A 57671-nucleotide genomic window follows, 5' to 3' on the forward strand; every position below is an offset into this window, starting at 1 on the left:
AGTTTAAAGAAATCATTCGTCTTCGTTTCTGCGTTTTTCTGTCTGGACCTGTATTTCGGTCAGGAAACCCCAATTGATACGGTTTACATTTTTGATAATCAGATGAAAAAGGCTAAACTTTTTCATGAGGTTACTACATTAACTGCATCAGATATTCAAAAAAACTCTTCTAATTTATCTGAAGTTTTACGATTTCAGTCTCCAGTTTACATTAAAGAAAATGGTCGTGGAGCTGTTTCCTCACCTTCATTCAGAGGAACTACCGCACAACAGACTGCATTTGTATGGAACGGAATCAATATCAATTCTCAGTTTCTCGGACAAGGTGATGTAAACAATATTGCACTTTTCGGATATGACCAATTGGAAATAAAATCCGGTGGCGGAAGTGTGATCTATGGAAGCGGTGCTATTGGCGGAAGTATTCACCTTAATAATGAGCTGAGTTTTAACAAAGGATTTAACGGAGTGATTCATTCTGAACTTGGCTCGTTTGATACCTATAATAACCTGGCAAAAGTATCTTTCAGCAATGACCGATTTAGTTTTAAAGTTTCCGGAAATTATCTGATTAGCGAAAACAATTATCAGGTAGAGGAAGAAAATTATATCAACCGAAACGGGAAATTTTACAATACCACCTTCAATATCGGAGCTTCATACAGGATTTCCAAAAAAAATGCAGTCTCTTGGCAAAGCCAATGGTATAACGCTGTACAGAACTATCCGGTTTTTGAAGATAACGGAAACCGTACAAAATATGAATCTCAGACTGTAAGAAGTCTGCTTGCCTGGGATTTCAATCACAAAAAAATATCCAACAGTCTGAAAGCAGCATACACTGAGGAAAATTTTCAATATTTCGGGATTGAAAAAGCCCCTGAAACCAGCGGCGGAACAGGGAAAAATTATATTGTAAAAAATGATTTTAATTTCTATATCATCCCAAAACTGAATCTTAACTTTATTGGAGAATTTCAGCATAACAAAGGAGAAGGATATAAATCAGGAATTGCAAACGTAAGCAGAAATGTTGGTTCTGCTGCGGTATTATTAAGATATTTTATTTCACCAAAATTTTCTTTTGAAGCTGGTGCAAAGCAGGATTTTGTAGAGGATATCAATTCGCCGTTTTTATATTCTTTTTCAGGGAAATGGAATGCAAACAAATGGTATCGGCTTACAATGAATTTTTCAAAAAACTTCAGATTTCCCTCATTTAATGATTTATACTGGGAACAAGGCGGAAACCTCAACCTGAAACCTGAAACTTCCATTCAAACTGATATGACTCATGAGCTTAAAGTCTTTGATTTTACGCTGAAAGTAAGTCCGTATTACATGAAAATCGACCAGATGATCCGCTGGCTTCCGACACCTTTTGGTTATTGGTCTGCATTTAACACTCAAAAAGTAGAATCTTATGGTTTAGAATCCCAATTGATGTATCAAAAAAAACTGAATCATCATCAATTAAGATTAACCGCAGGATATATCTACGCAAAATCTACTGATTTGGAAACACACAAACAGCTCATGTATGTTCCGCTGCATAAGTTTTCTGCCAATATTGATTATGAATATGATTTTGTGAAAATATACGCACAGGGATTGTTTAACGGACTGACTTACACCACTTCCGATGAAAGTAAAAAATATGCAATCTACCCATATTTTGTAATGAATGCAGGAGCTTCGGCAACATTAGCAAAAAAATACACTATAGGATTAAGAGTGAATAATATTATCAATACCATCTACGAAACGGTAGCGTATTATTTTATGCCTAAAAGAAACTACAGCGCTTATGCAACAATTAATTTTTAAAATATTTAAAATATATACTTATGAAATTTAACAAATTACTACAGATTATTTGCGGGTTCGTACTGTTTTTTTCACTTTCCTGTACCTCAGAATACGAAGAAACCATAACCGAAATTAGTTACCAAAACGGATATTTCATTACTAATGAAGGAAATTACGGACAGCCGAATGCCGAAGTTAGTTTCGTTACAAAAGATCTGAATCTCCTTCAAAATGACATTTACAAAGCGAACAACAATAACGAAAATCTGGGAGACGTTCTTCAAACCATGGTAGTCAGCGGAGATAAAGCATTTTTATTATTGAACAATTCCAATAAAATTCAGGTTGTCAACCGTTATACATTCAAAAAAATCGGGACTATTACCAGCGAGATCAATCAGCCTCGTTACATGGCAGCTGCTAATAATATGCTGTATGTTTCTAATGATCAGTATTTAGGTGCTAAATATGTAAGTGTTTATAAAACTTCAGATCTGTCTTTTGTGAAAAAAATCACGTTTTCTGATACTGCGGAAAGAGTTGTATCAGCAGGTGGAAATATTTTCGTGCAAAATGCCACTTACGGCTTTGGAAATACACTTACTAAAATTAATACCACAACCAACGAAATTGACGGCACACCTATCCCTGTTCCCAACGGAAACATCAACAAAACAATTGCTTATAACAACAATGTGTATGTAATTGCAGAAGGAACTGCCAATTCTTACCTTTATGAAATTTCCCCTGCAGGTACCATTACAAAGAATATAACATTGACCAATATTCCCAATGCAACCAATCTGCAGATTGATGGTGGAAAATTCTTCTTCAGCTCAGCAAACAAAATCTATTCTATGGATTTGAATGCAACAGCTGCTCCTACTGCTCCTATCATTACAGCAGTTGACGGCGGACAGTATTATACTTTATACGGATTCAATGTAATGGACGGAAGAATTTTCACTTCTGATGTGAAAGGATTTTCTCAGGCAAGTGAAATGAATGTGTACACCACATCAGGAACTTTAATCAAGAAATTTACTGTCGGAATGGGCGCAAACGGAGTTTATTCTAACTAATTGTAAAACGTCTTTTAACAAGTTCGGCGGCATCAAAGATGCCGCCGAATTTATTTTATGACTAAACTTCTAAGCTAATTTCAAACCTAACTTCCCAGCTTCTGAAATCACAAAATTCCGGGCTTCTTCACTGTTATTGGCAATTTCACCTTCCAGAATAGCTTCCTTTACTTTCTCCTTTAAAATACCAATTTCACGTCCCGGCTGCAGATTAAACATCATCATAATTTCTTCACCTGAAATAGGCGGCTGAAAATTTCTTACCTGATCTTTTTCCTCAACCTCTTTTATTTTTACCGCAACATATTCAAAATTCTTTTTAAATTTCTCCTGTTTTCTGGAGTTTTTGGTGGTAATGTCAGCTTTGCAAAGCGTAAAAAGATCTTCAATATCTTCACCTGCATCAAAAAGCAGTCTTCTCAATGCAGAATCTGAAGCATCATCTGTAATCAGAGCTATGGGTCTGGAAGAAAGTTTCACCATTTTCTGAACATATTTCATATCATTTCCCAATGGCAGTTTTAATCGCTGAAAAAGATTTTTTACCATTTTTGACCCTAAAAATTCATGCCCGTGAAAAGTCCAGCCTATTCCTTCCACAAATTTTTTGGTAGGCGCTTTTCCTATATCGTGAAGCAAAGCAGACCATCGCAGCCACAGATTATCAGTATTTTCAGAAATGTTATCAACAACTTCCAGAGTGTGATAAAAATTATCTTTATGAGTCTGTCCTTCTACTTCTTCTACTCCTTTTAAATCAATCAGTTCGGGGATAATAATTTTCATTAAGCCAACTTCCGCCATTAATTTTAGCCCCACAGACGGTTTTCTGGAAAGCATAATTTTATTAAATTCCACCATAATTCTTTCCATAGAAACAATTTTGATTCTTTCTGCTTCCTGTTTGATGGCATTCAGCGAATTTTCTTCAATCTGAAATTCTAAAGTAGAGGCAAACCTGATGGCTCTCATCATTCTCAGCGGATCATCTGAATAGGTTTGTTCAGGCTCAAGCGGCGTCTTCAAGATTCCATTCTTTAAATCTTCCATTCCGTTGAAAGGATCAATCAATTCACCAAAATTATTCTTGTTAAGTGAAATTGCCATTGCATTAATGGTAAAATCACGTCTTTTCTGGTCATCTTCAATTGTTCCGCCTTCTACTTCGGGCTTGCGGCTGTTTTCAGTATAGCTTTCCTTTCTGGCTCCAACAAATTCAAGTTCCAGATCTTTATAGCGGATCATCGCTGTTCCGTAAGTTTTAAAGACCGAAACCTTCATTTTAGGATCAATTTCTTTTCCTACATTTTGAGCAAGTTCAATTCCGCTCTGCTCAGTAACAAAATCAATATCGGTAGAAGCTTTTCTTTTCATAAGCAGATCACGCACATATCCTCCGACAATATAAACCGACTGATTATTCTGTGATGCAGCTTCAGAAATGAGCTTAAAAAGTGTAAGATTTTTATTTTGAGCTAGATTAATGAACATTTTTTTGGATGTTAAATTTTTTGACTGCAGATATTGACTTCAGATATTTTTAATTAAAAAGCCTTCATCAAATATATAACCACTAAGAAATCTTAGATAGTTTTTAACTAAATCTCCGGTTTCTTAATGGTTTTAGGATGGCAAAGATAACCATTTAAGGCAAAAACTACAAAAGACAGTTGATGATTACGCCTCGAAAGCTTTTGCTGAAATCATTATTCTCTTAAAACTTTAATGCGGTTATCATTCCAGATCTTTATAACAGATGAGCCTGAATATTTTGAAACTTTTTCTCTGTCTTCCTCTACCGCATAATCTACAAGACTAATCATTTCGGGAGAAATATCAGAAAATTGCAACGGACTTTTGTCGCCGCTGAAATTTGCAGAAGTAGAAACCAAAGGTTTGTTGAGTCTGGAAATAAGCTTTTTGCAAAAATCATTTTTTACAAGGCGAATTCCTATGCTGCCATCTTCTGCCAATAATTCTTTGGGTAATCCTCTGGGATTTTCGTAAACGATGGTAACCGGTTTTTCGCTGAGATCAATGATTTCCCAAGCCATTTCCGGAACATCTACCAGATCCTGCAGCCTTTTTTCAGACTCGACGAGAATAATCATCGACTTATTTTTTTCCCTTTTTTTTATCTCAAAAATTTTTTTGACTGCCTCAACATTTGTTGCATCACAGCCAATGCCCCAGATGGTATCTGTAGGATAGAGTATCGTTCCGCCCGACTGAAGTATTTTTATGATTTGTTCCATAAAGATCTTTTGTAGTAAATTAAAGCAAATTTACGGTTTCTTGATGGAAGATGATTTACTGTACAAAATCAATGTTATAAGATATTTGAAATATAAATTAAAAAAATCCTTAGAAAATATCTAAGGATTTTTGTTCTTTCAGCTTTCTTTATTGATTCAGAATCATTGCCGCTTCTTTTGCAGCATAGGTGAAAATCATGTCAGCTCCGGCTCTTTTAAAGCACGTAAGGCTTTCAATAATCGCTTTATCATTATCAAGCCAGCCGTTTTGGACAGCCGCTTTTAACATTGCATATTCTCCGCTTACATTATAAACCGCAATAGGCAGATCAATCGCTTCACGAACTTTAGAAACAATATCCAGATACGGAAGTCCGGGTTTGATCATAATAATGTCTGCTCCCTCTTCTACATCTTTGAAAACTTCATTAAGGGCTTCACGGGAATTGTGAAAATCCATCTGATATGTTTTCTTATCCTTAGGAATTTCCATCGTATCTTTTGGTGCACTATCTAATGCACTTCTGAAAGGCCCATAAAATGAACTTGCATATTTTGCGGCATAACTCAGAATACCAACATCCTGAAAACCGTTTTCTTCCAAAGCTTCACGGATAGTCAAAACTCTGCCATCCATCATATCACTCGGTGCCACAATATCAGCTCCTGCTTCAGCCTGCGAAACTGCCATTCTTGCCAAAGCATCATTGGTAGCATCGTTTACAATTTTTCCGTTTTCTATAATTCCGTCATGACCATATATAGAATAAGGATCTAAAGCAACATCTGGCATTACGATCATTCCGGGAACAGCATCTTTAATCGCTTTAATGGTATTCTGCATCAGTCCGTCTTTATTCCAGGCTTCTTTTCCGGTATTGTCTTTTAGATTTTCAGAAACTTTCATATAGAGATTAACGGCTTTTACGCCTAAAGAAAAGAGGTCTTTGCATTCTTTTACCGTAAGATCAATGCTTCTTCTGAAAATTCCCGGCATTGAAGGAATGGCTTCTTCTTTATTTTCACCTTCCATCACAAAAACAGGCATTACAAAATCATTGACAGAAAGACTGCATTCTCTTACTAAGCTTCTCACAGACTCGTTTACTCTCAGCCTTCTGTTTCTAGAATATATCATTTTTGGAATACTTTTTGAATAATTTATTGCAAATTTAATACAACTTAAGCAAAAACTGTTGCATTGTATTATAGAATATATTATTTTTGTTAGTAATATTTAAGCAAATTATTTGTTGATGAGAAAATTTTTACTTTTAATTATATTAATCAATGCTTCTGTCGCTTTTTCCGACGGAGCAAAAGCTCAGACAAGAGAGCCTTCGTCACTATCCCAGAAGTCGGATGATGGTGTGCTTACGGCATATCCTAATCCTGCTAAAGATTTTCTGATGGTGAAAGCTAAAGATGCCTCTTTAAAAATAAAAAATGTAAGCTTTTACTCTATTTTAGGAACACAGGTTGCGAGTTACAATATCAACAGCAATAGCGCAGAGATTAATATCCAAAAACTGAAACCCGGGAAATATCTCATCAGATATATTCTGAGTGATAATACCCAAAAGGTTACCCAAATAGTGAAACAATAAAACTTAAATCCTGATAATCATCAGGATTTTTTCTTTTGGCAATATTTTTTTCAATTATTCCGTAACTTTCGGATTATTTTTAAACTAATTGTAAAAACAATTGCATGTTAAAAGCTGAAAACATTACTAAAACTTACAATGCAGGAAAAAAAACTGCTTTGGATGATTTTAGCATCCATGTTCCCAAAGGAAGTATTTATGGACTTCTGGGACCTAACGGAGCCGGAAAAACCTCTTTTATCAGAATCATTAATCAAATTACACAGGCAGATTCAGGAGTAGTTTTAATCAACGGACAAAAACTAAATCCCGAACACATCAAAGATATTGGCTATATGCCTGAAGAAAGAGGACTTTATAAAAATATGAGTGTCGGAGATCAGATTCTATATTTCGGTGAGCTGAAAGGAATGAAAAAAAACGATGCTCTGAACGAAGCTAAAAAATGGTTTGAAAAACTTCACATTGATCAATGGTGGAAGAAAAAGCTGTCTGAACTTTCCAAAGGGATGGCTCAGAAAATACAGTTTGTTGTTACGGTGCTTCACAGACCTCATCTTTTGATTCTGGATGAGCCATTTTCAGGATTTGATCCTGTAAACGCAAATCTTATCAAAGATCAGATTATTGAGCTCAAGAATAATGGTACTACCATCATTCTTTCTACCCACAGAATGGAAAGTGTAGAGCAAATGTGTGATTATGTAGCTTTAATCAACAATTCTAAGAAAATTATTGATGGAAGAGTTTTTGATGTTCGCGAAAAATTCAAAAAGAATATTTTCGGCGTTACTTTATCTGATGTGAACGAGCAGCAGTTTGATTATTTTAAAGACAGGTACGGAATATTTAATATTACCAATGAAAATAAGCTTGTTTCATTTGATTTGAAGAATGAAAACGATCAGAATCTTATTTTATCGGATCTTATCAACGTAGGCAAAGTAAGATCGTTTGATGAGAAAATTCCAAGCATGAATGAAGTATTTATTAATGCCGTAAGCAATCATTCTTAGATTATGAATAATATTTTTTTAATTACCAAAAGAGAATTTCTTACGCAGGTTAAGAAAAAATCTTTCATCATACTTACTCTTTTAGCTCCATTGATGATTATTGCTTTTGGGACGGTCATCGGGATGATGTTTAAAGCCAATGAGTCTCATGTGGCAATACAGGTAGTGGACAACAGCGGACTTTTTAAAGACCAATTGAAGTCTGATGATAAAATCAACTATGAATTTATATCTTCAGCCGAAGAACAGTCAAAAATCAAAACTTTAAAAGGCAACGAAAATCTTGACGGAATTTTGGTTTTACCTGCTTTAACGACAAATAATTTTGATGATCTTGAAAAAAACACCCGCCTTGTAATCAATACAAAAATCGGGTTTGATACGAAGCAGCGAATTGTTTCAGACATTACTGACGTAATCAAAAAAGAGAAAATAAAAAAGCTGGGAATACAGGAAAGCCAGCTAAAAAATCTTGATAAAAGCTTTAGCCTGAAAACCATTAATGTTTCTGAGAACAATCAAGAAGATTCTGATCTTGCAGTAGGGATCAAAAGCGGACTGAGCATGATCCTTATGTATGTTACATTTATGTTTATCATCATCTACGGTGTGCGCGTTATGCGAAGCGTTTTGGAAGAAAAAAATAACCGCGTGGTAGAAATTATCATTTCATCGGTAAAGCCTTTTGAACTCATGATGGGAAAAATTCTGGGTGTAACAATGGTTGCTCTTACCCAGTTTATTGTCTGGATTTCTATGTCGGTTGTTGGTGCGCTTATTTTAAATACAGGCTTCAATTCTATTCAGAAAAATATTCCCGGCGGAGATGAAACAGTTCTCAGCAAACTGGATATTCCTCAGATTGCCACGCAGATTTCTCATGGTCTGCTGGAACTGAATTTCCCGCTGATCATTTTTGTGTTTATCGTTTATTTTCTTTTAGGCTATATTTTTTACAGCTCTGTTTATGCCGCCATCGGATCAGCTGTAGATAACGAAACTGAAACACAGCAATTTACTTTATTTGCAATTTTACCTCTTACTTTAGGAATGTACGGAAGTTTTTCTATCCTGAATAATCCGGACGGTCCGGTAGGATTCTGGATGTCTATGATTCCGTTTACTTCTCCTGTCGCAATGATCGCAAGAATTCCTTTTGGTGTTCCGGCGTGGGAAATTGCACTTTCTATTGCTCTTCTTTTAGGAACTACTGTTTTTATGATTTTCCTTGCCGGTAAAATTTACCGTGTCGGAATTTTGATGTATGGAAATAAGGCAACAATGAAAGAGCTTTGGAAATGGATAAAAAATTAATAATTGAAAATACTTTTAAGCTCAATTGATAAATTGATTTTTCATTTAACATAATTAAAATTAATCTTACGTAAATTTGTTCTGTAAAATTATTATTAATGAAAATACAGGGTAAAAATGCCATCATTACAGGAGGTGGAAGAGGTTTGGGAAAAGCAGTTGCTTTGATTCTTGCAAGCGAAGGTGTAAATATCGGAATCACAGGAAGAAATGAAGAAAACCTGAAAATGACGGTGGACGAGATCCAGAAACTGGGTGTAAATGCACATTACGCAGTTTTCAGTATGGATAACGAAATTCAGGTAAAAGCAGGATTAGACTCTTTAGCTCAGCAACTGGGCGGTGTAGATATTCTGATCAATAATGCAGGAATCGGTGATTTTGGTTCTATTGAAGAAATGCCGACAGAAACCTGGGAACAGGTAATAAAGACCAACCTTTTCGGAGTTTATTATGCTGCAAAGACAGTATATCCTTATATGAAAGAAAAAGGACAGGGTGACATTATCAACGTTGCATCAACTGCAGGTCTGAAAGGTGGTCCCAACATGTCTGCTTATGCTGCTTCTAAAGCTGCTGTAATTTCACTTTCACAGTCTATGATGGCAGAATGGAGAAAACAGAATATAAGAGTTATCACTCTAACACCAAGTACTATTGCATCAGACATGTCGATTCAGGGAGGTCTTACCGACGGAAATCCGGAAAAAGTACTTCAACCGGAAGATTTTGCAGAATGGGTAAGAGATATTCTTAAAATGAACAGAAGAGCAATGATCGCCAATGGTTCTATCTTTTCTACTAATCCGTAGAGGAGTATATTTCTACTTTGCATCTTATAAAGATGTATTGTTTAATAAATATCCATTATTCAATATAAAAGACAATTCTCACGAGTTGTCTTTTTTTATTCTCTGACCTTCACCAAGTGAAAACATCCGTTCACCAAGTGTTCAAAATTTCAGCTTTCATTCGTGGTAATTTTACTTTAGAAATTTAAATAATAAACATTATGAAACTGAAACATCTTTTATTAGCAGGAATTTTCGCTGCAGGAAGTCTAATGAATGCGCAGGAAATAAAGAAAAACTTCATCGAAGTAACAGGAGTTGCAGAAATGGAAGTAGAGCCGGATGAAATTGTTTTCAATATCGGAATCAAGGCCGAAAACAAAAATCAATTGGCAGACAATGAAAAGCTTTTATTTGAAACCCTTAAAAAAAGCGGTGTGAAAAATGAAGACATCAAGTTCAAGTCAATGCATCAGAACTTATATTCAAAAACAACAAAATTTACCAAAAGTTTTCAGTTTAAAGCAAATGCTAAAACCAATATAAGTAAGCTTTTTGAAGATCTGAATCAAAAATGGGTAAGCAGCCTGAATATTGCTGAAGTTAAAAACACAAAAATTGCAGATTTCAGAAAAGCAGTTAAAATTAATGCATTAAAATCAGCTAAGGAAAAAGCAGATTATCTTTTAGGGAGCATCAGCAAAAAAACAGGAGATGCAATTGAAATCATTGAGATTGAAGATTATATGAGTGATTCTGTTCTTCCTGTCGCATATAAAAGTAAAATAGCAAATATACAGCTGGAAATCGCAGACCAAATTGTTGACTATTCGTTTGACAATATTGAAAACATCAAGCTTAAGTACAGCATCAAAACAAAATATGAGATTCTTTAAAAGCAAATGACATGAATACTTTAAAAATTTTAACAATTACAGCTGGTGTGGCTGCTCTTTTAAGTGCAGGTAAATTATCCGATAATCAACGCAGTAACAAAACGATTGCAACAAATATAACAGAAAGTAAAAGCGAAGAGTTCCCAAAACCGATAGAGATTTCAAAGGATAATAAAATTCAGGTGGCTTTACTTCTTGATACTTCCAACAGTATGGATGGTCTGATTGATCAGGCAAAATCAAGGCTTTGGAATATCGTCAACACTTTAACTACTTTAAAATATAACGGAAAATCTCCACAGATAGAAATTTCTCTTTATGAATACGGAAATGACGGATTGCAGGATGAAAACTACATAAGACAGATTACATCTCTTACACAGGATCTGGATCTTGTTTCTGAAAAGCTTTTCGCATTAAGAACCAACGGCGGAAGTGAATATTGTGGAGCGGCCATTCGGGATGCAGCCAATAATCTTAAATGGGACGGAAACGAAAAGAGTATGAAACTGATTTATATTGCCGGAAATGAGCCTTTCGATCAAGGAAATATCAATTATAAAGATGCCGTCACTCAAGCCAAAAATAAAAATATCTATACCAACACTATTTTTTGCGGAAACAGAGAAGAAGGAGTCAGAAGTTTCTGGCAAAATGGAGCAAACCTGGGGAACGGCAGATATTTCAACATCGACAGCGATCAGAAGGTTATTTATATTGAAACACCTTACGATATAAAAATTTCCCAATATAACTCTCAGCTCAATAACACTTACATTTCTTACGGAAATCGCGGGTATGAAATGAAAAATAAACAAACTTTGCAGGATGTAAATGCTGAGTCGCTGTCTTCATCAAATGCTGTAGAGAGAGTTGTAAGCAAATCTAAAAAAAATGCATACAAAAATGATCATTGGGATCTGGTGGATAAAGTTGAAAAAGACAAAGCCTATATTTCATCCATAAAAGAAGAGGAACTGCCTTCTGAACTGAAAGGTAAAACTAAAGCTGAAATTACAAAAATTGTTGCTCAAAAAGCTTCAGAACGGGAAAAAATTCAAAAAGAGATTGAGATTTTAGCTAAAAAAAGACAGGAATTTATAGATCTGGAGATGAAAAAAAGAGGAAATTCAGACACCGATGATCTGGGGAAGGCAATTGAGCAATCTATTGCCGAAATTGCAAGGAAAAACGGATATAGTTTTTAATACCTTACTTAATTGCAAAAGCTATAGGTTAATATTGTTTATCACTTTCGAGGTTCGGCGAAGCCGAACCTCGAAACATTTATATAGTAATTTATCTTCCAAATTTGAAATATTCTGTAAGATGATGTTTTTTGTTCTTTAAATATGCCGAAGCCATTTCCATTCCGGTCACCGAAAAGGTAATTCCGTTTCCGCCAAAGCCTAAAACAAAATATGAATTTTTAAAATTTCCGTGAGTTCCTATATAAGGAAGTCCGTCTTTTGTCTCACCAAAGGTTCCTGCCCATACAAAATCCGAATAAAAAGGATAATCTGGTTTAATCTTTTTCAATATTCTTAAAATCTCTTTTTCCTTTTTATTCAATAGTGAATCTCTCTTTTCAGGATTAGAAAAATCTTCATCACCCCCTCCTATCAAAAGCCGGTTGTCATCTGTGGAACGCATGTACATATAAGGAGTATCTGTATTCCAGACTAATGTGTTTTCTATATTTTTAAACTGATCCTGATCTATTTCAGAAACAACGGCATACGTAACCTTTAGATTTACAAAATGCTCCTTAATCATCATACTGCTTTCATAGCCAACACAATAAATGATTTTTTTTGCTTTAATATTGAATCCTTCTGTTGTTAGGGCTAAATTATGATCTCTCAGATATTTTACAGATTTCATTTCTGCTTTATCATAAACTTTAAGACCTTTTTTCACATTAAATCTCAGCAGTTCATGAGCAAATTTAAATGCATCAATACTTGCGCCTTGCTTAGACAGAATAGCTCCGTATGTATTCTGAAAACCAAACCTATCTTCTACATCTTCACTTCCAAGCCACGAGACTTCAAAACTTGCTTTTTTCCTGATTTCAAACTCTTTTTCCAGCCATTTTACATCTTTTTTTTTAGAAGCATAGTAAAGTGACTGCTTTTTCCTGAAGCCCGCCCGTGATTTAATTTCCTTCGTAAGCTTTTCCAGCTGATCTATTGCTTTTGAACAGGCTTTGTAACTTTCTACGGCACCCTTCTCACCAATCAGTTCTATTAATTTGTAAAGCGGAGTATCAATTTCGTACTGAAGCATTGAAGTGGTTGCAGCAGTACTGCCGTTGCACACTTCCCTTTTATCAATCAAAATAGTATTGTAGCCATCTTTCATCATCTGATGAGCTATAAGACTCCCTGTAATTCCCCCGCCAATGATGAGCACATCACATATTTCGTCTGATTTCAGCGATGGATAAGAAGATACCAAACCATTTTTTATCAGCCAAAAAGGTTCGTTAGATTTAAGGTTCATAAAAAATATTTTTCAAAGACTTATCAATAATTGCGCCTTAAACTATGTTAATATATAATTATGGTTTAATTATTGATAAATTAATTTATCATACACCATTTAAAATTAAAATTATGATCACAATTATTAATGATGCACCGGAAAACGTAGCTGCATTCTGCGCTACAGGAGAAATAACCAAAGAAGATTTCGAAAATATTGTAATTCCGCGTGTGAAGAAAAAGGTAGAGCAGTTTAATGAACTTAATTATTTACTGTATTTAGATACCGACCTTGGTAATTTTACTGCAGGAGCGTGGCTTCAGGATGCTTTACTGGGAATTAAAAACCTTACCCGATGGAACCGCGCTGCCATTGTAACAGACAAAGAAGGCGTTCAAAATTTCACAGAAATTTTTAGTGTACTGATGCCGGGAGAATTCAAATCTTTCCCTAAAAAGAATCTATATAACGCATTATTTTGGTGTCAAAACGGAAATGAAGTAGAAACATCGGCAGTATAAACAAAACAGCTCAGAAAATTTCTGAGCTGTCATTATTTTTTAATGAATATGCTTTTCTGCGTGATAAGAACTTCTTACCAAAGGCGAGCTTTCCACATGTCTGAATCCTAAGCTTCTCGCAAAATCTCCCAACTCATCAAATTCTTCCGGAGTAATGAATCTTTTTACCGGTAAATGCTTTTTCGTTGGCTGAAGATATTGTCCTAAAGTAATAACATCCACATCAGCATTTCTAATGTCTTCAATGGTTTGAAAAACCTCATCTTTCGTTTCTCCTAAACCAAGCATTACTCCTGTCTTCGTACGTCTTTGTCCGGCTTCTTTTAGATATTTCAATACATCAAGACTTCTCTCATATTTTGCCTGAATTCTTACTTCTCTGGTAAGTCTTTTTACTGTTTCCATATTGTGAGAAATCACTTCGGGAGCTACATCAACCAATCGGTCGATATGTTTTGTAATCCCCTGAAAATCGGGAATAAGAGTTTCCATAGTTGTTCCCGGAGAAATTCTTCTTACAGCATCCACTGTTTCGGCCCAAAGTATAGATCCCATATCTTTCAGATCATCACGATCTACCGATGTAAGCACTGCATGTTTTATTTTCATCAGCTTAATAGATCTTGCCACTTTTTCCGGCTCATCCCAGTTTACATCAAGAGGTTTTCCTGTTTTTACGCCGCAGAATCCGCAGCTCCTTGTACAGATATTCCCAAGAATCATAAATGTTGCAGTACCTTCGCCCCAACATTCTCCCATATTCGGGCAGCTTCCGCTTTGACAAATGGTGTTTAATTTATATTTATCAACCAAAGTTCGGAGTTCACGGTAATTTTTTCCTGTCGGAAGTTTTACTCTGATCCATTTTGGCTTTTGAACGGTTGTATCCTGTAATAAATTTTCCATTTCTAAAATTGAACTTCAAAGTTAGTGATTTTTTTATCGAAACCATCAAAGATGATGATTGATGAAAAACTATATCAACATAAATATATACATGGCATCAAGTTGAAAATGCAATAAACAAAACAAGTTTATTAAAAGAAAAGTTTCTGTAAAAAAAATAGGTCCCAATAATTGAGACCTATTATTTTAATTTAAATCATAAATTAATCGACAATTTCAAATTCAACCGGAATGGTACCGTGGTCCATATCTCCGATCTCATCGAACGCCGCCTTAGACATATCTAATGCCCTTGACGAATGGAAAGGTCCTCTATCATTAATCACCACTATCACCTCTTTTCCATTATTCAGATTGGTAACTTTTACTTCAGTTCCAAAAGGAATCGTTCTGTGTGCTGCAGTGAGTTTTGAATTATCAAAAACATCTCCGCTGGCTGTTTTTCTACCGTTAAACTTATCGTGGTAGTACGATGCATAACTTGTTTTCTTCGCTTCTGCGGCATCATATTTGAAAGAATAAATACCGAAGGTTGAAATCATCATTATGATTACGAGAATGAATCTTTTCATCATTTTGAACTTTTACTTGTTTGACGAGGCAAAAGTATACTGAAACTTTTTATCCGCCTATTTTAAATGTTAACAAATGTTAACAAAATGCAAAATAAAAGTTAAATATATTTATAAATGCCTATAAACAGGTAACTTAAGAGATGTTGTTAAAAAATGTTAAAAAAAAACCTTAAAAGTTAACATAATTAACGGAAATCATCAACATTCACCAACCTAACACATGATAAACTGTTTATAATCAACATATTATAACAATTATAACATTCCTTAAAGCTATGGTAATTCTAAGGCATATTATTCGTCTTTCTCCTGTTTATTTTGAAAACCGATAGCTCTTCTGGGTTCTTCTACTACCTGATATGTTTGAAGCTCTGTTTTTATATCCTGAACTCTTTTCTGAAAATCATCAAAATTATTGATTACAACATCGGTTAAGAATCTTGCAACCAGATTAAGATATTCCTGCGTAAGTTTGGCAGCAGCATCCCTCAAAGCACCATGAAGAAGAGTTTCATCTATGATAAGATTTTCATTTCTGGTACGTTGATAAGCATTTTTAATTCTTTTCTTAAGACTTTGCGTAAAGTCTATCAGCATGGTATTGCTGAATACTTTCATTTTTGAGGCAACTTCACTCCAGAACGGAACTTTGTCTGCATGATTTCTTTTCAGGATTTTATAAAGCAGTGAATCTTTATCCAGGTTTCTGGTAATATGGAACAAAATAATTTCTGCCCTTTCAGCTGCATTTGGCGGAAAAATGGGAATCATCACATCAAATCTGCCGGGCGCAAGTATTTCCTCATCAATTTCTGCAACAGAGTTTGCCGAGCCCACCATCAGCAGATTTTCGCTTTCAAACTTAGAAATGTGATGCAAAACTATTTCCTGAGTTTCCAGATTAGCATAGGCAACATCTTTTTCTGCCTTTCGCTGCATCATTATTTCATCAAAATCTTCAAGGAACATCAAAACACGGTCATTTTTCATCATGGTTAAAAGAAAATCGTTGAAGCTCGTCTGATTTCCATCTACAAAAGAAGTTCCGAGATAATATTTTTTGATTTCCTTAAACTCATAATTAATAATTTCTGCAATTTTATTTGCCCAGAAAATCTTTCCGCTTCCGGGAGGTCCGTAAAGAATAATTCCGGCAGGTTTATTAATGCCCCAATCTTTGATTTGCTGAGGATTTAAAAAAGGTTCCAGAACACTCGAAATATAAAAGAATAAATCTCTGTAACCAATAAAATCACGTTGCTGAAGACTGGTTTTATTTCCGAAATAATCGTAGACAAATTTGTAGTTTCCGCCTAATTTATTATCAATTCCGTAGCTGGAAACGGAGGAACGGTAAAAACCATTATCGAAGATGTTTTTTTCCTTTATGGCTTTTTCTATCTGTTCTTTAGGCTGATTGATTTTCTCGGCAATCTGCTCAACGGTTTTCCTTTTGTCTAAATCTTTCTCGTATTCTTTTAGAAAATCAACATTTTCCCGAATAAATTTTTCGAAATCTTCCTTAACCTCAAAGTTGGCAGAAATACAATCTGTTAAAACCAGATCAAAATCCTGAATAAAACGTTTAATGGCTTCGGGGGAAACATCCAGTTCTTTTGCAAGCTGTATTAACTTCATATAATCATCTTTAATTATTTAAAAATAAGAATTTTTAGTGATTATATAAACCTTCAGACAAAAATCAAACGCGGTATTTCAAAAAAATATTAAACTCTGTTTTCATCAATCTTCCAATGCGTAAACGGCAAAACTTGCCAGTCAATGGTCGCCGCCATAATTCCCTTGGAAAAGTAAAGGCAATCCGTTATGAAGGAATATATTGGCTGTTTTTATGAAATCCTTTTTCAAAGGATGATCTTTAGGAAGACTTTTCGCAATGCCTTTCATACACCATGCTTTTGAAAATGACAAACCCACCAAATGAACAGTCTGGTAATCGCTTAAATCACTTACGACAGGAATTTTTTCAATATTTTCTAGACTTCTTTTATCGTAAAACTTATTCAGCCATTGTACAAAGTCTTTTTGAGGAAGTACTCTTCTCATCAAATCTGCAATTTCCAGACTCGGAGAAAAAAAATCTGAACCATCAGGTTCCAGATATGCCGGTGTTTTTTGATCTTTAAGATAAAAATATCTTGCCTTTTCTGTAAGCTGCTTTTCAAATTCCGAATCTTTGTTTGCTCTTGCCCAATCTATCGCAAATGCCATCGCAAAAGCGGTATTGGGATGCACTCCAGTTCTGTTAGGATAAGTTTGTTTGGGAAGATAAGTTTTCCACGAAGCTAAAATTTTATCGGTTAACGGCTTTAAATTCTGATGCCATATTTTGGCTTTTGGATGATTCCAATCAGTAAGTTCTTCGTCAAGCTTTAAAAGCCACGCCCATCCGTAAGTTCTTTCAAAAGTTCCGGTAAGCTGATATTTAGTAAAATAATCTGCTTCAGTCTGAAGATGTTCCTTTTTAAATGAATAATCCAGAATTTCTTCAATATTTTTCGTTATCGAAAGATTAGGTTTTGTTTTAAGGAGTCTTACCAACATCCAATGACCATGAACAGAGCTATGCCAATCAAAGCATCCGTAAAAGCTGGGATGAAGATCTTTCGGACTTAGAGCAACCTCATTTTCATTGTTGATAATATGTGCCGTTTTGTTGGGATATTCCTGACTGATGCAGTGAAGCGGCTTCTCAGCTAATTTTACAGCCATTTCGTCAGAAAGTCTGGGAACTTCCTGTGCAAAAAGAATAGAAGGAAAAGTGACAATAGCGAATAAATATTTTCTCATTAGGCTCGACTTTAATTTATTATTTAAAAAATATAATCTTTAACTCTTGATGTTGCCAGTTCTTTTTCATTAATCCAGCTGAGAAAAGATTCCAATTTATCTTCCATTTTCTTTCCCGTATTCCATCTTCTGTAAAAAGGAATTTTAAAATGATATTTTTCTACATCTGTAAACTGCCATGAGTCTAAATAAATCAAAACAAAATCATCCTTTTTGAGTGTTTCGTACACCATATTCTGATAATACTGCATCGGCAAAACCTGAAATACAAAATCATTGTAAGGAAGCTGACTGTAAGGAGAAATACTCTCCGGGATGATGCTTAAGCCATTTTCTTCAATAATTTCCGGAGATTTTTTGAGTCTTTTAAAAGGAAAAAGTATATCGGCATGATCAATACCGGAAACGTAGTTGAATCCGCAAAGCTTTAATTCATCCACAGAAAGACCGGTGTTTTTATAACGGATTCCGCGTATATTTTTTTCAAGAAAATCCTGAGTGCTTTTCTTGATTTTATCTACATATTCCAGTGAGCCGCCCTGATAATAAAAGGCAATTTCGTGTCCCTGAACCGAAATTGCCTTTAAAAGTTGCTGCAGCTTTTCAGCAATAGAAATTTCTATAAAAAAACTCGCTTTAAGATCATAAAGATTCAATATTCTGAGAATTGCTCTGGTATTACTTTCCGTTATTTTTAATCTCTCTTCATCAGAAATCTGAAAACCTTTTTTAGTTTCAGCTTTAATAGAAATGATGTTGAAAGTAAGTAATATCATGCAGGGATGGTATCAGAACTATTAGTTTTTATTTAATTTAACCTTAAGGTTTTTAATCATATCTTTTGTCATCTCAGAAATTCCGAAATCATAAGAAAGTCCCCAGTCTTTCTTTGCTACCGAATCATCAATAGAAGCCGGCCATGAATCTGCAATTGCCTGTCTGAAATCCGGTTTATAATCAATTTCAAACTCAGGAATTTCTTTTTTGATCTCTTCTGCCAATTCCTTAGGAGTGAAAGACATTCCGCCAAGATTATAAGAAGAGCGGACTGTTAAACTCTCTTTTGGAGCTTCCATCAGCTTCAAAGTAGCATTAATGGCATCATCCATATACAACATGGGCATTCCGGTATTTTCTGAAATAAAACTTGTGTATTTTCCTTTTTCAATGGCTTCATAAAAAATTTCAACAGCGTAATCTGTAGTTCCGCCGCCTGCAGGAGTTTTCCACGAAATCAATCCTGGATAGCGAATGCTTCTTACATCTACACCATGCTTATCAAAATAGTATTCGCACCATTTTTCACCTGCCATTTTAGAAATTCCGTATACCGTGGTAGGATTCAGCACCACATCCTGCCCTACGTTCTCCTTAGGAATTCCTTTCCCGAAAACAGCAATAGAGCTTGGCCAGAATATTTTTTTGATGAGTCCTTCTTTTGCCATTTCACAAAAATGCAGCAAAGGCTCAAGATTGAGCTTCCATGCAAAAATTGGCTGTTTTTCTGAAGTTCCGGATAATAGAGAAGCCAAATGATACACCGTGGTGATTTCGTAATCCTTAATCACCTGTCTTACCAGCTGAGTATTGGTAACATCCATTCTTTCATAATATCCTGCTGAGGTAATACCCTGCTGATATCTGTCTAAGCCTGAAGCAACCACATTCTCTGCCCCATGAATTTCTACAAGTCTGTTGGTAAGCTCAGTCCCGATTTGTCCTAAAGCTCCTGTAATAAGTATTTTTTCCGTGAAGGACTCCATTTTTATTTATTATTAGTTGATGAAAAGCAAAAGTAAAAATTTTGACTGCGATAAGAAAACAAAATGATGAATTAACATCAAAATTTGATTATTCTTTGGATTTACACAAATGTAAGTATTTTATATGTTTTATTTTCAGCGGTTTAAAGACCTGAATGAGTTTTTATAATAGCTGGTCTTGTGCTTCAGAATATAATTTTATATCAATAATTATTGCAAAATTGATTACATTTCGGAATTATTTTTAAATAAATGCGTTCTTGAAAACCAAAAAACTTTATCAGCAGCTCTATTTTCAGGTAATTATTGCCATTACTTTAGGAATTTTATTAGGAAAATTTTATCCCGAACTCGGAGAGAAAATGAAACCGCTGGGTGATGGCTTTATTAAACTTGTAAAAATGATTATCGCACCAGTGATTTTCATTACCCTGACTTTGGGAATTGCTCACATGACCGATTTGAAAAAAGTTGGAAGAATTGCCATAAAAGCAATGATCTATTTTTTCACATTCTCAACTCTGGCTCTGATTATCGGCTTAATTGTTGGAAACCTTATCAGGCCGGGTTCCGGTCTGAACATTGATCCGGCGGGTTTATCAGGGGACATTTCGCAATATCAGCAAAAAGCGCACGACACAACACTTACTGGTTTTGTGATGAATATTATTCCTGAAACATTATTCAGTCCGCTGATCGGTGATAATATTCTTCAGGTTCTTCTGGTTGCTATTCTGATGGGTGTTGCCTTGGTTTTAACCAAAGAAAAAAGCGGAAAAATTACAGATTTGCTGCAGTCACTTGTCGCTCCCGTTTTCAAGATCGTTCATATGCTCATGAAACTGGCTCCCATCGGAGCATTTGGTGCAATGGCTTTTACCATAGGCAAATATGGTTTAGCCTCTGTTCTCAATTTAATTTTTCTTGTCGGAACATTTTACATTACCTCAATTTTATTCGTGGTTGTAATATTGGGAGCAGTTGCATGGTATAATGGTTTTAACATTTTTAAGCTAATGTATTATCTGAAAGAAGAATTGCTTCTTGTTTTGGGAACAAGCTCTTCTGAATCTGCACTTCCGGGCGTTATGGAAAAGCTTGAAAAAGCAGGCTGTTCCAGAGCCATTGTAGGCTTGGTTGTCCCTACCGGATATTCTTTCAATCTTGACGGAACCAATATTTATATGACACTTGCTTCACTTTTTATAGCGCAGGCTTTAAACATTGATCTCTCCATCGAAAAACAGCTCATGCTTCTTTTGGTCGCGATGCTGAGCTCAAAAGGAGCTGCCGGTGTTACCGGAGCCGGTTTTGTAACTTTAGCCGCAACTTTAGCCGTAGTTCCCGAAATTCCCATTGCCGGAATGACATTGATTTTAGGAATTGATAAATTTATGAGCGAATGCCGCGCTTTAACCAACGTGATCGGAAATTCTGTGGCAACGGTTGTAGTAGCTAACTGGGAAAAACAACTGGATAAAGACCAGCTGAAATACTGCCTTGAAAATCCCAATGAAATTGAAGAGAAACTGGAAGTCTAAATAATTCTATGGTTTATTTTGATATTAAACTAAATCCTCCCGAATTTTTCAGGAGGATTATTTGCTGGTTTATGCTTTCTTTTTAAATTCTGCAAGCTTCAGAGCATCCTTGATCATCTTACCCGGTCGGAAGATGGTTTTTATCGTTTTGATGCTGGAAGCGTTTACTTCTTCTGCGGTGTCTTTGCCTTCGCTGGAACCGCCTGCCTGTAGGGTGAAATACTCACCTACATAAACAATCTTACCGTCGGCTACATCGTCGGCAATTTTAGAAAACGTGCTTTCGAGTACGGCAAGAATGTCGGCTTTTGAAACGGTGGAAACTGAGGCAGCATGCTTGGCAAGATCTGCAAGAGTGGTTTTCCCTTCGCCAATGATGTTGGCATAATACTTTGGGGGATTGTTGGGCTGCTGAGGGTTCTTCTTAGGAACTACACTGAATGTAATAGGCATTTTCTTTTCGATTATTTGTGTTAAACAATATTTTAAATAACAGAACTAAATTAAGAAAAAAAATAAAATGAAAAGCAAAAAAATATCTATTACAAAAACTTGTTTTTATCTTATAAAAAAACGTCCGCACGTTTTAATAAAAAGATACGGACGTTTTGCTCAAAAGATACGGACGTTTTCGTAAAAACGTCCGTATCTTTTTGAAGTGTTGTTTTTAGGCTTTTGTAAAAACATTCTTTTACTTCTTCAATAGCTGCTCTATCAGCCTGTTCTGGATCTCCATCAGCTGAGACATCTGCTCCTGATTCTGCACCAGACTTTTGACTAAGTCATCGGCAAATGTGTTATTGATAGTTACTGTACTATTATGCATATTTCCTACAGCAGAATTATGTGTATCAGAAATATTCTGAATGATTTGATCATCCAAAAAGTACTGCGGTTCTACTTTGAAAAACTCTGCTACTTTCTGCATGAATAAGAAATCTAATTTTTCGATGGTTCCGTTTTCTATCTTGCTGAGATAGCTCTGTGAGACATCCAGCTGCAATGCCAGATGTTCCTGCGAAATATTCTTCTGCTCCCTCAGTTCTTTTATTTTGTAGCCTATACTTTTGTTCATACTTTTTATTTTTACCGGATAAAGATAAACTTTTTTTGAATGTTTGCTTTTAATAATAATGTCTTTTTAGCGCAAAGTTCACAAAGTTTTTTTAAACAATTCGCCGTTTTTAAGCTCTCAAAGGCGTTTGACTTCGTCGAATCTTCGATTTCACTCAGCAAAGATTTCAAAGTTTCTCCAAAAAATGACAAAAACGGGATAGTCAGTAACTTTTTATGAGAAATACATTATTCCAAACGGAATGATATTTTATTCCGTTTGGAATTGCACCCGTGTGATTTATTTTGCATTTTTACCGCTCATAAAAAAATTATATCTTTAACCATTCAAATTTTTCAGCACATGATGAAAAAACATTTATTCCTCAGGCTCTGCCTGATGTTCCTGGTCGGTGTCTCGGCGTTCTCCTGCCGCACCGAAGAATTTCACAACGAAGAAGAAGCGCACGGCAACCCAGGATTGCGACTGACTTTCAAAAGGATTTCCCTCAACGAAGCTAAACACAGAACCCAGCTTGTACCTGAGCTTCAAAAAGCAGAGATTGGGATTAAAGCCTTTGCACAGAAAAATGCTAAAGGTAAAATTAATTATGCCGATGGAGTATCTATTGATACCGATCAGGTAACGTATATTGAGAATGGTCCCAACTTTCACACCTACACTTTTCATCTTACGCGTCAAAACGCTTTACCGACAGATCCTATAGAAAATCTGGTGCTGATCCCGGCAACAGACGGGAGTTACCGCGAAATGCTCATCAGCTATAATCTGACGCCTCAGGAAAAGCAGCTGATGATGGCGGGTGAATATGTAGATACTCAGGATAAAACAACGGTAACGCTTTTGGATGGTATGGTATATAATCCGCTGGGAGCTAAATCTAACCAAAGCTGTGTGTGGCAGTCGTATATCGTGGGGTATACAGCATGCAGTAAAAATGCGCATTTTAATGGAGAAGGCAGCAATAAATGTGATGCTATAATAAAATCTAAACCTATAAAAGAATATTATCTGCAATGCAAGAGTATCGCAGAAGCACCCATAGATAATGGATGGTGGGCAGGTCCCGGAGGCGGAACCAACAGCGGAGGTGGTGACTGCTCCTCCTGTCCTGCAGAAAACCCGACTCCTGAGCCGGAACCCTGCAATGGTAACGGGGTTTCTATTCAGCCTGTAGATCCTATCGGCGGTATTGCCGAAGGTGGGTGCGAGGGTATTCCTACAGTGATAGAGTTTCCGGATCCAAATTCTCCCTGCAATAAAGTAAAATCTCAGTTTGCTAATGAGAATTATAAAAATAAAGTGGCAACCATCAACAAAAATTATAATTTCAATTTAAAAAAAGAGACTGGTTTCAGTGAAAATAAAGATGGGACATTTACAGACCTATTCCCCCCGGCAAACAACAGTTCCGATGCTTTAACGATAACTTTCGACCAGAATACAAAAGGGTATACCCATGTGCATGTGAATGATAAAACGACTTCTGATCTTACACCTGAAGGATATGTTGTCATCAACAAAAAAATCAGAATGTTTTCACCGGCTGATGTAGATGTGCTAATGGCACTGGCAAATCTTAATAAATCTCCCGAAAATTTCGGAGATTTGTATGGCACCATGCTTTCCAGCGACGGTACCTATGTCATCAAATTTACCGGAACAGCAGCTGATATTAAAATGGGGTTTGATACGGAATATTGGAGGTTGGAGTATCAAGATTATTTTAAACGAGAGGAAGGAAATACACAAACAAAGTTTTTAAGATTTATGAAAAACAAAATGCTGATACAAGGTGTTTCTTTGTATAAAGTAAAACCAAACGGAAAGGTATTTGAATACAAGCTCAATGCTGCACAGAATGATGCTGAACCCATCGAATGCGGAAATTAAAAATTAACAATTTAAATTATTAAAATGAGAAACAATTTAAAAATACATTTAACATATCTATTTCTCTTAACATTATCTTGCCAAGCGCAAACTACAATAACACTAGACCAAGCTGCTACGTATCTTGATAGTCCGAACGGTATTCCTATAGGAACAAAATATGTAAAAGATGTAGATAACCGCCTTAATACTTATGAAGGAACCTGGAAAGGAACGTTTGAGAGTAAACAAATTGAGTTGAAACTTGAAAAGAAAATTGATTTTGGTAACTATAGCGTAAAGTGGGATCAACTGATTGGAAAAATTAGGATAAAAGATGGACAGGGAAATATTCTCTATGACAGTTTTCAGAATCCTGAAGATAACGCAGATCCTTATGGATATAATTTTCAGCATACTGTATACGAAATGCGGTTCAGAGGAAAAAGTGGATGTGTTGACGGTACAATATATCTGCATACGCCAACACTTACTCTTAGTGGAGGCAGTACAATGAAAATATTCTTTTATCCTAATGGTGATGCCATAGACACACCTACCTGTCCTAAGTTGTTACCATTAACATGGGCTGATCTAACGAAGCAGTAGATGGATCAGTAACAGAATTGTATATAAAAAGCTGTTTCATAAATTATGAAACGGCTTTTTTTATATCAAAATATTCAGGCTTGAAGGCTGTACTTTTATATGAATCGGGGATTTTATCTTATTGAATTCTCCGTCGAGATGCCAGTTTTTGGTATTTACTTTAAATTCAATTTCTGAAACAGGAAGATAGGTGATGTAATCATCTTCTTTCAGTTTTTTGGTAAACATTCTGAACGCAAACAGCGGAGAATACGTGATGGGGAATTTTTTTACCAAAACCATATCGACTAAGCCGTCACTTTTACTTGCCATCGGCGCAATATAGGCATTATTGCCAAACTGACGGGTGTTGGCAATATTTACCATCAGATATTTACCATTGTACTGTTTGTAATTTTCGTCAAAAAATTTCAGCTTTATGGGTTTGTAACTGAAAAAAGTTTTTAGTGAGACTTTAATGTAGTTTTTAAATCCTCTGGTGGTTTTTTCAAATTCTTTTACGACCTTCCCATCAAACCCTGTTCCTGAAACATTGATAGAAAGTCTGCCATTAACAGTAAAAGTATCTATTTTTCTAGATTTTTTATCGTGAAGTTTTTGCAAAAGCTGGTCCAGATTTTTGCTGAACTGCGTTTCGTTGGAAAAGCCATTCCCGGAACCGGCAGGAAAAATCGCCAGAATTTTTTCTGTATTAATCAAGTTTTTTGCAACCGTAGAAATAGTTCCGTCACCTCCTATAGCAACGAAAATATCAATATCATTAAAATGATTCTGAATAAACTCATCTGTTCCTGCAATAGATTCTGATATATAAAATAAAGGATTCTGGACCTTCATTTTCAGATCATTCAGAAACGGATGGTAATTTTTTTTCGCAGAAAACGGATTAATGATAAAAGCAACTCTTTCCATTGCCGCAAAATTATAAAATGCAAGCGTATCAGAAAGAATTAATATTTGTTAATCTTTAAGTATTATTTAATATTAAATCGTACTAACCATTTTAACCACAAAATGCACTAAAAATCCCATCAACGGATCATTAATTTTAAAAAACTTCATTTGCAAGCTCCATATTGACCATGGCTCCGGTAAAGTTTCCGGTGTAAACTGCATTAGCTACAGAGCGCATTAGGCAGGAATTATCACCACAGGCGTAAATTCCGGGAACTGTCGTAGTTTGTTTATGATCAATTATGAGATGACCATGTTCTGTAAATTCACAGCCTAAAGAACCCGGAATATCAGAATGCTGCTTAAAGTGAAAAGCTCCGTAAACCGCTTCAGGATAAAGCATACTTCCATCAGTCAACACCAAAGATTTGACACTTCCATTTTCGTGAATCATTTCTTCAATTTCAGTTTCGATAACCGAAATGTTGTTTTGCGAAAGTTTTTGGATTTGTTCTTCACTGAAGTCAGATTTTCCTCTTGTTAAAATCACAAGATCATCGGTGAGATTTTTCACCAGAGAAGCAAGATGAAATCCTCTGTCACTATTAGCAATAATTGCTGTTTTTTTATTTCTGAATTCATAGCCATGGCAATATGGACAATGAATCAAAGAAATTCCCCAACATTCATTAAACCCCTTAATATCGGGAACATCATCGGTAATTCCTGTGGCAAAAATCAGTTTTTGGGCTTCAAATTCATCACCACTTTCAGTTTTAATTTTAAAGCCATTTTCAGTTTTTATCCCTTCTGTTGCCAAACCATCGAAAAAGGTAATTGTTTCATATTTTTCAACCTGCTCTTTACCTATTTCAGAAATTTCTGCAGGTGCTTTGCCATCCTGTGTCAGGAAGTTGTGAGAATGTGGCGTTTGCCTGTTGCAGGGTTTCCCGCTGTCGATGATCAGTACTTTTCTGAGTGATCTACCCAGAGACATAGCTGCAGAAAGTCCGGCATAGCTTCCGCCAACTATAATGACATCAAAGAAGTTTTCATTTTTCATAATAAATATTTTGATCGGATAAAAATATATGTAAAAAGTCTGCCAAAAATGTTTATGTTGACCACATCAAATCATCCATTGTACGTAAAAAAACAGAACAAATGAAATCATCATCAGAATGACCGATGCATTAAAAAGTAAAAACATCCATACGTTCCGAAAATAATACCAACCTATATGATAAAGACCAAAAAAAAGACAAAAGAAAAAGCTATTCCAATAATTGAGCAGACTGCAAAAGCTGTCAGATTATTTTCAGCCTTAAAATCATTGAATGCTGTGAGAAAAGTTACCAAAGCAATCAATAAGAATATAGCTGATCAAAAAAGGTTCCGGATTTCCATTTTTTTGCTGATCTATTGGAATCATCATCATTTTTATGATCTGAACTTCCAGAAAAGTTGAGACTTAATAAATCTGCTAAAAAATTGATTCCGTGTAAAAAATCAAAGGGCATTTTTTCTATTTGTTATCCAATTTATGCACTTTTTTCGTTCCTTCATACATTTCGTACTGCAAAAATCTAGTTTCCAGTTTTCCGTTGTACAGTTTTATTTTTCTGGAAGGCCGAAGTCCTATTTTCTTCACCGCTTCAAGATCCGAAGAAATGAGCCATGCTAAAGTATTGGGATAATTTGTTTTAAATGTATCTCCCACCTTTTTGTAAAAATCATCATCATTAATCGAAATTCTCTCATCATACGGCGGATTGAAAACCATCAGCAAAGGAAAAAGTTCTTTTTTGGAATCGAAAAAATTCTGTTTTCTCACTTCAATAATATCTTCCATTTCGGCAGATTCAATATTCGTTTTTGCTGCATTCAGCATTCTTGCATCAATATCATAGCCTACAATTTTTCCGTTAAACTCTTTTATGCGGTTTACACGAACTTCTTTTATTTTAGAAAATAAATCAGCATCATAGTTTTTCCAGTTCTGAAAGGCGAATCTTCTTCTGAAAATCTGTGCAGGAAGGTCTAAAGCGATCATTGCCGCTTCTATCAAAAGCGTTCCCGAACCACACATCGGGTCAAGAAAATTTCCTTTCCCGTCCCAACCTGCCAATTGCAGCATTCCGCTTGCCAAAACTTCATTGATTGGCGCTTCACCCTGTTCCTTTCTGTATCCTCTTTTGAATAAAGGATCTCCCGACGAATCTAAGGAAATGGTTACCAGTTCACGGTCAATATGTAAATGAAATTTTATGTCCGGAAATTTGGTTTCTATACTTGGTCTTTTATGATATTTATTCTGAAAGTAGTCTACAATAGCATCCTTCATTTTAAAAGTCATAAACTGAGAATGCTTAAATTTCTCGGAATTGACGGTAGAATCTATCGCAAAAGTCTGATCAACATCCATAAATTGATCCCATTCAAATTTAAAAAGCTTATCGTAAAACTTACTTTCGTTAAAAGCTTTAAATTCTAAAACAGGAATAATGATCTTTAAAGCTGTTCTCGCCGAATAATTAATTTTATATAAAAAACCAAGATCACCTTCACAGTTGACAGCACGGTTTTTAATTTCCACGTTTCTGCCACCGAGTTTTTTTATTTCTTCTGCAAGAATAGGTTCCAGTCCGAAGAATGTTTTGATCTGAATTTTGAGATTGTCTGTATCCATTCTGCAAAAATAGCGATTTTTTTTTGCGGGGTGAGGGAAGTTGGATGCCGGATGATTTAAAATATTATAGATTAAAAATTATGTTGCGATTTTTTTACCGCCACCTTTGTCTCAAAAACAATAATCAGAGATCATCCATTGCATTCTGCATCCAACAAAATTCCGTACTTTTGCAGGATGGAATGGTTTGAATCTTGGTTTGATACCCCTTATTATCATTTGTTATACAGCAACAGAGATTATACAGAAGCAGAAAACTTTATCACTGCACTTACATCGGAGCTGCAGCTTCCACAATCGGCTAAAATTATCGATCTGGCTTGCGGAAAAGGAAGACATTCCGTTTTTCTGAATAAACTTGGATACGATGTTTTGGGATTAGATCTTTCACGCCAAAGTATTGAGCACAACAAAAAGTTTGAAAAAATTCCTGATTCTTCAGAACCTGCACTCCGTTTTGAAGTTCATGATATGCGGAATCCAATCAATTATCAACCGGTAAATGCTGTTTTTAATCTTTTTACCAGCTTTGGGTATTTTGATAATGAAGAAGATGACCGAAAGGTTTTTGAATCGGTTTACAATGCCCTCTTACCAGAAGGTTACTTCGTTTTAGACTATCTTAATGAGGTATTTGTAAGAAACACTTTGGTTCCAGAAGTTACGATTACCAGAGAAAATATTGAGTTTAATATTTCAAAAAAAATTGAAGGAAGACATATCATAAAAGATATAAGATTTGAAGCTGATGGAAAATCTCACCATTTCTTTGAAAAAGTAAAATTACACACATTAGAAACTATCGAAGATTACGCAAAAGACTGCGGGTTCGAAAGAATAAAAATATGGGGCGATTATCAGCTCAATGATTTTGAGAAAGAAAAATCTCCACGCTGCATCAATTTATTTAAGAAGAAATAATCTTCCGAATCTGAATGGCTACCAATATTATCTTTTTATCCGGTACAATGCTTTCAATATTCTGCGGAATAAGATTCGGATATTCTGGCACCCATACTCCACCAGCGCCCTTTTTAATTTCAGCTTTTCTTATAATTGCAGGAATAATGGTGTGCTTTTTCAGAAAAAAATTATTTAAAAGCAAATTTAATTACATAATAAATCTGTTCATCGTTTTTTTAAATTTAACAATAGTTTTATATTGCCTCTCACCTATTTTCACTTAATATGATTTTTATTCTACTAATACTAAGCGTTATTTCCGGAGTTTTGTTGGGAAAATATTTTGGCAAAAAAGAAAAATTTGCTAAAAATCTCCTGATTATAAGTGCAGGGTTTCTTATTACAATCTGCCTTAATGAAGTATTTCCGCAGGTATATTATGCCGAAGCAGGAAATCTGGGAATTTTTGTAATTGCCGGAGTTTTGCTTCAGATGATTCTTGAAGCACTCACCAAAGGTTTTGAACATGGTCATTTTCATTATCATAATGAAAGTAATATCCTTCCGATGGCTTTAATGGTCGGACTCTTTATCCATGCTTTTATTGAAGGAATTCCGCTCGCTAACGAGACTAACCCATTTTCTCCTTATCTGATGGGAATTCTGGTTCATAATATTCCCATTTCATTTATTTTGGGAGCTTTTTTATTCAATAGAAAAGGCAGCAAAGCATCGTACCCGTCTATTTTAATTGTTGCTTTATTTGCTTTAGCATCACCATTCGGAATGTTTTTAGGAAATTATTTCAACCCGGAATGGCAGCCTTATTTTTTAGCTGTCGTAGGTGGAATTTTCCTTCACATTTCATCTGTTATCATTTTTGAAAGCAATAAAAATCACAACATCAATTGGTCTAAAATAGGTTTGGTTATTTTGGGAGTATCTTTAGCATTGGTGATTCATCTTTTTCACACTCACTCTGATTCCGGACATATACATTGAAAATAAAAAAAGGCTTCAGAATAATTTTGAAGCCTTTTTTTTACCAATCAGTTATTTTAAAATTTCCATCCTACGGTGAGGAAGAAATTATTTCTTACATTTTTCACATCAGAAACTACAGAATTAGGAGTTGCAACATCGAAATCTGCTGAATAATATCCTGTCCCGAAATCTTCGTATCCTGCAAGGAACGGATTTTTATAATTTGAAGTAATATTCTGATATGATGCATCAACATAGAACTTACCAAAATCATAACCTAAACCTGCACCAATCGTATTTCTGTCACCTAAAATAAGATTACTGAAGTTTGTCTGTGCTACAGAACCTGTATTGGTAAATGCACTCACGGTCATATTATCAAACGGACTTGAACTATAAGCATATCCTCCTCTTAAACGGAAAGCTTTAATTCTGTACTCAGCTCCAACTTTTATCTCAGATAAATTTTTGTAACTGTCATTAAAGAAAGAGTTCAGTTCTGTTTCAGCATCTCCCTGTACTTTATATCTTGGTTTCGTAAGTCCTAATGTATAATCTACGTTTAAAGCAAAATTTTTGCTTGGAACAAATGCTCCGCTTAAAGTAGCTTTCATAGGAGATCTGAACCTTCTGTCCTCTACAAAATTATCAGCATAGATAAATCCGTCTGTTCCTGTGTAATAATCAGTATAAATTCTATCTAAAGACCACCATGTAGGCGTTTCGATAGAAGCTCCTAATCTCAATTGATTGGTTACTTTTCCGATCACCCCAAGACTTGCCGAGAAGCCGTTTGACTTTTCAGAAAAAGGCGTGTACTGTTTATCAAATGTATAAGCAGTATTATCTAAATCTAATCCAAAACTGGCACTGTCATACTGCTCTAAATCTACGTAGTGCATATTGATACTTGCACCAAGGTATAATGAATTGTTATAATTCGCCCCTACACCCAAATTAAATTTGGTTTGAGTTCCGTAACGATTATAGGCTTGTCCTAAATACGATAGGTTTCCTACAACATTATTTCCTGATCCATCAACAAGATTCTTAGCAATTACAACATTAGTGTTCCCCGGAGATTCTACGTAATTTTCAAGAGAGGTTGTAGAAATATTGGCTCCCAGATTAATAAATTTCCATGGAGTTTCTGTCATAAGCTGGAAAACTGCAACACCTCCTACATTACCTATATTAGCCTTGCTGATGTTATAGTTAATGGAGTTTCCTGCAAGTGAACTCGTATTTTTATTGTTTTCTATAGATAGTGTTGCAGAAACATCACCTGCAATAGCCACACCTAAACCGGCAGGGTTAGTAAGTAATGAAGATGCATCACCTCCCAATGCTCCGTTGGAACCAGCCATTGCATTGAATTTTGAATTCCCAGTCATTGGTGTATTAGAATACACGTCAACAGAATTTCTAATTACAGATATGTCCTGAGCCTGCAGATAAAATGCTGCAGTAACACCCATTAATACTAAAGATTTTTTTAACATTATTTTTAAGAATAGTTATTATGGTTAATATTATCTGCCACCTGATCTGAAGCCACCGCCTCCGCCGCCAGATCTAAATCCGCCGCCGCCTGAAGAACCACCTCTAAAGCCACCACTGCTTCCGGAATTAAAACCACCTGATCTGAATCCGCCATTATCACTTGGTCTGTTGTAATTATCGTTTCTTCTCGGTTGTGACTGCTGTGGTCTGTAATCATAATTTGGTCTTTGAGATCTAATACCGCTATTAGGATTTCTCATTCCCGATGGATTTCTAAAACCGCCGTTCATTGTTCCCTGTCTAAAACCTGAATTGGTGTTTCCTTGTCTGAAACCATTATTGCTACTTCCGGATCTAAAACCACTGGTGTTATTTCTGAATCCTGATCCGTTATTTACATTTCTGTAACCTGATAATGTGTTTCCTGTAAAACCAGACCGTCCGTTGGCTCCGCTTCTTCTATAGGCAGGAGCATAAAAACCTCCACCCCAGTAGCCGGCTCCCCAGCCCCAGTAAGGATTTCCCCATCCGCCCCAGAAAGGATTATTCCAGTTGTTCCAGCCAAGTCCCCAATAAGGGTTAAAGCCTCCCCAGCCCCAGCCGTTACCCCAGCCAAAACCAATTCCCATTCCCCAACCAGAGCCCCAGCCCCAGTATGGATTATAACCCCAACCCCAAGGTGAGCCCCAACCCATTATTCCTCCCCATCCCCAACCCCATGAGTTATCATAGTAATTGGTTTCACTTCCTGCAAAACTACCCCAGTCAGAATCTGTAGAAGAAGAGTTGAAATTAGCATCACTCCAGTTATTATAACGGTTATTTTGCTGCTGCTGATTTATTTGCGCATTTTCTATAACATTACTGTCATTATAATAGTCATAATAATCACCTACTCTGTTTCCCTGATTATTAATAATCACACCTTCTGGTAACGTATCTTTATTAGGGTCATAGTAAACACCATCCGTTTCACTGTAACCACCCATCTGCGCACCACAAGACACCAACAGCAAACCACCTGAAATAGCTAAAATACCTTTAGATTTTAGTATTCCAAATAAATTTTTATGTATATTTCTTTTCATGATAATGTATATTTTTTTTAAATTAAATTATATTTGCATTCTGTACCAAAAATATACCAATAATTCGGTATAAAAAATCTATCAAAAATAGATTTTTATTTTTAGATTACATAATTTTACAAAAGTTAAAATATTAAAAAAAAATTAATGGCAAAATTAACTTCAAGAAGTGAAGATTACAGCAAGTGGTATAATGAGTTGGTTGTAAAGGCTGATTTAGCCGAAAACTCAGGTGTAAGAGGTTCTATGGTAATTAAACCTTACGGCTACGCAATATGGGAAAAAATGCGTGACGAAATGGACAGAAAATTCAAAGAAACCGGTCACGTGAATGCTTACTTTCCTCTTTTTGTACCCAAAAGCTTATTTGAAGCTGAAGAAAAAAATGCCGAAGGTTTTGCTAAAGAATGTGCTGTTGTTACGCACTACAGACTTAAAACCGACCCAAATAATCCTCATAAGCTGATTGTGGATCCTGATGCTAAACTTGAAGAAGAACTTATTGTAAGACCTACTTCAGAAGCTATTATCTGGAATACTTATAAAAGCTGGATTCAGTCATACAGAGATTTACCGATTCTTATCAACCAATGGGCAAATGTTGTGCGTTGGGAAATGAGAACCAGACTTTTCCTGAGAACGTCTGAATTTTTATGGCAGGAAGGTCATACCGCTCATGCCACCCGTGATGAGGCCATAGAAGAAGCCGAAAAAATGAATGAAGTTTATGCAGACTTTGCTGAAAACTTTATGGCAATGCCCGTTATACAAGGTTTAAAAACCCCTTCCGAGCGATTTGCAGGAGCAGATGAAACTTACTGTATCGAAGCCTTGATGCAAGACGGAAAAGCACTGCAAGCCGGAACTTCTCACTTTCTGGGTCAGAATTTTGCTAAAGCTTTTGATGTAAAATTTACCAATAAAGAAGGCAAGATCGAATATGCATGGGCAACTTCATGGGGAACCTCTACCCGTTTGATGGGAGCTTTAATTATGACCCATTCTGATGATCTGGGATTGGTACTTCCGCCAACTTTAGCACCTATACAAGTGGTTATTGTTCCTATTTTTAAAGGTGAAGAACAACTGAATCAAATCAGTAAAGTAGCATTAGATATTCAGAGTAAATTAAAGCTGAAAGGAATTTCTGTAAAATTTGATAATGACACTCAAAATAAGCCAGGCTGGAAATTTGCTGAATATGAACTGAAGGGAGTTCCTTTAAGAATTGCTATCGGACCGAAAGATCTCGAAAATAAATCGGTAGAAATTGCGAGAAGGGATAATTTAACCAAAGAAACCCGACCATTAGAAGGTATTGATTCTTATATCGAAGATTTGTTAAAAACCATTCAGAAAGACATTTACCAAAAAGCCTTACAGTTCAGAGATGAGAATATTACAAAAGTAGATTCTTATGATGAATTTAAAAAAGTTCTGGAGGAAAAAGGCGGATTCATCTATGCTCATTGGGACGGAACTGCGGAAGAAGAAGAACAAATAAAAGAAGAAACCAAGGCAACAATACGATGTATTCCTTTAAATGATGATCACGAAGAAGGAATTTCTATGATCAGCGGTAAGCCTTCAAAAAGAAGAGTTTTGTTTGCTAAAGCATATTAAGATCCAATGCAATAACTTATTAAATCTTTAAAAATTCTAAGAATTTTTAAAGATTTTTTATTTTTCGATCTAATTTGGATAAATTTTTGTTTAATTTTATAATAACATTAAATTCAAAATAAATTATTATGGCATTAAACATTATTGATCTTATTAAAGGACAGCTAGGCGCTGCGCTTGTTTCACAAACGGCATCTCAACTGGGAGAAAGCGAAGCAGGAGTTTCCAAAGCAATTTCCGGTATGCTTCCTGTAATTATCGGCGGATTAGCCAATAATTCTGATAACCCTACCGTTATAGATACTATTGCCAATTCTTCATCCAACGGGATTCTGAACAATTTAACAGGCGTTACATCTGGAAATTCTTTTATAGCAGGATTATTATCATCAATTTTTGGTGAAAGACTGAGCGGAATCATCAATAGTATTGCTACATACGCCGGAATCAGCAGCAATTCATCTTCCTCACTGCTTAATATTGTTACCGCAGCAACTGTAGGTGCAATCGGAAAATATGCTTCCGACAACAATTTAGACAGAAACGGAATTTCAACATTACTTAATGAACAAAGGGAAATTGTTCCAACCTTACTTCCTCCGGGACTTTCTCTGGCCTCCCTTAATGTTGGAGACTGGGCAAAAGGTTACGGTTTTGAAGGTAATGAAAATCCTGCTACTAAGAAATTTGAAGAAAAAACGCCTCATATAGAAGTAACAAGAAGTACAACCGATACCGGTACGTTCCCAGACAGATCTACGTCTGCTGAAGGTGGATCAATCTGGAAATGGCTTCTGCCTTTACTTTTACTTCTTGCCGCATCATATTTCTTGTGGGAGCAATGCAGAAAAACAGAGACCACTACTACAACTGCAGTTGCAGGAGATTCTATGACAACAGATACCGATACAGTTGCATCTAATACCAATTCAGTAAATTCCGGAAGAGTTGATGAAGACATTGATCTGAATGGAACCTCACTAAAAGGCTATAGAGGAGGAATGGAGGATCAAATGATTTCTTTTCTCAAATCAGGAGGATATAGTGATGCTAAAGATGATGCAGCTTTAAAAAACAAATGGTATGATTTTGACCATGTTAATTTCAAAATTGGAAGTGCTAACGAACTTGAAGCAGGATCAGAAAGTCAGATCCAAAATTTAGTGGCTATTCTTAAAGCTTTTCCTGAAGCCAAAATAAAAATTGGGGGCTATACTGATAAAACAGGTGATGAAGCTAAAAATTTAAAACTTTCTGAAGAAAGAGCGAACTATATAAAAAACTGGCTGTCACAACAAGGTGTTGCTTCTCAGGTAGTATCTGCAGACGGATATGGAAGCGAATTTGCAACGGTAGATGCTACTGCATCCAATGATGAAAGAGCTATTGACAGAAGAATGTCTGTAAGATTTACAAAATAACTTACTATTTATATATAAAACTTGTTTAAACTATTTCAGAATTAACCACAAAAGGCACAAATAAAAATGTTAAATTGAATTTCTATAATAATAGAAGCGCTCAAAAGGAATAAAAATCAAAGATTTTTAAAACTATTGTGATCTTTTTGATTTATAACTATTAACTTTTAATAGAAGTTCAGTTCATCTTTTGCGACTTTTGCGGTTAAATAAAAGTTTAAACAGACTTATAATAAATCCTGAAATAATTTTCAGGATTTTTTTATGAATAATATTGTTATTTGTTTTATTTAATTAAATTTGTTAGTCAATTCTAACAAAAAAAATGAGTCTCAACACAAAAAACGGCTGGAGAAAAGAAAAAACATCCAACTCTTTACCCGAAGTATTCTCTTCCATATCCATACCGAAAAAGTCTGGTTTCTGGAGAAAATATTTAGCTTTTGCCGGTCCCGGTCTGATGATTGCCGTCGGCTACATGGATCCCGGAAATTGGGCAACAGATATTGCCGGTGGAGCACAATTCGGATATACATTACTTTCCGTTGTTCTTATTTCCAATATTTTTGCAATGATCCTGCAACATCTGTCCGTAAAGTTGGGGGTTGTTGCCGAAAGAGATTTAGCCCAGGCCTGCAGAGATCATTTTAAGCCCACAACCAATTTTATTCTTTGGGTATTCTGCGAAATAGCCATTGCAGCCTGCGATCTGGCAGAAGTAATCGGCTCTGCTATTGCGCTCAATCTTTTATTTGGCATTCCGCTTACGTGGGGAATCGTGATTACAACAATTGATGTTCTTTTAATTTTACTTCTTCAGGCAAAAGGATTTCGATGGATAGAAAGTATCGTTGCAGGTCTTATCTTTATTATTCTTGCCTGCTTTGGATATGAAATTATAATTTCAAAGCCTGAAATCAATGCCATTTTAGGAGGTCTGGTTCCTCAAAAAGAAATCATTACAAATCCTGCTATGTTATATATCGGAATAGGGATTTTGGGAGCTACCGTCATGCCGCACAATCTCTATCTTCACAGCAGTATCGTGCAGACAAGAGATTATACCAGAGATAGTGAAGGAAAAAAAGAAGCGATAAAGTTTGCTACATTAGACAGTACGTTTTCTTTGTTAATTGCTTTTTTTATCAATGCAGCTATTTTGATTTTAGCCGCAGCAACATTTCATACCACAGGAAATAAAAACGTAGCCGACATCCATGACGCTTATAAAATGCTGACTCCGATATTGGGAGCTTCCATGGCAAGTGTTGCATTTGCCATTGCGCTTCTCGCATCCGGACAAAATTCGACATTGACCGGAACGCTTGCCGGACAAATCGTGATGGAGGGTTTTCTGAATATCCGTCTGAAACCTTGGCTTAGACGATTAATCACAAGGCTTATTGCTGTGATTCCTGCATTAATTGTTACTATTATTTACGGCGAAGAAGGAACTACCGATCTACTGGTCTTAAGTCAGGTAATCCTTTCAATGCAGCTTAGTTTTGCTGTTGTTCCGTTGGTGATGTTTACAAATGATAAAGCAAAGATGGGTGAGTTTGCCAATAAACCTTTTCTGAAAATTTCCGTCTGGATTATTTCAATTATAATCATTTTTCTGAATGTTTATCTTTTACTGCAAACATTTTTTTAAATATTTTTTAGGAGCTATTCCTGCTTTCCGCACTCGCTTTTTCTCTGTTTTTTCGGCGGCTTCGCCGCCGAAAAAACAGAGAAAAGAGCTCAGACAATGCTTCAATCAGGGCTATTATAATTCAACAAATAATTAAAAGTCAATCATTTTACAGAGAATGGCTTTTTTCACCTTAAGCTGCAGCAAAGAAAAATATATCACCACAACAAAACTGATACAAAATTTCTACTGATTGATAATAGTGAAAAAAATAACTAAAACCCTAGCCGTGATAGTAACGGTTACCCCGCAGCAGGAAATGGCTCTGAAAGAAAGCTTCGGCGCGAGGAGTATGAGTGGATAGCACGAAAAAGCTTCAAAAACTAATAGCGGATTGAATATTGGGTGTTTCCAGCTTTATTTTTGAATATAATGGCAAAATCACTTATCCAAATCTGCCTTATTGTCATTTTTTTCTCTTTGGCAGAATGTTTGACAAACCTCTGTGTAAAAGTTATTGAAATATGGAAAACCAGGATATCAACGAAGAAAACATCAATAAACAGGAAGAAAACGTAAACGAAACTCAAGATACTCAACAGGAAAATGTGACAGAAACTCCTTCTACGGAAGAACTTTTGGCAGTAGAGAAAGACCGTTACATCAGACTGTATGCAGAATTTGAAAATTACAAGAAAAGAACTTCCAAAGAAAAAATGGAATTCTTTCAGTACGCTAACCAAGACATGATGATTTCTATGTTGGGAGTTTTGGATGATTTTGAAAGAGCATTAAAAGAGATCGCAAAGAACGGAAGTGAAGCAGATCTTCAGGGTGTTGAACTGATTTACAACAAGTTTAAAAACAAGCTTACCGAAAAAGGACTTAAGGCAATGGAAGTAAGAGCCGGAGATAGTTTTAATGTAGATTTTCACGAAGCTATTACCCAAATTCCTGCTCCTTCTGAAGAGTTGAAAGGTAAAATAGTAGATGTTATTGAAACAGGCTATACTTTAGGAGAAAAAGTAATACGTTTTGCCAAAGTAGTTACAGGAAACTAAAATTCATTAATGATAAGTGATGAGTGATTACAGATGACAATTTTCACAGACACCCAGAAAAACATCAATTATCATTTATCAATCATCAATTATAATATATCATGTCAAAAAGAGATTATTACGAGGTTCTTGAGATCAGCAAATCTGCGAGTGCCGACGAAATAAAAAAAGCCTACCGAAAAATGGCAATTAAATATCATCCGGATAAAAATCCGGGTGACAAAGTTGCTGAAGAAAAATTTAAAGAGGCTGCTGAAGCTTATGAAGTACTGAGCGACGAACAAAAACGTGCAAGATATGACCAGTTTGGTCATGCTGGAGTTAGCGGAAACGGCGGCTTTGGCGGCGGTGGTTTCGGCGGCGGTATGAATATGGAAGATATTTTCAGCCAGTTTGGAGATATTTTCGGTGGTGGCTTTGGCGGTTTTGGCGGTGGCGGCGGTGGTCGTCAACAGGTAAAAGGTTCTAATCTCAGAGTCAGAATCAAGCTAAACCTTGAGGAAATGGTTAACGGAACCCAAAAAACCCTCAAGGTAAAAAAAATGAAGCTGGCAGAAGGTGCGACTTCAAAAACCTGTCCTACGTGTAATGGTTCAGGAGTACAGATGAAGGTGATGAACACCATGTTCGGACAGATGCAAACCCAAACTACCTGCGGAACTTGTCAAGGAATCGGAAAAGTAGCTGATAAAATTCCGGCAGGAGCCAATGCTCAGGGTTTAATAAAAGATGAAGAAGAAGTTACCATTAATATTCCGGCAGGTGCAAGAGACGGTATCCAGCTTAATGTAAGAGGAAAAGGTAACGATGCTCCTTTTGGAGGAGTACCGGGAGATCTTTTGGTGATTATTGAAGAAGAATCTGATCAGACGATAAAGAGAGAAGGCGATAATCTTCACCAGGAATTATATATTTCTTTTGCAGAAGCGGCACTTGGAACCAAAAAAGAAATTCCTACTGTGGGCGGAAAGGTAAAAATAACAATAGATGCAGGAACGCAATCAGGAAAAATATTAAGATTGGCAGGAAAAGGTTTACCAAGTATCGACAGTTATGGAAAAGGCGATATGTTTATTCATATCAACGTCTGGACACCGCAAAAGCTTACAAAAGATCAAAAAGACTTTTTTGAGAAACAAATGAATTCCGGAGAAATGGTTGCAGAACCATCCGGAAAAGAAAAAACTTTTTTTGACAAAGTAAAAGACTTATTCAACTAAAATAAGAGGCTTACAAAAGCCTCTTATCCTTTTTATTAAAATACATAACATATATGCATGGGAACATGATTGAAATCCGCTATAATTAAAGGATTTTTTTGTATTTTCGATGCATATTTAAAACTATTTCAAAATGAATTATCAACTTAAGCTTCGAACACCGGAATCTAACGCCAATCTTGTATTTCATGCTATTTTGTTTGATGCTTTTAAGGTAAATGTTGTTGAAAGATATACCGGAAAGGGTTCTAAATTGTGCGAGGTTATTCTAAAAGTAAGAACTTTGGATGATCAAATTATCAACAGAAAAGACGGCTTCGTCAAAATAAAATTAAAGGGGGAAGATTTTGATATTTACAAAAATCTGATCAAAACGCTTACTTCTTATGATTATAAAAACAGACTAATCAACAGAAATAAAGCTGATGAAGATTTTGTACATTTCGTTCTGAGACTTGTCATTATTAATTATAATTTCAGCTGAAAATAAAATACTCGTTTAAATTTTTTTTGTATTTATAAGGAGTGTTGTCCTTAAATCAGGTAGACAAATCAAAACATCAGATAGAATAATCTCAAAATGATTTTGCATTTGTGCTGCTCTTATAATGTTTGTTCCGGAAGTTATAACAATTCCTTTCATAGTAACTTTATATTTTAGTTTTCTATCTTGTCTGTGCCATTTTACTGTTAGTCCAATATGAGGATTATCAATATAATTTTCTACATTCTTAAATTGTCAATTAAAAAAATATTTACAATTTTAAAGTTTTAAGGATTAAAAGAGTATTTTAAAATTTTACCAATTTACTATTGTATTGAAGTTTCCTTAATTTCAATTTTCTAGCGGTTATAATTCACCTATATTTTTATTTTCATTTTAAAAAAGATAAATTATACCATAAGTCCGTTCATTTTTAACACTAATTGAGATTGGTATTATCTAAATTTGTATATTAATTTTAGAATTATTCTAAACCAAATGCAAAATTTTATCAGTACAATTTTAGTGGCGGTTGATTTTACAGAAAAATCACGTAATGCGGTCGTAATGGCTGTAAATATTGCTCTACGTCACAAAGCAAGAGTTATATTATTTCACAATATAACCAACCATACCATCATCGACAGAACGGGAAAGCAGGCTATAGGCGCGGAAACTATTGATGAAAACTATAAAAAAACAGAGTTTGCACTTAACGAATTGGAAATTTCCATCACGTCACAATATCCTGAGCTGAAATTGCAGACTTTGATTAAAAATGACAGTTTGGTGCACGCTATCAATGATACAGTTCATGAAGAAGCGGTAGATCTTGTAGTTTGTGGAAGTTCAGGACGGCAAAATTTCACCCAATTATTTTTAGGTTCGCTTTCTTATGAAATTTTAACAGAAGCCAACAGTTCTGTTTTACTGGTTCCTGAAAAATGCAGAAAATATGCTTTTGACAAGATCCTCGTGCCTGTAAGAGTTTTAGAAGATCTTGCTGATAAAGTTGACCTCTCAATTGCTATTGCAAAGAAAAACAAGGGCGTTATCAGCCTTTTGGGAATCAGCAATGAAGATGATCTATTAAAAATTAAAGATGCTTACCAAAGAGCCCGGACAAGTATTGCCATTAAAGCGCAGGACTATGACTCACAGTTTTTAATGACAAGAAGCAAAGCCACTCAAATATCCAAATTTTCTCATGAAGATGATGCTGACATTATTATTCTTAATTATAAGGATGAAGACAGCTGGAAATCATTCTTCCTGGAAAATTTCTTCAAACAAATTATTAATAATACAGACATTCCTTTATTTTTCTTAAAAAGCAAAAGAATGATTGACAAAGAAAAAACGGATGATAATATGGGTATTGATATTACTCTGCCATCTCCCGGATAAAACAAAAATTATGATAACATTACAAAAATATTCAGATGAAAACCAACTCATTACAAATCAAAAAAAAGAGATCATACAGTTTCTTTTCGAACATTTGGAACAATACGGTGATCCGGAAAAAGATATTTCTGATGCTGTCGACTACGCATTAGGATATAACAACAAGCCAGGTGGTATTATTATTACTGCAAGAGATGAAGATAAAAATGATATTGTGGGAGCCGTTGTTGTAAATAAAACCGGTATGGGCGGATATATTCCCGAAAACATTCTCGTGTATATTGCCACTGATAAAAACATACGTGGAAAAGGCATCGGAAAAAAACTGATGCATCATGCTATTGATTCTTCACAGGGAGATATCGCCCTCCATTGTGAACCGGAAAATCCGGCAATACATCTTTACAGGAAACTAGGATTTTCCAGTAAATATCTTGAAATGCGATTAAAAAAATAAAATGTCACACATTACTTTAAATACCAGCAAATTACTTCATAATTACAATTACCTCAACGAACTTTTCAAAGAAAATAACATCGAATGGGCTGTAGTTGCAAAATTGCTTTGCGGTAATGAGAAGTTTCTGCAAAGTCTTCTGGAAATCTTTGATAAGGAAATCTGCGATTCCCGGCTGACAAATTTGCGCCACATAAAAGATCTTTCTCCAAAAACGCAGACGGTTTACATAAAACCACCTGCAAAAAGACTGGCTAAAAGCATTGTAAAATATGCAGATGTTAGTTTTAATACAGAATTAGATACTATTAAAGCCCTTTCTGATGAAGCCATCAAGCAAAACAAAACACATAAAATTGTTATCATGGTGGAAATGGGAGAATTAAGAGAAGGTATCATGATAAAAAATCTATCGTCATTTTATGGTGAAGTGATCAAAATGTCTAATATCGAAGTGGTGGGAATAGGAACCAACCTCAACTGTCTCAACGGAATCCTTCCTGATGAGAAAAAATTAACTGAACTCAACCGTTTTAAAGAAATTATTGAGGAAACTCATCAGACAAAAATTCCATTCATATCAGCAGGTTCATCAGTTACTATTCCGCTTATTTTTAAAAATAAAATACCGGAAGGAATCAACCATTTCAGAATTGGTGAAACCCTGTTTTTCGGTACCGATGTTTACCACGATTCAGTAATCAAAGGAATGTATCAGGATGTTTTTAAGCTTACGGCAGAGATCATCGAAATTGTAGAAAAACCAATGATTCCTACGGGAGATATAGGAACAAACCTTACCGGAGAAAAACCCGTGCACGATAAAAGAAACAAAGGAAAAACCTCAGTCAGAGCTATTGTTGATGTCGGTATTTTGGATATTGATCCTAAAAATATAAAGCCGAAATATTCCGGGGTTGAAATCATCGGAGCCAGTTCAGACATGATGATTCTTGATCTTGCAGATAACGGCAACGATTACCATATTGGAGACACCATTGAATTCAGTATGAATTATATGGCTGTTCTGCGTGCAATGAACTCTGAATATGTAGATAAAACAATTGAAAAGAAAATCAGTGCAAAGCATCTGAAAATACTGGAACATCTTAATTAAGAGTTTATTTGAGTTATATTATACCATAAGCAATTATGGTATTTTTTATGTTTATATTTGATAAAGAAAATATTGAAATTGTGAATCATACCATTCAATCCCTTACTTTAAGCAGGCTTAAAAAACCCTCACCACTGCGAAATGACTTTATCATGATGCCGCTTGAAGAATTTGCAGCAAAATTACAGCCAGGCTCAGATTTACATTTTAAAAATAAGTTTTATGCAGTTTTACTTTTCAGGAATGCTAAAGGATCTCTTATGATTGATCATCAGGAGTTTGATTTGCAACCTATGAAGTTTTTTTTCATCAATTATAATCAGGTATATCATTTTAAAAACTTTGAGTGCATAGAAGGAAATGCGCTTCTGTTTACCAAATCATTTTACAATTATATCTATACCGGAAATAAAGTCATCAAAAGCGATACAGCTCTTCATGATGTGGCGCCATACATTTTGCCTTCTGATGATAATGCAGAAGATCTCTTCAGAACTTTTGAAGAACTTCAGAAAGAATACAGCAAAAATAAATTACTGAGAAAAGAGATAATTTGTCTTTTGTTGAAAGTTTTTATCTTAAAATATATTAGGAATTCAAATAAACGAAACCGCAGCAAAAAATCTCCGGACCATAAAAAAGAAATTGTAGAAAACTTCAGCAGTCTCGTAGAAAAGCATTATAAAGAACTGAAAATCACTTCAAAATATGCAGAAAAACTCAATTTGACACCCAATTACCTGAATGCACTTATCAAAGAAAATATGGACATTTCTGCGGGTGAAATGATTAAAAACCGGGTAATACTCGAAGCGAAAAGACTGCTCCTTCATACAACACTTTCTGTAACGCAGATTTCCTATGAGCTTGGCTTCAACGACAACTCTCATTTTGGAAAATATTTCAAATCTTCTACAAAATACTCTCCTCAACAGTACAGATTACTCAATCTGTAAACAAATTTTCTGATATAATCTGCCTGAATTTTAAACAATAAAAAAGCCCCGATAAAGGGGCAAATGTGACCGCAGAAGGATTCGAACCCTCACTGTCGGAGCCGAAATCCGAAGTTCTATCCATTAAACTATGCAGCCATTTTATTTAATTGATATAATAGTCATGCATTAATCACCATTTATCAATAATTTCTTAGAAAGTGATCTTCGCTCCTCCTGTAATCTGTGCACCAAGAACTTTATATCCTTTGTACGTCTGATATTTAGAGCTTAAAAGATTATTTCCGAGTGCAAAAATACTGAAATTTTTGTGAATTTTGTACTCTGCTGATAAGTTTAAATCTGCATAACCGCCAACTTTATCATTGGTATCCTCCGTAGACTGAAACATCATAGCGGGATTTGCCACATCTTCTAGCAAGTAAGAGTTTGTAGTTCTGTCACTTGCAAATATTCCTCTGAAGCCTAAAGACAGTTTTTTATCCAATAAAGTATATTTTGCACCGATACTTCCTGTCAATAAAGGAACATTATAAATATTTTCGTAATTCTTAAGATCATATCTTAAAAATCTTACATCGGCATCTACAACCAGATTCTCCAGCGGAAAATACTGAAGACTTCCTTTAATGTCGCTTACATTTCCGTCATCGTAAACAGCAGAAAATGTGTTGGCAAAATCAAATCCCGGTCTGTCTAAAGTAAACTCGTTAGAAAAAAGATTGTTGGCGCTGAAAAACATAATATTTTTCATCTTGCCAAATCCTGCGGAAACATCATATTTAAAAGTTTCATCAATATCCCCTCTCAAACCTGCATAGAAATGATACGTTGTTTCTGTAGGTCTCAGCAATTGATCTGAAACAAGAAAGGGGTTTGCCTGAAGCAATTCTCCGTAGGTATTTAATTTTAAACCACCGTCGATTCCTCCGTAAAATTTGAATTCATTAGAGGCAGCTACCTGAAATTCTGCTTTTGGAAACCAATACGTTTTGTTGTTTTTCACTTCTTCAGCAAGCATCATATTTGAGTTTCTGGCATTTAAAAAATTAAATACAGAACCTAGAGTAAGATAAGATTCACCCTTCGCAAAAGTAATTTTCGGAGCAATATCTGCATTAAAAAATGTTGCAGAATTTTTGCTGAGTAAAGCAAAATCGGTTTTTACGGTTTCTAAGCCCAAACCTAAATCAGCATTCATCACAATTCCGTTCTTTGAAAGTTCAACGGCGTGTTTGGAAAGGTTTGCCAAAATAGACGCCTGATTCTCTTTGGCATTAAAATGATCCGTTAAGAATGATGATTTTACTCTTACGTCATTTAAGATTTCATTAGAATAAAAATCGTAATAACCATTCACTTTAAACTGATTGACTTTCTGCGTCAAATCTACATCCGCCGAAGGAGCCAAAGCGTAAATTCCGTAATAATTATAATTATCTAAGCCATATTCTGCATTTACGTTGATCTTACCCTTTTCTCCGTAAGAATTTAAAAATGCACCTAAAGTTGCTGAACTTTGTTTAGAATCCCAAGGATAATCTTTTTTTAATCCGTTGGTAGACAAAACGTGAACATCCGCTCCTACTTCCAGTTTATTTTCAAGAGTTTTGGAAATATTTCCATCAGCCAGAATCTTCCCGTAATTCCCCATTCCAATCTGGAAATAGTTGTTTTGGGCTGTTCCTTCAAACTTCGGAGCGACATCTTCTCCCTGAATGGTTGAAGTTTTAAAATCTGATACCGCAGGAACATCTGTAATCGTATATTTTACGGGATTTGCGGATTTCTCTTCGGGCGGATAATTCTTCTCCGTGACTACAGAAGTTTTTTTCTTTTCGATTTTTTTTACTTCCGGCTCTCTTTTTTTATTAAGAATCAATCTTTCTTCTTTAATCTGAGAAAACGCTACAGAAGAAACTCCTAAGAAAAGTATAGATAATATTTGAATTTTCTTGTTCATATATGTTGTATTAATGTATAAAGTAAAAAGTATTAATGATTAAATTACATCAACAAATTTTACATGAATACGACAGTACATTTTACTTTTTAATCATTTTTTTAACCTCTTTTGCCTCTGCTACAATTTCAGGGAAATCTGCATAATTGGCAATAATCTGATCGCAGGTATAACTTGCCTGATAATTATCTTTCAGACCAATATAGTTTTTAGCCATCAAGACCAAAGCTTTTGCTCCCCAATAATCTTCTGATGCATAATTATTTGCCAGTTTGAAAATAGTTTCGTTTGAAGATTTATACGCTTTTCCTTTATTCTGATAATATGCTTTTGCATAAAGCGCTTCTGCAGCAACTTCTGTATTGGAAGATTTTTCAAGAGCAGCATAAGCTGTCTGAGCATCTTTATCTTTCCCCGAATTCATAAGGCTTCTCGCCTTGATTACTTTTGCAGTTTCGATCACTGCTGCAGAATTTTTACTGTTGGCAATAACAGCATTGGCTAATTTTTCAGCCTCCGGGAAATTCTTTTCTTCCGCATACATTTTCATCAGTTCTACATTCGCATAATTTCTGACATTAATGTTAGACGAATTTCTAATATTATGAAGGTATTTTTTAGCTTCACTGCTGTCACCCTGAGCAATATAAATCTGAGCTACTCTGGTTGCGGCATCATCCTGATAATCATTCTGTACCTCTGCAACCTCCTGCAGAACAAGAAGTGCTTTTGTAGGATTACTATTCTGATAATAACTTTCGCCTAATTCATATTTAGCCTGATAAAGACCTTCTCCTGCAGGATTCTGAGTTAAATATTTTTCATAATAGGAGATTGCATTTTTGTAATCTTTCTTGGTGAAATATTGCTTTGCTGTAGACAAATTGATTTCATCGATCTCAGAAGCCGCTATATTAACTCCTATATTTCTCGCAAAACCTTCATACCCGGCAACATCTCCGTTTTTAGTAAAAATCGGTTTAGAAGCCTGTACAATTTTCTGTGCGTAAGCTGTATTTTTGTATTGCTCACCTAAAGATCTCAGCTCAGATAAAGCTTTATCATTTTGGTTCTGATCAATATAATTCTGGGCTCTATAGATAGATGCATTGGCAACCAAATCCCGGTCGGAAGAAGATTTTATTACTTTCCCGAAGAAATCATTCGAGTTATTATAATCATCCTGAGCAGCATAAGCAACCCCGATTTCGTACTGTGCATCATCCTCATATTCAGAATTTGGATATTTCGAGATGAGCGATTTCAAATTACTGATTTTGGCAGCATTGTCGTTTTTAAAACCTAATGCCAAAGCTTTCTGATACAATGTATAATCTGTTGCATCTTCGTTCTTTTCATAAATTGCGATTGCATTATCCAGATCATTGTTGGCGTAATTGATATCTGCTAAACGAAGTTCGGCATCATTTTTAAACTCCGGCTTCGGATTTTTCAAATATTGCGTAAAATACTGCTCTGCCTGATCAAATTTTTTAGATTTAAAATAAGCATATCCCAAATCGTAAGAAAGCTGCTGTTTTTCAGGAAAATCCTGATTGAGAAGTTTTTCGTAGCGAACGATTGCCGAAGGATAATTGCCTTTTTGGTAATATACCTGTCCAAGCCAGTACAATGCTCTGCTGTGAAATTCTTTATTAATATTAAATTCGAGACTTCTCAGAAAATATCTTTCTGCTTCATCAAAATTTCCTTTGTTGAATTCTTCTGTTCCCAATAAATAAGAAACCTCCTGGTCTACTTTATCCGTTTCTGGAGTTGAGTTGGGAAGTTTATCAATCGCATTAAGCGTTTCTTTAAAATTACCGGAATACAGATAAGATTTCACCAAAAGTGATCTCATTTCTGCAGTTTTAGCATCATTATTATTGATGGTTATGTAATTCTGAATGACTGTTGTAGGGCTTTCAAAAGGATTTCCGATATCGTAGCTGAGTTTTGCATACTGCTCATGAGCCAGCTTTTTAACATTTACATCATAATCCATTTGGTAAGAAGAACGGAATGCTGAAAGCGCTTCCTGCTTTTTATCAACCGCCAAATAGGCATTTCCTAATTGATAATAAGCATTCTGAGCCAATGCAGAATTGCTGTTCAGTAACTGATTATAATAAGAAACAGCCTCGTCATATTTCTTAAGCTGTGCCGCAACAAATCCCATTTCGTACAAATCATTTTCAGAAGGATTCTGCTGTACGCTCAGATAATCTTTCAGATGTGGATAAGCAGAATTGTAGTCATTTTTCATAAAATAACTTTCCCCGATGATCTTATGAACTTCGGCTTTATAAGAATCCGAAAGATCCTCATTCAATAATGCTGTTCCTTCAGTTATTGCCTTGTCATAATCTTTATCATTATAATACATCTGTACATAATACGGACGTACAAGTCTTGAAAACTTAGGCTGATCTTTGATGGAATCAAAATACTGAAACGCCTCACTGTTTTCTCTCTTGGAATAGTGTAAATGTCCGAGCATATAAGCAATTTCACCTTTCTGAGATTCATCGGCTGTTTTATAAGCTTCTTCCAGCGCATCAATAGCACCTTTAGAATTTCCGGTCATAAATTTTGCATAACCGAGTTTCAGAACATATTGCGTATTTTCTTCGCGGGTAAGCTGATATTGATTAACTTTCTTCAGCGTTTTTAAAGCCTCCTTAAAATCTTTTTTTGCTAAATAATAATCGGCTAAAGGCAAATTTGCCTGTGCAAAATATGCAGATTTGGGATATTCTTTCATAAAAGCAGTCAGACCTTCTTCTGCATGATTTTTCTGAAGAATAACTCCAATTACATTGTCAAAAAACTGAGCAGCTTCTTTCTTAGACTGTTCCAGATTTTGATTATAAAAATACTGCCGTGCATATTCAAACTGTGAAGCATTGTACACTTTGGTCTGATAAAGATTTTCGGCAAGATTAAACCTGTAGTTTTCTTTTTGGGTAAAATATTGAGACTGTTGCGCTTCGGAAATTCCGAAATAGAAAACCGCAACGGCTAATAGTATTTTTTTTGATTTCATTAATATCAAATTTTAAATGGAAACCGGAAGCAAATCTAGACCGGTTATTTAAATTTCAGATGAGATTTTATCCACAAATTACCAACGAAAATAGGTAAAATATATTATGCAGACAAGCCTTTTTTGACAATGTTAATATGTGGACAATATTTTAATATATCTTAATATAGCCTAAAGAAATATTAAGAAAATATTAATTATTTAAGAGAAATAATTACATTTGTTTTTTTCAAACTTCAAATCAACTATTGAATGAACCAGCTTTTCAGAAGAAAACAGTACTCAGATAACGATACTTCAACAAATTTATTACGTGTTCTCGGTGTTTGGGACATCGTATTTTTCGGTATTGCCGCCATTATTGGTGCGGGAAGTTTCAGCAGTTTGGGAGAAGCTGTTTTCAGAGGGGGACCCGGCGTGATCTTATTATATTTAATTTGTGGTTTTGCTTGTGGTTTTACTGCTTTATGCTATGCTGAATTTGCAAGCAGAATCCCTAAAGCCGGTTCTGCTTACACCTATGCTTACGCAAGTTTTGGGGAGTTAATGGCATGGGTTATCGGATGGGCACTGATTATGGAATATTCTTTCGGAAATATTTATGTTGCTTTTTCATGGTCGGATTATTTTACAAGCTTTCTGGAACGACTTGGAATGCATATTCCTGATTATTTTACCTGTAGCTACACAGAAGCAAAAAAAGCTTTCCAGAACGGTTCTGAAAATAAAGAACTCATCAATGCCTGGAACACCGCTCCCCTGCTTGGAAATCTAAAATTTATTGTGGATATTCCGGCTTTGGTTATTAATGGATTGATTACCTGGCTTTGCTACCGTGGTGTAAAAGAGAGCAAAAATTTTAATAATTCTCTTGTTATCTTAAAACTTGCTGTAATAGTTCTGATTATTTTGGTTGGAACAGCCTACATCAATACAGAAAACTGGACTCCTGTAAGTCTGGAAACCGGAATTCCTTCTTTTATGCCGAATGGTTTTGCCGGAGTAATGAGCGCCGTTTCCGGAGTTTTCTTTGCCTATATTGGCTTTGATGCACTCAGTGTACTTTCAGAAGAAACAAAAAATCCACAGAAAACACTTCCTAAAGGAATGATTATTTCTCTGGCTTTATGTACGGTAATTTATATCTGTCTTACTCTTGTTCTTACCGGAATGGTAGATTACAGAAAATTTGACGGAATCGGAGATCCTCTTTCGTTTATTTTTGAAAAATCTAATGCTAATGTCGCATGGATGGAACTTACTATCTCCTTTGTTGCCATTGTCGCCATTACAACCGTTTTACTCGTTTTCCAGATGGGACAGCCGAGAATATGGTACGCCATGAGCCGCGACGGACTGATGCCGGAAAAATTTCAGAATGTACATCCAAAATATAAGACACCGGCTTTTGCAACTATAGTTACGGGAATTGTAGTGGGAGTTCCCATTATTTTCACTGATAAAAGTTTCATTCTGGATTTTACAAGCATAGGAACTATTTTTGCATTTGTTTTGGTTTGCGCAGGGGTTTTAATGCTGCCTCCGAAAGAAAAAATCAAAGGTCGTTTTCACCTTCCTTATATTAATGGTAAAATTATTTTCCCCATCCTGTTTGTTGGAGGATTAATTGGATTTTACTTTTATCAACCAGCATTTTTTGAAGAACCAGATAAGGTAATTATTACCAAAAACGGAGAAACTTTTTTAAATGGTGAAAAATACAGCATTACAGACATTGAAAACAGACTGATTACTTCTAAAAAAAATACAGAAGATCCGTTTTTCGTTTTAAAAAATGAAAGTCAGGATGCATCAAAATCAATTGAAAGTTCATTTAAAACATTCTCGAATAAAAATCATATTGTTGTAAAAGATAACACATATCTTGAGTTTAGAATTGCAATATTTGTATTTATCATTCTTAATATTTTACTGTGCATTATTACTTTTATTAAAAACCTATCTTTAATTCCTTTAGTAGGATTAAGCTCTTGTCTTTATCTTCTAACCGGCATGAGCCATGATAACTGGTTTTGGTTCGGATTATGGTTTGCTGTAGGCTTGGTTATATATTTCTGCTATGGGTATAGAAACAGCAAGCTTAGAAGCACTGCACAATAACATGATATAGACGAATCAGAAAATGGTTCGTCTTTTTATTTTGGCGGATTTATTGCAATAATTTTCTAAACTAAAATTGAAGCCATGTCAGAAAGAATAAAAACATTTTCCGAATTCTATCAGTTTTATCTTACCGAACACAGCAAAACAGGAACAAGAATTTTTCACTTTATCGGAACTCTTTTGGTATTGTTGGTTATAGGATACGTTATTTATTCAGGAAAAGAAAGATTTTTGTGGTACGTTCCGATTTTTGGATACGGCTTTGCCTGGCTTAGTCATGCCATGATAGAAAAAAACAGTCCGGCGACATTCAGATATCCTTTATGGTCTTTGCTGTCAGATTTCAGGTTATTTTTTGAACTTTTAACCGGAAAGCAAAAATTTAATTCTCAATAAAAAAAATTGAACCTATGAATTATTTTAAACCATTATTAAAAGCTTTTGCAGCATCAGCAGTATTCCTGATTATTCTTCAGTGTAAAACCACATCAAATATGTCCAACGAAAAGACAATTATGGTTGCTTCTCAAACTGCAGACTGCACCGGAGTTGCTCCGATGAAATGCCTCCAGATAAAAGAGAAAGAATCAGACAACTGGGAAATGATGTATACGAATATTGAAGGATTTACCTATGAACCGGGTTTTGAATATACTCTAAAAATTAAACCCGAAAAAATTGAAAATCCTCCGATGGACGGCTCTTCAATAAAATATACTTTGCTAAAACAGATTTCCAAAGTCAAAAAATAAAAATAGCTCTCATTAATCTGAGAGCTATTTTTTTCTTATTTAGAATATTATTATTTGTCGTTAATCCCTAAATCATCTATTTTCTGCGTTGCTGCCATAGACACTACAAGATCATTCAGCATTGTACTTGCTGCAGTCGGAGAGTTGGGTAAAAGTACAAGATTACTTCTGTTATTAGCACCAATAGACTGTAAAGTATCATAATGCTGCGTTACCACGATTAATGCAGATGCTTCCTGTGGCTTGATATTTACCGAGTTGAGCATATGTACAGACTCCTGCAATCCTTTTGCAATCTCACGTCGCTGATCTGCAATACCCTGCCCCTGAAGTTTCTTAGACTCTGCCTCAGCTTTTGCTACCGCAACAATCCTGATTCTCTGTGCTTCAGATTCGTATTCTGCAGCTGTTTTTTCTCTTTCAGCTGCGTTGATTCTGTTCATTGCATGCTTTACCTGCTCGTCCGGATCAATATCGGTTACCAAAGCTTTTACAATGTCATAACCGTAACTTTGCATTGCATCCTGCAACTCACCTTTTACGGCAACAGCAATATCATCTTTTTTAACAAATACATCATCCAGTTTCATCTTAGGAACTTCAGCTCTTACTACGTCAAAAACATATGACGTGATCTGACCTTCAGGATTTTCAAGACGATAATAAGCGTCTGCAACCTGTGTTCTGATGACCTGAAACTGCACCGAAACTTTCATACGGATAAATACGTTGTCTAAAGTTTTAGTATCAATGATAACATCCAACTGCTGAATTCTGAGATTCATTCTCTTGGAAATCTGATCTATAAAAGGAATCTTCAATTGAAGACCTGCGTGACGCACAGAGTGAAGTTTACCTAAACGCTCTACAATAGCTGCCGTTTCCTGTTTTACGATAAAAAAAGAAGCCAGTAATGTTACCAGTCCGAAAAAGACCAAAATACCTAAATACACCATAAGTTTTTTATTTTAATTGATTTGTCGATAAGATACGGATTTGTTACAGAAATATCATAATAATTCTCAGTTTTTACATTGTCATCCCGATATCTATACCTTTTATTTTTCGGTAAAGATCTGTAGCATAGTTATCCGTCATCCCGGAAACAAAATCAATAATCCCCAAGGTTTTCTGATAATCACTTCCCTCTTCATACACAAACTGCTTCGGCAATAGTTTCAGCGCTTTTTTATCGTAAGATTTTCTTTCATCTTCAGGTTTTAAAATAGAAGGGATGAAATGATCCAGCAATTCATACATCACGTTATAACCCGCGTTTTCGATCTCTACAACCGCTCTGTGATTGTAAATTTTTTCAATGGAAAAAGTTTCAATATCCTGCAAGGTTTTATTTTCAGATTTATAGATATCCAGAAGTGCTTTATCCAAATTTCCTTCAAGAATCGTATTAAAATTAGATTTAAAAAGTTCAACCGATTTATTGATCAAAGCATTGATGACTTTTGCTCTAAGATAGGAAATCTGCTCATTTTCATTTCCTATAGAGCTTAATTTGGACTCTACCCGTTTAATGTCATCCGTTTCTGATTTTACGAGTTCAAAAAAGAGATTTTTACAGTCTGCTGTAGAAACAATTCCCAAACGGTGTGCATCTTCCATATCAATAATATTATAACAGATATCATCAGCAGCTTCTACCAGCCAGACAAAGGGATGTCTTTTAAAAATAAAAGGTTCCTCATTTTCCTGTAATAAGCTGACGCCTTTTGCAATCTCCAGAAAAGTTTCTTTTTCGTTCTGAAAAAAACCGAATTTTTTCCTGTGAATAATTCCTTTCTTTTTTGCAACCGCTTCACAAGGATATTTTGCAATGCTTGCAAGGGTTGTTAAAGTAAGCTGCGTTCCGCCGAAATCTTTTCCCTGTTGCTGATGAGTCAATACACGGATTGCATTTGCATTTCCTTCAAAATTTACAAGATCTGCCCACTCCCTTTCGGAAAACTGATGTTTTATCTGGCTTTCATTCCTTTCAAAATAACTTGCAATTGCGTCTTCACCAGAATGTCCGAAAGCAGGATTTCCAACATCATGACAAAGGCAGGCAGCAGCTATGACATTTCCTAAATTGTGATTGTAAAAGTTTATGGATTCTTCGGAAAGTTCTGAACGAAAATTATCCGCAATATATTCACCAATCACACTTCCCAAACTCCGTCCGACAGAAGATACTTCCAGCGAGTGTGTAAGCCTGTTGTGCACAAAGACACTTCCCGGAAGCGGAAACACCTGCGTTTTATTCTGCAATCTCCTGAAAGCTGACGAAAATATAATCCTGTCAAAATCTCTCTGAAAATCTGTTCTTGAAGCAGCAGTATTTGGATTATTACCGGTACGCTGACTGGTAAATATACGGTTCAAATTCATCATTTTTCAAAATTAAAGCAAATTTTACTTCTAAAGGAATAATATTTGAGTTTTCCGTCTAAAATCATTACCATGCCGGAAGGACCTACCATTATTTTGATGAAAGAAGATTTGCAGCAATTCAAAGGAAAAAAAGTTATCGCTGCACACGGAAGCATTATCTCTGATAAAAAAGCAGTTGTAAATAAAATCCTGAAAGACATTAAAACTTTTGGAAAACTTACTTTTTTAATCTTTGAAGATTTCAGCTTCAGAATTCATTTATTGATGTTCGGATCATACAGCTTACAGGAAAAACCCGAAGTTAAATCTTTGAGACTTTCTTTACAGTTTGATAACGGAACAATGTATTTCTATACCTGCTCTGCAAAAATCATCGAAAATAAAGAACTTGATACAATTGATTGGGAAGCTGATATTATGAGTGATATATGGAACTCTGAAAAAGCGGTCGAAAAAATGAGAGCGTTACCAAAAATGATGATTTGTGATGCATTGATGAATCAGGATCTGTTTTCAGGTGTTGGAAATATCATTAAGAACGAGGCATTGTTCAGGGCTAAAGTGCATCCTGAATGCAAAATTCAAGCGATTCCTGATAAAGTTTTACATCAAGTAATCAAAGAAACACAAGGTTACAGCTTTGATTTTTTGAAATGGAAAAGGAAAAACGAGCTAAAAAAGCATTTTCAGATATATCATCAGGAAAAATGTCCTCTTTGCGGAAAATCAATCAGTAAAAAAGAAACAGGGAAAAGTAAAAGGACAAGTTTTTACTGTGAAAAAGACCAAAAGCTGTATTAAAAAATCATTAAATCTGAGAACATTACAGTTCTGTGAAATTATAAAATTCGTTCAAAATCTTCAGCACGATCTGAAGTTTGGATTTATCACAGTTTTAAAGCAAAATATACAATCATTAAAAAATTAATAATTTTTTAGCAATAATATAATTAAATAACTATTGAGAATCCCTATTCAACTATAATTAAAACAAACCTTAAAACAGCAAAAAACCTAATTTAAACAACACTTAACACTGATAAACGTCATAATTACAGTATTTGCAAAGTGATAATATTACCATATCTTTGCATTACAAAATTCACAAAATAAATTAATAATATTAAAAATTTAAAAATTATGATCGCTTATATCGGTATCGCAACATGTGCAGTTTTAGTAACTTCTTACTTTGCAACAGTAAGGAGAGAAGGGAACTAATTTCTGCTGTATCATTTCTTATTTAACAAATTTTATTATTCATATGTTTTCAGTTTATCATTAAACTGCTGCTCTTTTACTCTTTCTGAGTAAAAGAGCCTAGAAAACATAATTTCCCATTTATTCTTCTGCAATTTATCTTTCATTCAGGCAGTTCTGATTATATTTGTGCTTCATTAAAGCATAATAATTATGAATTTGTATAATCTTATCATTCAAGACAAAGAAGAATTTACTCTGAATGATGTGTATCTTTCACCTGAAAACAGATCAGAGATTGTACAGCTCATCAAAGAACACACTTATATCAAAGAACTTCAGGAATATGGTTTGCCTGTCAACAACAAAATCCTGCTGCAGGGAAGTTCAGGCTGTGGAAAAACCATGACCGCAAAAGCCGTTGCAAATGCTTTAGGCAAAAATATTATTATTCTTAATCTGAGCAATATCGTCTCTTCAAGAATCGGGGAAACTTCTCAGAACATCAAAATGATTTTCGATAAAGCGGCAAGAGAAAAATCAGTTCTCTTTCTTGATGAACTTGACCAGATTGGCAAAGCAAGAGGAAGTGACGACAAAGATGTTGGTGAAATGAGAAGACTGGTAAACACTCTGCTTCAGCTTATTGATTATTATCCTGAAAATGCGCTTTTAATCTGCGCTACCAATCATCCCGAAATTATAGACGCCGCACTTCTAAGAAGATTTCAGCTTAAAATCAACTATATTTTACCTTCCAGAGATTTTCTGGATGAATACTATGATCACCTTCTGGCAAAATTCCCGCATGAGCTTGCAAATATTGAGAGAAGGTATGAAATTTCTTTTGCAGAAGCGAAGGATTATACTTTTACAGTAGTAAAAGGAAAGCTAATTCAAAAACTGGAAAGAGAAAAAGACCTGAAGCCAAATTATTAGAATCAAACAGATTAAAATACTTAAGCTTCAGATAATTTCTAAAAAACTACTTTGCGTTAGTTTAATTTCCGATAACAATCCACGTTGTCCCGTCACTCTGCAGCTGATACCTTTGTCTTGCAACAATAGTATTGATTGTAGTATTGGCAACATCATCATAAATACTACCGCCACCGGTTACCGTAAGATTTTTATTCGTAATACCGTTACTTCCAATTAATATATAAATTCTTCCCGGACAAGTCGTTGGATTGGGAAGGTTAACAGTTGAAACATCATTAAAAACTCTTATAGTATAATGGTTTTCATTGACATTGAAGGTTCCGGTACTGGTTCCGGTTGTAATGTAACTTGTAGATACAGAACCATCGACCTGAAGTTGAGAATTTGGAGTGGAAGTTCCTACGCCAACTCTGCCTAATCCTGTAACCGACACATCTTTAGTAGATGTTCCGTTTCCTTTATAAAGAAAAGCAAATCTGTTGGAAGCTGTCCCTAAATTGGGCTGATAAAATCCATAATAATTAGTTGCCCCGCCTAATGACGAATGAACTCCGGAGAAAAAACCGTAATAGTTCGTAATGGTGCCGTTAACCTGTCCTGTAAAATTATTGCTGAAACCATACAGGTCTGTTGTATTGGAAGCTACCCTGAAATCATAGGTATTCTGAAATCCGTAAAAAGTAGTTATATCTGTACCTTCTCCTCTGTATTCGTTCAAAACTCCTATTACATTTGGATAATTAGCTGTCTGTACATTCCAAAGACGGTTTCGTTGTGCCCTGAAAGTTCCGGTAATTGTTGAACCGCTTCTTAAATACATCAGATTATCAATTCCGTATACATTAGCAGCCTGAGCGCCAGAAAGCAGATCTGTATTCGAATTGAA

Annotated in this window: 53 protein-coding genes and 1 tRNA gene (2 of these 54 only partly in view); 30 read left to right on the forward strand and 24 right to left on the reverse strand. The window is 35.3% G+C overall.

The window, feature by feature from the left end; all coding sequences use genetic code 11:
• Positions 1–1827: the 3' portion of a TonB-dependent receptor plug domain-containing protein gene (locus tag FNE73_RS09970; RefSeq protein WP_143884463.1), read on the forward strand. It extends 3 nt beyond the left edge of the window; only the last 1827 of its 1830 coding nucleotides appear in the window; its start codon lies off the left edge, out of view; it ends in the stop codon at positions 1825–1827.
• A gap of 20 nt (positions 1828–1847) precedes the next feature.
• Positions 1848–2891 (forward strand): YncE family protein, encoded by a 1044-nt coding sequence (locus FNE73_RS09975; RefSeq protein WP_143884464.1) that lies wholly within the window; start codon positions 1848–1850, stop codon positions 2889–2891.
• Between the two features lie 69 nt (positions 2892–2960).
• Here the strand turns inward: FNE73_RS09975 and FNE73_RS09980 are convergent, their stop codons facing one another.
• The 3 genes from FNE73_RS09980 to hemB all read right to left on the reverse strand — a co-directional run bounded on the left by FNE73_RS09980 (position 2961) and on the right by hemB (position 6284).
• Entirely contained in the window at positions 2961–4382 is a 1422-nt protein-coding gene (locus FNE73_RS09980; protein ID WP_143884465.1) for a CCA tRNA nucleotidyltransferase, read from the reverse strand.
• Positions 4383–4597: 215 nt separating this feature from the next.
• Entirely contained in the window at positions 4598–5146 is a 549-nt protein-coding gene (locus tag FNE73_RS09985; protein WP_143884466.1) for an L-threonylcarbamoyladenylate synthase, read from the reverse strand.
• Between the two features lie 148 nt (positions 5147–5294).
• Positions 5295–6284: a porphobilinogen synthase gene (gene hemB, locus FNE73_RS09990; RefSeq protein ID WP_143884467.1), complete on the reverse strand. Its 990-nt coding sequence runs from the start codon at positions 6282–6284 to the stop codon at positions 5295–5297.
• A gap of 118 nt (positions 6285–6402) precedes the next feature.
• Between hemB and FNE73_RS09995 the strand changes: the two genes are divergently transcribed.
• From FNE73_RS09995 to FNE73_RS10020, 6 genes are all read left to right on the forward strand, one after another.
• Complete coding sequence (locus tag FNE73_RS09995; protein WP_143884468.1) at positions 6403–6753, forward strand: T9SS type A sorting domain-containing protein; 351 nt, start codon at positions 6403–6405, stop codon at positions 6751–6753.
• 104 nt (positions 6754–6857) lie between these two features.
• Positions 6858–7769, forward strand: a complete 912-nt coding sequence (locus tag FNE73_RS10000; RefSeq protein WP_143884469.1) for an ABC transporter ATP-binding protein — start codon at positions 6858–6860, stop codon at positions 7767–7769.
• A gap of 3 nt (positions 7770–7772) precedes the next feature.
• On the forward strand, positions 7773–9083 hold the full coding sequence (locus FNE73_RS10005) for an ABC transporter permease (RefSeq protein ID WP_143884470.1): 1311 nt from the start codon (positions 7773–7775) through the stop codon (positions 9081–9083).
• A gap of 98 nt (positions 9084–9181) precedes the next feature.
• A complete protein-coding gene (locus FNE73_RS10010) occupies positions 9182–9895 on the forward strand; it encodes a 3-ketoacyl-ACP reductase (RefSeq protein ID WP_143884471.1) in 714 nt (237 codons plus the stop codon).
• 200 nt (positions 9896–10095) lie between these two features.
• Positions 10096–10770, forward strand: coding sequence for an SIMPL domain-containing protein (locus tag FNE73_RS10015; RefSeq protein ID WP_143884472.1), 675 nt, complete (start codon positions 10096–10098; stop codon positions 10768–10770).
• An 11-nt stretch (positions 10771–10781) separates the two neighbouring features.
• Positions 10782–11978, forward strand: coding sequence for a vWA domain-containing protein (locus tag FNE73_RS10020; protein WP_143884473.1), 1197 nt, complete (start codon positions 10782–10784; stop codon positions 11976–11978).
• 91 nt (positions 11979–12069) lie between these two features.
• Here FNE73_RS10020 and FNE73_RS10025 read toward each other — a convergent pair whose 3' ends face one another.
• The gene (locus FNE73_RS10025) at positions 12070–13275 is read right to left on the reverse strand and encodes an NAD(P)/FAD-dependent oxidoreductase (protein WP_143884474.1); all 1206 of its coding nucleotides are present in this window, start codon (positions 13273–13275) and stop codon (positions 12070–12072) included.
• Between the two features lie 113 nt (positions 13276–13388).
• On the opposite strand from FNE73_RS10025, the gene FNE73_RS10030 reads away from it, so the two are divergent.
• Entirely contained in the window at positions 13389–13778 is a 390-nt protein-coding gene (locus FNE73_RS10030) for a SpoIIAA family protein (RefSeq protein WP_143884475.1), read from the forward strand.
• Positions 13779–13817: 39 nt separating this feature from the next.
• On the opposite strand, the gene lipA is transcribed toward FNE73_RS10030, so the two are convergent.
• The 6 genes from lipA to FNE73_RS10060 form a co-directional block, all read right to left on the reverse strand.
• Positions 13818–14684, reverse strand: a complete 867-nt coding sequence (lipA, locus tag FNE73_RS10035; protein WP_143884476.1) for a lipoyl synthase — start codon at positions 14682–14684, stop codon at positions 13818–13820.
• Between the two features lie 203 nt (positions 14685–14887).
• Positions 14888–15259 (reverse strand): septal ring lytic transglycosylase RlpA family protein, encoded by a 372-nt coding sequence (locus FNE73_RS10040; RefSeq protein ID WP_143884477.1) that lies wholly within the window; start codon positions 15257–15259, stop codon positions 14888–14890.
• 294 nt (positions 15260–15553) lie between these two features.
• Positions 15554–16897 carry an AAA family ATPase gene (locus tag FNE73_RS10045; RefSeq protein WP_143884478.1) on the reverse strand — a complete coding sequence of 448 codons (1344 nt, stop codon included), beginning with the start codon at positions 16895–16897 and terminating at the stop codon, positions 15554–15556.
• Between the two features lie 141 nt (positions 16898–17038).
• On the reverse strand, positions 17039–18070 hold the full coding sequence (locus FNE73_RS10050; RefSeq protein WP_143884479.1) for a DUF2891 domain-containing protein: 1032 nt from the start codon (positions 18068–18070) through the stop codon (positions 17039–17041).
• 23 nt (positions 18071–18093) lie between these two features.
• Positions 18094–18846, reverse strand: coding sequence for a polysaccharide deacetylase family protein (locus FNE73_RS10055; protein WP_143884480.1), 753 nt, complete (start codon positions 18844–18846; stop codon positions 18094–18096).
• Positions 18847–18867: 21 nt separating this feature from the next.
• Positions 18868–19833, reverse strand: coding sequence for an NAD-dependent epimerase/dehydratase family protein (locus tag FNE73_RS10060; RefSeq protein WP_143884481.1), 966 nt, complete (start codon positions 19831–19833; stop codon positions 18868–18870).
• A 260-nt stretch (positions 19834–20093) separates the two neighbouring features.
• On the opposite strand from FNE73_RS10060, the gene FNE73_RS10065 reads away from it, so the two are divergent.
• Positions 20094–21374, forward strand: coding sequence for a dicarboxylate/amino acid:cation symporter (locus FNE73_RS10065; RefSeq protein WP_143884482.1), 1281 nt, complete (start codon positions 20094–20096; stop codon positions 21372–21374).
• 69 nt (positions 21375–21443) lie between these two features.
• Here FNE73_RS10065 and FNE73_RS10070 read toward each other — a convergent pair whose 3' ends face one another.
• Together FNE73_RS10070 and FNE73_RS10075 are read right to left on the reverse strand one after the other, a co-directional pair.
• Positions 21444–21827 (reverse strand): HU family DNA-binding protein, encoded by a 384-nt coding sequence (locus FNE73_RS10070; protein WP_143884483.1) that lies wholly within the window; start codon positions 21825–21827, stop codon positions 21444–21446.
• A 238-nt stretch (positions 21828–22065) separates the two neighbouring features.
• Positions 22066–22449, reverse strand: coding sequence for a helix-turn-helix domain-containing protein (locus FNE73_RS10075; protein ID WP_143884484.1), 384 nt, complete (start codon positions 22447–22449; stop codon positions 22066–22068).
• A 342-nt stretch (positions 22450–22791) separates the two neighbouring features.
• On the opposite strand from FNE73_RS10075, the gene FNE73_RS10080 reads away from it, so the two are divergent.
• The gene (locus FNE73_RS10080) at positions 22792–24342 is read left to right on the forward strand and encodes a hypothetical protein (protein WP_143884485.1); all 1551 of its coding nucleotides are present in this window, start codon (positions 22792–22794) and stop codon (positions 24340–24342) included.
• A 24-nt stretch (positions 24343–24366) separates the two neighbouring features.
• Positions 24367–24930, forward strand: coding sequence for a DUF6705 family protein (locus FNE73_RS10085; RefSeq protein ID WP_143884486.1), 564 nt, complete (start codon positions 24367–24369; stop codon positions 24928–24930).
• A 60-nt stretch (positions 24931–24990) separates the two neighbouring features.
• On the opposite strand, the gene FNE73_RS10090 is transcribed toward FNE73_RS10085, so the two are convergent.
• Both FNE73_RS10090 and FNE73_RS10095 read right to left on the reverse strand, forming a co-directional pair.
• Complete coding sequence (locus tag FNE73_RS10090) at positions 24991–25842, reverse strand: diacylglycerol/lipid kinase family protein (protein ID WP_143884487.1); 852 nt, start codon at positions 25840–25842, stop codon at positions 24991–24993.
• Positions 25843–25978: 136 nt separating this feature from the next.
• Entirely contained in the window at positions 25979–26887 is a 909-nt protein-coding gene (locus FNE73_RS10095; RefSeq protein ID WP_143884488.1) for an NAD(P)/FAD-dependent oxidoreductase, read from the reverse strand.
• 177 nt (positions 26888–27064) lie between these two features.
• Here FNE73_RS10095 and FNE73_RS10100 point away from each other — a divergent pair, with 177 nt between their 5' ends.
• Complete coding sequence (locus FNE73_RS10100; RefSeq protein WP_143884489.1) at positions 27065–27292, forward strand: hypothetical protein; 228 nt, start codon at positions 27065–27067, stop codon at positions 27290–27292.
• Positions 27293–27349: 57 nt separating this feature from the next.
• Here FNE73_RS10100 and FNE73_RS10105 read toward each other — a convergent pair whose 3' ends face one another.
• Positions 27350–28513: a THUMP domain-containing class I SAM-dependent RNA methyltransferase gene (locus FNE73_RS10105; RefSeq protein ID WP_143884490.1), complete on the reverse strand. Its 1164-nt coding sequence runs from the start codon at positions 28511–28513 to the stop codon at positions 27350–27352.
• 177 nt (positions 28514–28690) lie between these two features.
• Here FNE73_RS10105 and FNE73_RS10110 point away from each other — a divergent pair, with 177 nt between their 5' ends.
• Positions 28691–29434, forward strand: a complete 744-nt coding sequence (locus FNE73_RS10110) for a class I SAM-dependent DNA methyltransferase (protein ID WP_143884491.1) — start codon at positions 28691–28693, stop codon at positions 29432–29434.
• Here FNE73_RS10110 and FNE73_RS10115 read toward each other — a convergent pair.
• Complete coding sequence (locus tag FNE73_RS10115) at positions 29421–29618, reverse strand: hypothetical protein (protein WP_143884492.1); 198 nt, start codon at positions 29616–29618, stop codon at positions 29421–29423. The genes FNE73_RS10110 and FNE73_RS10115 overlap by 14 nt on opposite strands.
• Before the next feature lie 83 nt (positions 29619–29701).
• On the opposite strand from FNE73_RS10115, the gene FNE73_RS10120 reads away from it, so the two are divergent.
• Entirely contained in the window at positions 29702–30418 is a 717-nt protein-coding gene (locus FNE73_RS10120; RefSeq protein WP_143884493.1) for a ZIP family metal transporter, read from the forward strand.
• Between the two features lie 56 nt (positions 30419–30474).
• Here FNE73_RS10120 and FNE73_RS10125 read toward each other — a convergent pair whose 3' ends face one another.
• Positions 30475–31902 carry an OmpP1/FadL family transporter gene (locus FNE73_RS10125; protein ID WP_143884494.1) on the reverse strand — a complete coding sequence of 476 codons (1428 nt, stop codon included), beginning with the start codon at positions 31900–31902 and terminating at the stop codon, positions 30475–30477.
• 30 nt (positions 31903–31932) lie between these two features.
• Positions 31933–32991 carry a prolyl-tRNA synthetase gene (locus FNE73_RS10130; RefSeq protein WP_143884495.1) on the reverse strand — a complete coding sequence of 353 codons (1059 nt, stop codon included), beginning with the start codon at positions 32989–32991 and terminating at the stop codon, positions 31933–31935.
• A 147-nt stretch (positions 32992–33138) separates the two neighbouring features.
• Between FNE73_RS10130 and proS the strand changes: the two genes are divergently transcribed.
• The 10 genes from proS (at position 33139) to FNE73_RS10180 (ending at position 44370) form a co-directional block, all read left to right on the forward strand.
• Positions 33139–34614 carry a proline--tRNA ligase gene (gene proS / locus FNE73_RS10135; protein ID WP_143884496.1) on the forward strand — a complete coding sequence of 492 codons (1476 nt, stop codon included), beginning with the start codon at positions 33139–33141 and terminating at the stop codon, positions 34612–34614.
• Positions 34615–34742: 128 nt separating this feature from the next.
• Positions 34743–36035: an OmpA family protein gene (locus FNE73_RS10140; RefSeq protein WP_143884497.1), complete on the forward strand. Its 1293-nt coding sequence runs from the start codon at positions 34743–34745 to the stop codon at positions 36033–36035.
• Positions 36036–36360: 325 nt separating this feature from the next.
• Positions 36361–37689 (forward strand): Nramp family divalent metal transporter, encoded by a 1329-nt coding sequence (locus FNE73_RS10145; RefSeq protein ID WP_143884498.1) that lies wholly within the window; start codon positions 36361–36363, stop codon positions 37687–37689.
• A gap of 503 nt (positions 37690–38192) precedes the next feature.
• The gene (locus FNE73_RS10150; RefSeq protein ID WP_143884499.1) at positions 38193–38729 is read left to right on the forward strand and encodes a nucleotide exchange factor GrpE; all 537 of its coding nucleotides are present in this window, start codon (positions 38193–38195) and stop codon (positions 38727–38729) included.
• 101 nt (positions 38730–38830) lie between these two features.
• Positions 38831–39949 carry a molecular chaperone DnaJ gene (gene dnaJ, locus FNE73_RS10155; RefSeq protein ID WP_143884500.1) on the forward strand — a complete coding sequence of 373 codons (1119 nt, stop codon included), beginning with the start codon at positions 38831–38833 and terminating at the stop codon, positions 39947–39949.
• Between the two features lie 133 nt (positions 39950–40082).
• Positions 40083–40433 (forward strand): prevent-host-death protein, encoded by a 351-nt coding sequence (locus tag FNE73_RS10160; RefSeq protein ID WP_143884501.1) that lies wholly within the window; start codon positions 40083–40085, stop codon positions 40431–40433.
• 498 nt (positions 40434–40931) lie between these two features.
• Positions 40932–41840, forward strand: coding sequence for a universal stress protein (locus FNE73_RS10165; RefSeq protein ID WP_143884502.1), 909 nt, complete (start codon positions 40932–40934; stop codon positions 41838–41840).
• 10 nt (positions 41841–41850) lie between these two features.
• Positions 41851–42297, forward strand: a complete 447-nt coding sequence (locus FNE73_RS10170; protein WP_143884503.1) for a GNAT family N-acetyltransferase — start codon at positions 41851–41853, stop codon at positions 42295–42297.
• A gap of 1 nt (position 42298) precedes the next feature.
• A complete protein-coding gene (locus tag FNE73_RS10175; protein WP_143884504.1) occupies positions 42299–43414 on the forward strand; it encodes an alanine racemase in 1116 nt (371 codons plus the stop codon).
• 47 nt (positions 43415–43461) lie between these two features.
• Positions 43462–44370 carry a helix-turn-helix domain-containing protein gene (locus tag FNE73_RS10180; RefSeq protein ID WP_185147330.1) on the forward strand — a complete coding sequence of 303 codons (909 nt, stop codon included), beginning with the start codon at positions 43462–43464 and terminating at the stop codon, positions 44368–44370.
• A gap of 66 nt (positions 44371–44436) precedes the next feature.
• Here the strand turns inward: FNE73_RS10180 and FNE73_RS10185 are convergent.
• From FNE73_RS10185 to FNE73_RS10195, 3 genes are all read right to left on the reverse strand, one after another.
• A tRNA-Arg gene (locus FNE73_RS10185) sits at positions 44437–44508 on the reverse strand.
• A 55-nt stretch (positions 44509–44563) separates the two neighbouring features.
• A complete protein-coding gene (locus FNE73_RS10190; protein WP_143884506.1) occupies positions 44564–46333 on the reverse strand; it encodes a TonB-dependent receptor in 1770 nt (589 codons plus the stop codon).
• A gap of 82 nt (positions 46334–46415) precedes the next feature.
• Positions 46416–49379 carry a tetratricopeptide repeat protein gene (locus FNE73_RS10195; RefSeq protein WP_143884507.1) on the reverse strand — a complete coding sequence of 988 codons (2964 nt, stop codon included), beginning with the start codon at positions 49377–49379 and terminating at the stop codon, positions 46416–46418.
• A gap of 252 nt (positions 49380–49631) precedes the next feature.
• Between FNE73_RS10195 and FNE73_RS10200 the strand changes: the two genes are divergently transcribed.
• The 3 genes from FNE73_RS10200 (at position 49632) to FNE73_RS10215 (ending at position 52255) form a co-directional block, all read left to right on the forward strand.
• Positions 49632–51500 carry an amino acid permease gene (locus FNE73_RS10200; RefSeq protein WP_228430016.1) on the forward strand — a complete coding sequence of 623 codons (1869 nt, stop codon included), beginning with the start codon at positions 49632–49634 and terminating at the stop codon, positions 51498–51500.
• 84 nt (positions 51501–51584) lie between these two features.
• Positions 51585–51899 carry a DUF962 domain-containing protein gene (locus tag FNE73_RS10210; protein WP_143884508.1) on the forward strand — a complete coding sequence of 105 codons (315 nt, stop codon included), beginning with the start codon at positions 51585–51587 and terminating at the stop codon, positions 51897–51899.
• 14 nt (positions 51900–51913) lie between these two features.
• A complete protein-coding gene (locus FNE73_RS10215; protein ID WP_143884509.1) occupies positions 51914–52255 on the forward strand; it encodes a DUF4377 domain-containing protein in 342 nt (113 codons plus the stop codon).
• A gap of 50 nt (positions 52256–52305) precedes the next feature.
• Here the strand turns inward: FNE73_RS10215 and FNE73_RS10220 are convergent, their stop codons facing one another.
• On the reverse strand, positions 52306–53211 hold the full coding sequence (locus FNE73_RS10220; RefSeq protein ID WP_143884510.1) for an SPFH domain-containing protein: 906 nt from the start codon (positions 53209–53211) through the stop codon (positions 52306–52308).
• A gap of 73 nt (positions 53212–53284) precedes the next feature.
• Entirely contained in the window at positions 53285–54640 is a 1356-nt protein-coding gene (locus tag FNE73_RS10225; RefSeq protein ID WP_143884631.1) for a deoxyguanosinetriphosphate triphosphohydrolase, read from the reverse strand.
• Positions 54641–54685: 45 nt separating this feature from the next.
• Here FNE73_RS10225 and FNE73_RS10230 point away from each other — a divergent pair, with 45 nt between their 5' ends.
• Complete coding sequence (locus FNE73_RS10230; protein WP_228430018.1) at positions 54686–55444, forward strand: DNA-formamidopyrimidine glycosylase family protein; 759 nt, start codon at positions 54686–54688, stop codon at positions 55442–55444.
• A 612-nt stretch (positions 55445–56056) separates the two neighbouring features.
• Positions 56057–56782 carry an AAA family ATPase gene (locus tag FNE73_RS10235; protein WP_143884511.1) on the forward strand — a complete coding sequence of 242 codons (726 nt, stop codon included), beginning with the start codon at positions 56057–56059 and terminating at the stop codon, positions 56780–56782.
• 61 nt (positions 56783–56843) lie between these two features.
• On the opposite strand, the gene FNE73_RS10240 is transcribed toward FNE73_RS10235, so the two are convergent.
• A protein-coding gene (locus tag FNE73_RS10240; RefSeq protein ID WP_143884512.1) for a hypothetical protein crosses the window boundary here: on the reverse strand, positions 56844–57671 show its 3' portion. It continues 492 nt past the right edge of the window; 828 of the gene's 1320 nt are visible here — the last part of the coding sequence; the start codon falls outside the window, past its right edge — the gene reads right to left on this strand; its stop codon occupies positions 56844–56846.

Source organism: Chryseobacterium binzhouense, from assembly GCF_007474545.1.
In the GTDB taxonomy this organism is placed as follows: domain Bacteria; phylum Bacteroidota; class Bacteroidia; order Flavobacteriales; family Weeksellaceae; genus Chryseobacterium; species Chryseobacterium binzhouense.

Coding starts and splice junctions, on each gene's coding strand:
- FNE73_RS09975 (WP_143884464.1), top strand. CDS start 1,848: ATGAAATTTAACAAATTACTACAGATTATTTGCGGGTTCGTACTGTTT.
- FNE73_RS09980 (WP_143884465.1), bottom strand. CDS start 4,382: ATGTTCATTAATCTAGCTCAAAATAAAAATCTTACACTTTTTAAGCTC.
- FNE73_RS09985 (WP_143884466.1), bottom strand. CDS start 5,146: ATGGAACAAATCATAAAAATACTTCAGTCGGGCGGAACGATACTCTAT.
- hemB (WP_143884467.1), bottom strand. CDS start 6,284: ATGATATATTCTAGAAACAGAAGGCTGAGAGTAAACGAGTCTGTGAGA.
- FNE73_RS09995 (WP_143884468.1), top strand. CDS start 6,403: ATGAGAAAATTTTTACTTTTAATTATATTAATCAATGCTTCTGTCGCT.
- FNE73_RS10000 (WP_143884469.1), top strand. CDS start 6,858: ATGTTAAAAGCTGAAAACATTACTAAAACTTACAATGCAGGAAAAAAA.
- FNE73_RS10005 (WP_143884470.1), top strand. CDS start 7,773: ATGAATAATATTTTTTTAATTACCAAAAGAGAATTTCTTACGCAGGTT.
- FNE73_RS10010 (WP_143884471.1), top strand. CDS start 9,182: ATGAAAATACAGGGTAAAAATGCCATCATTACAGGAGGTGGAAGAGGT.
- FNE73_RS10015 (WP_143884472.1), top strand. CDS start 10,096: ATGAAACTGAAACATCTTTTATTAGCAGGAATTTTCGCTGCAGGAAGT.
- FNE73_RS10020 (WP_143884473.1), top strand. CDS start 10,782: ATGAATACTTTAAAAATTTTAACAATTACAGCTGGTGTGGCTGCTCTT.
- FNE73_RS10025 (WP_143884474.1), bottom strand. CDS start 13,275: ATGAACCTTAAATCTAACGAACCTTTTTGGCTGATAAAAAATGGTTTG.
- FNE73_RS10030 (WP_143884475.1), top strand. CDS start 13,389: ATGATCACAATTATTAATGATGCACCGGAAAACGTAGCTGCATTCTGC.
- lipA (WP_143884476.1), bottom strand. CDS start 14,684: ATGGAAAATTTATTACAGGATACAACCGTTCAAAAGCCAAAATGGATC.
- FNE73_RS10040 (WP_143884477.1), bottom strand. CDS start 15,259: ATGATGAAAAGATTCATTCTCGTAATCATAATGATGATTTCAACCTTC.
- FNE73_RS10045 (WP_143884478.1), bottom strand. CDS start 16,897: ATGAAGTTAATACAGCTTGCAAAAGAACTGGATGTTTCCCCCGAAGCC.
- FNE73_RS10050 (WP_143884479.1), bottom strand. CDS start 18,070: ATGAGAAAATATTTATTCGCTATTGTCACTTTTCCTTCTATTCTTTTT.
- FNE73_RS10055 (WP_143884480.1), bottom strand. CDS start 18,846: ATGATATTACTTACTTTCAACATCATTTCTATTAAAGCTGAAACTAAA.
- FNE73_RS10060 (WP_143884481.1), bottom strand. CDS start 19,833: ATGGAGTCCTTCACGGAAAAAATACTTATTACAGGAGCTTTAGGACAA.
- FNE73_RS10070 (WP_143884483.1), bottom strand. CDS start 21,827: ATGCCTATTACATTCAGTGTAGTTCCTAAGAAGAACCCTCAGCAGCCC.
- FNE73_RS10075 (WP_143884484.1), bottom strand. CDS start 22,449: ATGAACAAAAGTATAGGCTACAAAATAAAAGAACTGAGGGAGCAGAAG.
- FNE73_RS10080 (WP_143884485.1), top strand. CDS start 22,792: ATGATGAAAAAACATTTATTCCTCAGGCTCTGCCTGATGTTCCTGGTC.
- FNE73_RS10085 (WP_143884486.1), top strand. CDS start 24,367: ATGAGAAACAATTTAAAAATACATTTAACATATCTATTTCTCTTAACA.
- FNE73_RS10090 (WP_143884487.1), bottom strand. CDS start 25,842: ATGGAAAGAGTTGCTTTTATCATTAATCCGTTTTCTGCGAAAAAAAAT.
- FNE73_RS10095 (WP_143884488.1), bottom strand. CDS start 26,887: ATGAAAAATGAAAACTTCTTTGATGTCATTATAGTTGGCGGAAGCTAT.
- FNE73_RS10100 (WP_143884489.1), top strand. CDS start 27,065: ATGATAAAGACCAAAAAAAAGACAAAAGAAAAAGCTATTCCAATAATT.
- FNE73_RS10105 (WP_143884490.1), bottom strand. CDS start 28,513: ATGGATACAGACAATCTCAAAATTCAGATCAAAACATTCTTCGGACTG.
- FNE73_RS10110 (WP_143884491.1), top strand. CDS start 28,691: ATGGAATGGTTTGAATCTTGGTTTGATACCCCTTATTATCATTTGTTA.
- FNE73_RS10120 (WP_143884493.1), top strand. CDS start 29,702: ATGATTTTTATTCTACTAATACTAAGCGTTATTTCCGGAGTTTTGTTG.
- FNE73_RS10125 (WP_143884494.1), bottom strand. CDS start 31,902: ATGTTAAAAAAATCTTTAGTATTAATGGGTGTTACTGCAGCATTTTAT.
- FNE73_RS10130 (WP_143884495.1), bottom strand. CDS start 32,991: ATGAAAAGAAATATACATAAAAATTTATTTGGAATACTAAAATCTAAA.
- proS (WP_143884496.1), top strand. CDS start 33,139: ATGGCAAAATTAACTTCAAGAAGTGAAGATTACAGCAAGTGGTATAAT.
- FNE73_RS10140 (WP_143884497.1), top strand. CDS start 34,743: ATGGCATTAAACATTATTGATCTTATTAAAGGACAGCTAGGCGCTGCG.
- FNE73_RS10145 (WP_143884498.1), top strand. CDS start 36,361: ATGAGTCTCAACACAAAAAACGGCTGGAGAAAAGAAAAAACATCCAAC.
- FNE73_RS10150 (WP_143884499.1), top strand. CDS start 38,193: ATGGAAAACCAGGATATCAACGAAGAAAACATCAATAAACAGGAAGAA.
- dnaJ (WP_143884500.1), top strand. CDS start 38,831: ATGTCAAAAAGAGATTATTACGAGGTTCTTGAGATCAGCAAATCTGCG.
- FNE73_RS10160 (WP_143884501.1), top strand. CDS start 40,083: ATGAATTATCAACTTAAGCTTCGAACACCGGAATCTAACGCCAATCTT.
- FNE73_RS10165 (WP_143884502.1), top strand. CDS start 40,932: ATGCAAAATTTTATCAGTACAATTTTAGTGGCGGTTGATTTTACAGAA.
- FNE73_RS10170 (WP_143884503.1), top strand. CDS start 41,851: ATGATAACATTACAAAAATATTCAGATGAAAACCAACTCATTACAAAT.
- FNE73_RS10175 (WP_143884504.1), top strand. CDS start 42,299: ATGTCACACATTACTTTAAATACCAGCAAATTACTTCATAATTACAAT.
- FNE73_RS10180 (WP_185147330.1), top strand. CDS start 43,462: ATGTTTATATTTGATAAAGAAAATATTGAAATTGTGAATCATACCATT.
- FNE73_RS10190 (WP_143884506.1), bottom strand. CDS start 46,333: ATGAACAAGAAAATTCAAATATTATCTATACTTTTCTTAGGAGTTTCT.
- FNE73_RS10195 (WP_143884507.1), bottom strand. CDS start 49,379: ATGAAATCAAAAAAAATACTATTAGCCGTTGCGGTTTTCTATTTCGGA.
- FNE73_RS10200 (WP_228430016.1), top strand. CDS start 49,632: ATGAACCAGCTTTTCAGAAGAAAACAGTACTCAGATAACGATACTTCA.
- FNE73_RS10210 (WP_143884508.1), top strand. CDS start 51,585: ATGTCAGAAAGAATAAAAACATTTTCCGAATTCTATCAGTTTTATCTT.
- FNE73_RS10215 (WP_143884509.1), top strand. CDS start 51,914: ATGAATTATTTTAAACCATTATTAAAAGCTTTTGCAGCATCAGCAGTA.
- FNE73_RS10220 (WP_143884510.1), bottom strand. CDS start 53,211: ATGGTGTATTTAGGTATTTTGGTCTTTTTCGGACTGGTAACATTACTG.
- FNE73_RS10225 (WP_143884631.1), bottom strand. CDS start 54,640: ATGAATTTGAACCGTATATTTACCAGTCAGCGTACCGGTAATAATCCA.
- FNE73_RS10235 (WP_143884511.1), top strand. CDS start 56,057: ATGAATTTGTATAATCTTATCATTCAAGACAAAGAAGAATTTACTCTG.